Genomic DNA, 56,952 nt, shown 5'->3' on the forward strand with positions numbered 1-56,952 from the left:
GAGTGAAATAGAACCTGAAACCGTGTGCGTACAAGCAGTCGGAGCCTCGTAAGGGGTGACGGCGTACCTTTTGTATAATGGGTCAGCGACTTACTTCTCAGTGGCAAGCTTAACCGACTAGGGGAGGCGTAGCGAAAGCGAGTCTTAAATGGGCGTTTTGAGTCGCTGGGAGTAGACCCGAAACCGGGCGATCTACCCATGGCCAGGGTGAAGGTGGGGTAACACTCACTGGAGGCCCGAACCGGGATCTGTTGAAAAAGATTCGGATGAGCTGTGGGTCGGAGTGAAAGGCTAATCAAGCTCGGAGATAGCTGGTTCTCCCCGAAAGCTATTTAGGTAGCGCCTCGTGGATCACTGCTGGGGGTAGAGCACTGTTTCGGCTAGGGGGCCATCCCGGCTTACCAAACCGAGGCAAACTCCGAATACCGGCAAGTGCGACCACGGGAGACAGACGGCGGGTGCTAACGTCCGTCGTCAAAAGGGCAACAACCCAGACCGCCAGCTAAGGTCCCAAAATCATGGCTCAGTGGGAAACGATGTGGGAAGGCCCAGACAGCCAGGAGGTTGGCTTAGAAGCAGCCACCCTTTAAAGAAAGCGTAATAGCTCACTGGTCGAGTCGGCCTGCGCGGAAGATGTAACGGGGCTTAAGCCATGTACCGAAGCTGCGGATGCTAGTTTACTAGCATGGTAGGGGAGCGTTCCGTAAGCCGTCGAAGGTCAGTTGTAAAGCTGGCTGGAGGTATCGGAAGTGCGAATGCTGACATAAGTAACGACAAAGGGGGTGAGAGTCCCCCTCGCCGAAAACCCAAGGGTTCCTGCGCAACGTTCATCGGCGCAGGGTGAGTCGGCCCCTAAGGCGAGGCCGAAAGGCGTAGTCGATGGGAAGCGGGTCAATATTCCCGCACCAGACACCACTGCGATGGGGGGACGGAGAAGGCTAGGTCATCCGGGCGTTGGTTGTCCCGGTTCAAAGGTGTAGGGAGTGTGCTTAGGCAAATCCGGGCGCACAATCCCGAGACCCCATGACGAGTGTCCACGGACATGAAGTGATTGATGCCCGGCTTCCAAGAAAAGCCTCTAAGCTTCAGGTGGTGTGTGACCGTACCCCAAACCGACACAGGTGGGTTGGGTGAGAATCCCTAGGCGCTTGAGAGAACTCGGGTAAAGGAACTAGGCAAAATGGCACCGTAACTTCGGGAGAAGGTGCGCCTCTGTGTAGGTGAAGGCCCTGCGGCCGGAGCCGAAGGAGGTTGCAGTGACCAGGCCGCTGCGACTGTTTATTAAAAACACAGCACTCTGCAAACGCGCAAGCGGACGTATAGGGTGTGACGCCTGCCCGGTGCCGGAAGGTTAAGTGATGGGGTTATCCTCACGGAGAAGCTCTTGATCGAAGCCCCGGTAAACGGCGGCCGTAACTATAACGGTCCTAAGGTAGCGAAATTCCTTGTCGGGTAAGTTCCGACCTGCACGAATGGCGTAACGATGGCGGCACTGTCTCTACCCGAGACTCAGTGAAATTGAATTCTCGGTCAAGATGCCGAGTCCCCGCGGCTAGACGGAAAGACCCCGTGAACCTTTACTATAGCTTTGCACTGGACGTTGAACCGACTTGTGTAGGATAGGTGGGAGGCTGTGAAACGGTGACGCCAGTTGCCGTGGAGCCATCCTTGAAATACCACCCTGGTCTGTTTGACGTTCTAACCTCGACCCGTTACCCGGGTCAGGGACCGTGCATGGTGGGTAGTTTGACTGGGGCGGTCTCCTCCCAAAGTGTAACGGAGGAGCACGAAGGTACCCTCAGGTTGGTCGGAAATCAACCTTCTGAGTGCAATGGCATAAGGGTGCTTGACTGCGAGACTCACACGTCGAGCAGGTACGAAAGTAGGTCATAGTGATCCGGTGGTTCTGTATGGAAGGGCCATCGCTCAACGGATAAAAGGTACTCCGGGGATAACAGGCTGATACCGCCCAAGAGTTCATATCGACGGCGGTGTTTGGCACCTCGATGTCGGCTCATCACATCCTGGGGCTGAAGTCGGTCCCAAGGGTATGGCTGTTCGCCATTTAAAGTGGTACGCGAGCTGGGTTTAGAACGTCGTGAGACAGTTCGGTCCCTATCTGCCGTGGGCGTTGGAGATTTGAGGGAAGCTGCTCCTAGTACGAGAGGACCGGAGTGGACGTACCCCTGGTGTTCCGGTTGTCACGCCAGTGGCATTGCCGGGTAGCTATGTACGGACGGGATAACCGCTGAAAGCATCTAAGCGGGAAGCCCCTCCCAAGATAAGATCTCCCTGGGCACTCGATGCCCCTGAAGGTCCGTTGAAGACCACAACGTGGATAGGCGGGATGTGGAAGCGTGGTAACACGTGCAGCTAACCCGTACTAATTGACCGTGCGGCTTGACCATATAACACCCAAGTGCGTTACCCTTACGATCACTCACCGTTTCGCGGACCGTCGGACCACACACCCGGCGCTCCCACCCTTTCCCTGGCGGCCATAGAGACTTGGAACCACCTGATCCCGTCCCGAACTCAGACGTGAAACAGGTCTTCGCCGATCCTAGTGTGGGGCCTCCCCATGCGAACCTAGGGCACCGCCAGGGCCCTATTCCCTCAAAACCCCCTCCACCTAACCGTGGCGGGGGTTTTGGCTTTGCGCGTTTTCGATCTGTTCGCCAATCTCATATGAAGGCGGAGAGACTCGCATAAGCCAGCCCTAGACCAATCAACGTCGCCATCAGAACGTCACTGGGATAATGCAGCCCGAGAATGATGCGAGACAACGCAATCAGCGCTGTGAAAGGAACCAGTATCCAGGCCAGTACAGGAAAGTAGTAGATGGCGACACTCGAAAAGACGACAGCGTGGAGCGTGTGACCCGAAGGAAAGCTGTATTGGTCGAGTGGCGGGACGAGGGCCGTGATGTCGCTGGCATGATGGCAGGGACGAGACCGCCGAGTCACACCTTTGAGTGATTTGTAGAGCAGTAACGCAATACCGCCGGTCGCCAGCATGTGCAGACTGGCTTGCAAACCCTTCAATCCATAGACGAGGGGCAGGGCAGCCATGAGGCTGTACCAGAACACCCCATCCCCCAGCCGGCTGATGAACGCGAAGGGGTATCGAATCCAGCGACGTTGCCCCGAACGGCTCCAGAGGCGACAGACGGATACTTCCAATTCATTCAGATGTCGTAGCCAGGCTTGCATGACAGGACTCCGCTTGACCTCGTTTTCTGTGGATCACGGCGAACAGGTGTTCTTCGACACGCCCCAGAACGCGCTCCCAGCCAATATCCAATGCGCGCTTCCTGGCTTCGAGTCCCATTCGTCGCAGTCGTTCCCGATCGCCGACGCACTCCAGACAGATGTCGATGAATGATTCCTGAGCATCGACCGGTACGGTCACGCCATTGACCCAAGGCTGGACGTTTGCGTGCGCCGCTGCATAGTCGAAGGCGATGACAGGCAGACCGCTAGCCATGGCCTCGGTGACGACGTTGCCGAAGGTCTCGGTGAGACTCGGAAACAGGAAGAGATCGCCCGACGCATAGTGTGCGGCGAGCTCGTCGCCGACACGCGCGCCGGCGAAGATCAGATCCGGGTGCTCCTGTTGCAGATGCGGGCGTTCGGGGCCATCACCGACCAGCACGAAACGTGCGTTCGGACACTGACGCTGAATGGCGCGAAACCCAGCGAGCGCCAGGGCGAGATTCTTCTCTGCGGCAATCCGACCTACATACAGGGCGACCAGATCGTCCTCCGCGCAGCCCCAGGAGCGGCGCAGTTCAGCGGAGCGCCGGTCGGGCGCGAACTGATCGACGTCCACTCCGCGCCCAAAGACATGGAGGTTCTCGAATCCTTCGGCGGCCAGACTGTCACGCAACTCGGCGGTCGGAACCAGCGTGGCATCAGAGCGATTGTGGAAGTGTCTCAGGGTCTCGGCGATCTGACGGGTCAGGGCTCCCAGTCCGTAATGCCGGCTATAGTGCTGGAAATGCGTATGAAAACCGGTGATCGTCGGAATCTTGAGCGCTTGTGCCGCCGAGAGCGCGGCATGACCGAGCGGTCCCTGCGTGGCGATATAGACCAGATCGGCCGGGCGGCGGTGCCAGAGACGCCGCAGACGCCAGTAGACCGGAAGCCCGAACCTCAGACCTCGATAGCCGGGGATCGGCAGGCCCGGCACCAGATGCAGATCGAGCCGATCGGATTGTTCGGGATGCCTCGGATCGGCCGGTTGCCGTGGCCGGATCAACTGAACGCCATGTCCGCGCGCGACCATGCCTTCGGCCAGATGACGCATGGTGTTGGCCACGCCGTTGATCTCGGGGGGGTAGGTCTCGGTGACAATGGCGATTCTGAGCCGATCGCCTGTGGACTGAGCGGTGCTCCGCGTTTCACTGGACATGATTCATACGGCTCCAGGCTCCAGCCAGCAGGGGCTTGCATCCTCGTCGCGCACGGATACAGCCACGTCTCTGGTGGTCATGACGGGCGCGGTCTCCGAGACGTCGAGCGTTTCGAGGATGGCCGCGCGGGCGCGCTCGGCGAGTGCACGGCGTGATTCCCCTTCCAGAGCCTGCATGGACGGCAGAAAATGGATACAGGCGATCAGACCCGGATGCCGGACGAGTCGGCTGAGATTGGCGATCAGACTGTCGTCGCCGATATAGGGCACGGACTGATCGAGGGCGAGGGTATCGCGACGCCGGTAACGGATAGCGACCGGCTGTACGCGAACCTCGGGATGCTGGGCGATGGCGAAGAGTCGCGGATGGAAACGCCCCAGCGTCCGGCCATCCGTTGTGGTGCCTTCGGGAAAGATCATGACCGTGCGCTCCGAGGCCAGATCCGCCAGGAGTCGATGGATCACGGATTCCGCCTGATGCGCACCGCGCTCGATGAAGCGAGTACCCGCAAAGCCGGCCAGCCAGCCGATCAGCGGCCAGCGCCGGACGTCCGACTTGGCCAGAAACCCGATCTCACCCTGAGCGCCCAGAATGGGGATGTCGAGCCAGGAGACATGGTTGCCGACCAGCAGACAGCCTGCTTCCAACCGGCCCTCGATCCTGACCTCGACCTCCAGGGCGCGTACCAGCCGCCCATGCCACCAGCGTACGGCGCGCGGCAGCCAGCCAGGTTGCCGTCGTGCGCGACCCTGGAACACGGCATAGAGGCCGACCAGCGTTCCGGTCGCCAGATGCTCGCCGACCCGCCAGCTTCTCCAGAGTGTTCGCGTGATCATGATCCTCGAGCGTCGTTCAGCCTGACTCAAAGACCGTGCCTGTCGAGGAAGTGGCGTGAGTACGCCGGACTCATGGCGTCGATGTCGAGCAGCATCAGCACGTCCGCTACGCCGAAATCCGGGTCACGACAGGGTTCACCGCACGCCTTGGCGCCCAAGCGGACGTAGGCGCGCAGCAACGGCGGCAGCGGCGCGTCCAGGACGTCGTCATCGACCTGGGTCGTGAGCAGCGGAGCGCGCGGTGTGATGCGTCGATCCTCGGGCGCCAATGCCTGACGGCGCAGTCGGTTCATGATGGCGGCGGCCTGGATGTCGTCCTCGCCGAGCGGGACGCTGGCACAGCCGAACAGATAGTCGAAGCCGTTGAGCTGGACGAATCCGGCCAGCCCCGACCAGAGCACGGCGATCGCCGGTCCCTGTCTGAACTCGGGCGCGATGCAGGTGCGGCCGACCTCCAGCAGGCGTCCGTCGAGCCGTTTGATGGCGTCCAGCTCGAACTCGCTCTCTGAATAGAAGCCACCGATGCGCGCGGCGCTCGCGTCGGTCAGCAGACGAGTGCAACCAACGACACGTCCAGTGCGCGAATCGCGAACCAGGAGGTGCTGACAATGGTCGTCGAACGTATCGTGATCGTAGCCGGGCTCACCCTTGAGCCGTGCGCCCATCTCCTCGCCGAAGACCTGATAGCGCAGTGCCTGCGCCTCGCGGACCTCGGATTCGGACGTTGCGATCTCGACATAGAGACGCTCGCCGCGCTTGGCGAGCGACGCGGAAGCCGAAGCGACCATCGAATGCCCTCACAGGTGAAGAATGCCTGGAGGGTTATCTTAGGCGGCGAGTGTTGCGGCCTGATGTGGGGCGGATGACAGCTCGGTGAAGGCGGCTGCGCGTTCAGGCCCGCAGCGACAGGATCGGCCAGCCGCGTGTCTCGGCTGTGGCGCGCAACTGGGCGTCCGGGTTGACGGCGATCGGGCGCTCGACCCGCTCCAGCAGCGGCAGATCGTTGTGCGAGTCGCTGTAGAAGCAACTGCCCGCCAGATCCAGCCCCTGCTCGGCGAGCCAGTGTTCGAGCCGCTCGACCTTGCCTTCGCGAAAGGAGGGCACGCCCTCGACCTCGCCGGTATAGACGCCGTCACGCTCGGCGGGCAGGGTCGCGATCAGGTGCGGTACGCCGAAGCGTTCGGCGATGGGCGCGGTGACGAAGGCGTTGGTCGCGGTGATGATGAGCAGGGTATCGCCAGCGGACTGGTGCCGTTCGACGAGTGCGCGTGCCGCCGGGGTCATGATCGGCTCGATCTGCTCTTCGAGGAAGCGCGCGCGCAATGCCTCTAGGCGCTCACGCGGGTGCTCGCGCAACGGACGCAGTGAGAAACGCAGGAACTCCTGGATATCCAGGGTACCGTCCTGATATTCGCGGTAGAATCGCTCGTTCTCGCGCGCGTACTCCGCACTGTCCACCAGTCCATGCCGGGCGAGATAGCAGCCCCAGAGATAGTCCGAGTCACCGTCCAGGAGTGTGTTGTCGAGATCGAAGATAGCGAGTGGCACGCGCTTGATTCCAGTCTGAAAGATTGAAGGGAAGTCTGGCGCGGATCTTGCGCCTGTGAGTGCGATACTCCGGGATCGGCGCGCAGGTTTCAAGTGCGTACAACCAAGCTCTTGATTGGAAATCGCTTATACATGCGCCGGCTTGCCGGAAACGACTGCTCTATGGAAGAATGAGCCAGCGACCAGCCAGGGAGAGACCCATCCTTGATCGACCACGACGGCTTCAGACCCAATGTCGGCATCATCCTGAGCAATCGGGACCGTCGCCTATTCTGGGGGCGCCGCGTCGGCCAGAATGCCTGGCAGTTTCCACAAGGTGGGATCAACCCCGACGAGACGCCCGAGCAGGCCATGTTCCGCGAACTGGAGGAGGAGGTCGGGCTCTGTGAGCAGCAGGTCACGATCCTGGGCAGCACACGCGGTTGGCTGCGTTATCACCTTCCTAAGCGTTACATCCGGCACCGTTACTGCGGGCCGGGTCCGATCTGCATTGGCCAGAAACAGGTCTGGTTCATGCTGCGGGTCAATTGCGGCGAAGAAGCCTTCTGCCTCGATCGCACCGACAAACCCGAGTTCGACGCCTGGCGTTGGGTCAGATATTGGCAGCCGCTCTACGAAGTCGTGTATTTCAAGCGCCATGTCTATCAGCAGGCGCTCGAAGAGCTGGCGCCGACCCTCTATCCGGAAGGCGTGCCGGATCGCCGGCATGTCTATGCCAGCCCCTCCAGGTTGCTGCGCCAGGGATATCCATGAACGCCTTGCGCCGTGCCAGGGCTGAGACAGTGGCCTAGATCCGCATGCAGTCAGGCACCCATTCGTCCGCGATCCCATCCGCCCCAGGTCTGCTCAACTCGCCCAGCATGCTCGAATCACTCAGGCGCATCGTTCAGGAGGTCAACAATGCCCGCGATCTCGAGCAGGCGCTCTCCATCATCGTCCAGCGCGTCAAGCAGGCCGTCGGAGCGGACGTCTGCTCAGTCTATCTCAACGACTACGACAACCATCGTCACGTCCTGCAGGCCACAGAGGGGTTGCGCAAGGACGCCGTGGGGCGTGTGCGGCTCGAACTCGGACGCGGGCTGATCGGACTGGTGAGCGAGCGTGCCGAGCCGATCAACCTCGACGACGCGGCCAATCATCCGCGCTACGAGTGCATCATCGACACCGGCGAGGAGCGTTATCACGGCTTTCTCGGTGCGCCCATCATCCAGAACCGTAAGGTGCTCGGTGTCCTGGTGCTGCGTCAGCGCCGGCGGCGTCATTTCGGCGAGGACGAAGTGACCTTCGTGATGACCCTGGCCTCGCAACTGGCCGGGGCCATCACCTTTGCCCGCACCAGTGGCGAGCTGGCGCGCTTGCAGGACGACGGCATCCCGCAGCGCTTCCTGCCGGGGCTGGCCGCCTCGCCGGGTATCGGTCTCGGGCAGGCGGTTGTGGTCTATCCGCCCGCCGACCTGGATGCCGTGCCCGATCGCCGCCCTGAGGATCTGGAGGCCGAGGCCGAGGAGTTCCGCCGCGCCGTGCGCGAGGTCGCCGAGGATCTCGACCGCTTCGCCAGCCGCACGCAGGTCCATCTGCGCGTCGAGGACATGGCCCTGTTCGACGCCTGGCGGCTGATGCTGGAGAGCGACACCCTGATCGATGGCACCCTGTCGCGGATTCGCGCCGGCAACTGGGCGCCCGGCGCGCTGCGCGAGACCATCGCCGAACATGCGCGGGTGTTCGACGCCATGGACGACGCCTATCTGCGCGAACGGGCCACGGACGTGCGCGATCTGGGGCGCTGCATCCTGATGCACTTGCAGAACCGGGCCAGTGCGCCGATTCAGTATCCGCCGTGCACGATTCTGGTGGGCGATGAGATCAGCGCCATGCAGATCGCCGACGTGCCGCGCGAGAAGCTGGCCGGCGTCGTCTCGACCTCGGGTTCCGGGTCGTCCCATGTGGGAATTCTGGCGCGTGGGATGGGCGTCCCGGCAGCCATGGGTGTATCGGATCTGCCGGTGGGGCGCGTCGAGGGCCGCGAGATGGTGGTCGACGGCTATCGCGGGCGTGTCTATGTCTCGCCTGGGCCGGCCGTGCGTTCGGAGTACCAGCGTCTGGCCGATGATGACGCGGCCCTGACCAGCGAGCTGCAAGCCCTGAGCCATCTGCCGGCCGAGACCACCGACGGCTATGTGATTCCGCTCTATCTCAACACCGGTCTGGTGTCCGAGAGCCGTCCGCTCGGCATCGAGGAATCGGCCGGCGTCGGTCTCTACCGCACTGAGCTGCCCTTCATCGTGCGCGACAGCTTTCCGAGCGAGGCGGCGCAGATGGCCAACTATCGGCATGTACTGGAGCTGTTCGCGCCACGTCCGGTGACGATCCGCACGCTCGACATCGGCGGTGACAAGCCGTTGCCGTACTTTCCGATGCAGGAGGCCAATCCCTTCCTGGGCTGGCGTGGCATCCGCATCACGCTCGACCATCCCGAGATCTTCCTGAGCCAGGTGCGCGCGGTGCTGCGCGCGTCCATCGGACTCGACAACCTGCAACTGCTGCTGCCCATGGTCAGCACCGTCGGCGAGGTCGACGATGCCTTGCTCCTGATCCAGCGTGCGCACAACGAGCTGCTGGAGGAAGGCTATCAGGTGCGGATGCCGCCGGTCGGCGTCATGATCGAGGTGCCGGCGGCCGTCTATCAGGCCGAGGCCCTGGCGCGCCGGGTCGATTTCCTGTCGGTGGGGACGAACGATCTCACGCAATATCTACTGGCCGTCGATCGCAACAATCCGCATGTGGCCAAGCTCTACAACGAATATCACCCGGCGGTGCTGCGCGCGCTGCTCCAGATCCTGACCGGGGCGCGACTCCACGGCAAGGAGGTCAGCGTCTGCGGCGAGATGGCCGGCGACCCGCTGGCGACCTTCCTGCTGCTGGGGATGGGGGTGCACAGCCTCAGCATGGGAGCCGGCAGTCTGCTGCGGGTCAAGAAGGTCATCCGCAGCATCAGCCGAGCGCGGGCGCGCGAGGTGCTCAAGGTCGCCCTGCAATGCGAGGATGCCGGCTCGGTGCGCCGACTGCTGCTCGACGCGCTGGAGACCGTCGGTCTGGGCGGTCTGGTGCGACCGGGCCGTTAGCCGGGCAGCGATTTGCCGGGATTGAGGATGCCCGCCGGGTCGAACTGTGCCTTGATGGCGTGCATGAGCCGCAGCGCGACCGGGTCGAGTTCACGGTCGACGAAATCGCGCTTTTCCAGTCCCACGCCGTGCTCGCCCGAGAGCGTCCCGCCCAGTCGCAGAACCAGGGCGAAGACCGCGTCCAGACAGTGCGCCGCGCGCGCGACCTCTTCGGCGTCGTCCGGATCGATCAGCAGATTGACATGGATGTTGCCGTTGCCGGCATGGCCGAAATTGACGATCCGGATGCCGGTCTCGCGGGCGAGCTGCTCCAGTCCATCGATGAACGCGCCCATGTGCGAGACAGGCACCACCACGTCCTCGTTGATCTTCTTCGGCGCGATGTGACGCAGGGCCGGGGAGAGCGCCTTGCGCGTCTTCCAGAGCGCGGCGACCTCATCCGCCGTTTCGGCGAGCCGCAGTTCCAGCAGACCGGCGACACGCGCCGCCTCACCGACCGCGCGCTGCGCTTCCTGGATACAGGCCGCCGGTCCATCGACCTCGATCATCAGCAATGCCCCGGCCCCGTCCGGCAGGTCGAGTTCGGAATAGCGGCTGACCATCTCGATCGCCGAGCCGTCCATGATCTCCAGCGCGCAGGGCGTGACCGGCTGGGCCATGATGGCCGAGACGGCGAGCGCGGCGCTGTGGATGTCGGCATAGGTCGCGCGCAGGGTGCGCTTGGCCTCGGGGAGCGGGGTGAGTTTGAGCGTGGCCTCGGTGACGAGCGCGAGCGTGCCCTCTGAGCCGATGATGAGCCGCGTCAGGTCGTAGCCGACCACGCCCTTGGTGGTGAGCACTCCGGTATGGAAGACCTCGCCCGTGCCGCTCACCGCGCGCAGACCCAGCGTGTTCTCGCGCGGCGTGCCGTACTTGACCGCGCGCGGACCGGCCGAGTTGTAGGCCAGATTGCCGCCGATGGTGCAGGTGGGCGCACTGGTCGGGTCAGGCGGCCAGAAAAAGCCCTCAGCCGCGATGGCCTGCTGCAACCGCGCGTTGGTCACGCCAGGCTCGACCACCGCCAGCCGGTCGCCGGGTTCGATGCGCTTTATTTGATCCATGCGTTCGAACGAGAGCACGACGCCGCCGCGATCGGGCACCGTCGCCCCCGTGGTGCCCGTGCCGAGGCCGCGGGCGATCAGCGGCAGCCCGGCCTCGGCGCAGAGCCGGACCAGGGCGGCGATCTGATCCTCGTCGCGTGCGAAGACGACCGCCTGGGGCAGCGCCTGACGGCGGCTGTTGTCATAGCCGTAGGGCCAGCAGTCGGCCGGATCGGTCAGCAGGGCGCCGGAGCCGGCGATTCGCGCCAGTTCGGCGCGCAGTCCAGCGGTGAGTTCAGGCATTGGGCGTCCAGTATTCGAAGAGTTTGACCACCTTGCGCACGCCCGGTACATAGCGCACGCGCTCGGCGGCGAGATCGGCCTCGCGCGGCGTGACCAGCCCGAGCAGATAGAGGTCTCCATCCTCGACCACGATCTTGACGCGGGTCGGATCGAAATCGGGCAACCCGATGCCGGCCAGCTCCAGTTTGGCGCGCGAGGCGATATAGGCATCCTCCGACTGACGGCTCATCCCGATGCGCGGCCCAACGCGGACTTCGTCGATCACGCGCGCGACCTTGTGCAGTCGGCTGATGCGATTGCTGGCGCGCCGCGCGAGTTCCGCCGATTCGGCCTGTCCGGTGATCAGGACAGTGCGGTTGTAGCTGGTGACGACGAGGCGCGCGCCGCGACTGAGGTCGCGGTCCTGGAAGATCGCCTGGGTGGCGGCAAACTCGATCTGTCGATCGTCCAGGAGCGCTTGGGCGGGGCGACGATCGTGGATGGCCGAGGCGCCGGCGACTGCCGCGCCGCCCACGACCAGGGGCGCGCATCCAGCCGCCGAGAGCGCGAACGCGAGCATGGCGCTCGTCAGGGTGATCAGCTTCGGGTACGTTCTGTTCATTGCGATTGGAATGAAGGGCGTTGATGACCGATGCACGAGGCGCCGATGGCCGTCGTTCGGGCTTGGATCGGGTGACGAGCGGACCAGTCTAGAGCGTAAAAGCCTGCCGGATCCACTGGATGTCGTCCTCGGCGCTGATGGCCACGACATCGAACCGGCAGGCCAGTTGGGTCGGGTGGCGATGCAGATAGTGTCGGGCGGCCAGGATCAGGCGCTGCTGTTTGCGTGCATCTACGGTCGCTGCCGGGGTGCCGAAGCGGGTCGAACGCCGGTAGCGGACCTCGACGAACACCAGGATGGCCTCATCGCGCATCACCAAGTCGATCTCGCCGAAGCGGGAGCGCTGATTGCGCGCGACTAGCCTCAGCCCCTGAGCGATCAGGAACGACTCGGCGAGACGCTCCTTGGCCTCACCGATCGCGCGCGTATCCGGGCGCGATCGGCCGCTGCGGGGGCTGGTGCTCATTCGGGACCAAGGGTGCGGGTGGGTTCGACGCGCGTCTCGCTCGAAGGTTCCACGCCATTGGCCAGGCGTGGTCCGTTCTCGGTGAAGCGTCCGAGCGCCAGTTGACGGGTGATCCGGCCCAGGGGATCGATGGCCAGACCGCCGGTCTGGCCGGGGAAGTAGGCACCGGGATTGGCCGCCAGCTCGGTCAGATGCGGTGTCAGCCGATAGGCATCCAGGCCCATGGCATAGAGTCGGGCGAGCGGACCCGAGGCACTGGCCGTCTGGCCCATGACCGTGCGACGTGCCAGCGGCCCCTCGCCACCGAGATCGAGCATCCAGGGGATATCGACGAAATAGAGTCCGACCAGCGCCTTGTCGGCGGCGGCATCGAAGCGACCCGAATAGACATGGGAGGTCGAGATGACGATCGAGGGTTTGGTTGCGACCGTCTGAATCTGGGGATGGATCTTGCGCGCCATCTCGGCTGTGGCGACCAGGAACAGCAGGTCGGCTCTCTGGCCATTCATGAGTCGGCCCAGGGTCGTGTCGTAATTCGAACTGCTCGGATCGAAGCCGGCCTGACCGGCCAGGGTTCCGCCCTGAGCGCGCCACTGCGCACTGAAGGCATTCGCCAGACGCTGACCCCAGGCATCGTTCGGATGGAGCACGAGCGCGCGTCTGGCGCCCAGGGCGAATCCCTTGTTCGCCGCCTCCGCGGCCTCGTTCTCGGGCGAGAGCGCGAATTGGAACAGGTTCAGGGCGCGACGCTCGGCCTCGGTGGATTCGTTCAGTGCCAGCGTGGGAACCTGGGCCGTCCTGGCCTCGATCAGTGCGTCGACGGCCGGTTTTTCGAGCGGTCCGATCACGGCGTCGGCACCGCGCGTGATGGCGGCGGCATGTAACGTGCGCACCCGGCCGGCGTTGGTGCTGTCGGCGAAGTCCAGTGACGGACGCCGATCGCCCGGATCCAGGCGGCTGGCGGCCTGGATCCCGTCGCGCACGGCCTTGGCGGCCGCCGCGAAACGCCCGCCGCTGGGCAGCATCACGGTCACACGCTGACCATTCGCGTATCCGCTCGATCCGTTGCCGGTATAGGCGCGTGCCAGCTCGGGGAGCGCCGGATGGCTCGTCCGGCGCTGGCGCCATTGACGATAGGCGTCGTCCAACCGCCGAGGATCGGCGCCATGACGTCGCACGAGCTGGGCGATCTCGGCCCAGCCCTTCATGGCGCCGCGCCCGGCGCGGGTGAGCTGCAGCAGGTCGTCCTCGCCGGTCAGGGCCAGTGTCGCGACCAGTGAGACCTGATTGGTCACGCGCGCCTGTCCGTCGAGTCGGGCGTCGAGTTCAGCCAGCGACTCGGCCGAGGCGATCGGATCGTTGTCGAGGCGTTGCGCTGCGGCGAGCAGGCCGAGGCGTCGGATCGCAAGCGGTTTGGCGAGGGCGGGCAACCGCTTCAGCTTGGCGATGGCGGCCTTGGGCTGTCCCGCCGCCAGGTCGAGCTCGGATTCGAGCAGCCGCGATCGTTCCAGTTGGCCGCCAATGAGTTCGGCCGACGCGAGGCCGGCGAGTGTCTCGCGAGCCTGGCCGGTCCGGCCGCCGGCCAGATAGGCTTGGGCGGCCTTGAGTCTGAGTTCGGCCCCGGCCGGAGGTTGGGCACGGGTCGCCGACTCCAGGTAGAGCCGGGCGGCCTCGTCGACTCGGCCCTGAGCCTCCAGGGTGGAGGCGCGGCTCAGTTCAGCGGCGGGGACGCTCGTGAGCAGGCTGGATGGGTCCTGGAGCGGTTGGACGGCACAGCCCGACAGGGCCGAGACAACGAGCAGCGGTCCGAGCCGTCTACGCGAGAAAAAAACCGCACGGTCGAGGCGATTCTTGGGCATGATTCCGTGTCCGTATTCTTTGTGAGAGTCTGCCGGAGGGGCGGAAGATGCGACAACAGGCCGGGGTACTATACGTGGTGGCCACGCCGATCGGCAATCTCGGTGATCTCAGTGAGCGCGCGCGCCGGGTGCTGGCCGAGGTCGATGCCATCGCGGCCGAGGATACACGCGAGACGCGGCGTCTGCTGGCGTATTGCGGCATCTCGGCCGAGCTGATCGCTTATCACGATCACAACGAGTCCGAACTCACGCCGCGTCTGCTGGAGGCGCTGGAGTCGGGGCAGAATCTGGCCCTGGTCTCGGACGCCGGCACGCCGCTGATCAGCGATCCCGGCTACACCCTGGTCGCCGCGGCACGCGAGCGCGGGCTGACCGTCGTGCCCATTCCAGGCGCGAGCGCGGCCATCTGCGCGCTCTCGGCCTCCGGGCTGCCGAGCGACCGCTTCCTCTTCCTCGGTTTTCCGCCCCGCACCCAGGCGCGACGCCGTGCCTGGATCGAGGCGGTCGCCCGCGAGCCGGGGACACTCGTCCTCTACGAGAGCGCCAAACGGGCGCTGGATACGCTGCGCGACTTGCAGGCCGTCCTGGGCGACGGGCGACGCCTCGTCATTGCGCGCGAGCTGACCAAGCAATTCGAAACCTTTCTGCTCGGCTCGGCCGGTACGCTCATCGCGCGCCTAGAGTCCGACCCGGAGCAGCGGCTCGGTGAGATGGTGATCCTGGTCGAGGGCTGTCCGGACTCAGAGACCGATGCCACGCACAACGAATCCATCCGCGTGCTGCGCCTCCTCGGTGAATCCATGCCACTGAGTCAGGCCGCCGCCCTAGCCGCCCGCCTGACCGGCGCCAAGAAGAACGCGCTCTACCGCCTGGGTCTGGAGCTGGGACTCGGCAGCGAGTCCCGCTGACTGACCGGCCCGACCGAGCGGCGGTGAACGGGGCGCGACAGATCTCGATGTACTTTGTTAAGATGGCGCGCTAAGGAGTTGGCCAGGCAGTCGCTCTTTCCATTCGGAAGGGGAGGAAAGTCCGGGCTCCATCGGGCAGGGTGCCAGGTAACACCTGGGGGATGTGAGTCCACGGAAAGTGCCACAGAAAAGATACCGCCGGTTCGGGCTCCGCTCGCGCCGGTAAGGGTGAAAAGGTGCGGTAAGAGCGCACCGCGCTGGTGGCAACATCAGTGGCAGGGTAAACCCCACCCGGAGCAAGACCAAATAGAGGAACAAGCCGCCACGAGCGGCAGCGCGCGGCCCGCGCGTGTTCCTGGGTAGGTCGCACGAGGCGTGCGGTGACGCGCGTCCCAGATGAATGACTGTCCTCGACAGAACCCGGCTTATCGGCCAACTCCTTAGACCCCCACCCGACCGGACTGGATTCCCGTCTTTCGACACAGGGCGATACGAACGCCCTTTGTTCTTCGTCGACTTGGCTCATATAGCTCACGCCTTTTATGAGGTCATTAGCTCATGACTCTGAATCCATAGCTTTTTTCGCTTGTTACAAGCCTGTCTCAGGTTCAGCCCGTAAGTTGCTGACTCTGCAAGAATAAAGGCCAAGCATTTCTTGACGTTGCTCCAGTCCCTCTCTAACATGGTCATCGAAGTGGGAGAGCGTGGGGAGTCGGGGGGATTCACCAGGACGAGCCATCCTCAGGGGGCGCCAGTGTTTCGCGGCGTGACCATCGTCAATCTAGATTCCAAAGGCCGTCTGGCGATTCCCTCCAGGTATCGAGAGCGGCTGGAGGCAATGTCCGGCACGCGCTTGGTCGTCACCGTGGATCGCGATCGCTGCCTGCTCCTCTATCCGGAGTCCGAGTGGGACATCATCGAGCGCAAGTTCGCCGCGCTCCCTGCACTCGACCCCACCGCACGCGCGCTGCAGCGTCTCTATGTCGGTAATGCACAGGAAGTCGATATCGATGCGCAGGGGCGGATCCTGCTACCCGTTCATTTGCGTGAGTTCGCTTCGCTGGACAAACGGGTCGCCTTCGTGGGATTGGGCGTCAAGTTCGAGATCTGGGACGAGTCAGCCTGGTGCGCACGCACCGAGGCTGCGCTGAACGACTTGGCCATTGCCGAACTGGCCACGGAATCGGGGTTCGGCAGCCTGACGCTGTGAACCGTGTGGGTCTGGAACATCTGGGTCTTTCAACGATTTTCAATGCTATGAAACTGCCTCGCCCGTTCAAACGTATGGATGGACAGGAGGCGACCGACGTGGAGCAGGCGTCCCCCCGCGGGCGTCACTCAGAGAAGCAGCCTTTGTCGCACAAGCCCGTATTACTGGAGGAGAGCGTGTCCGCCTTGCTGGTGCAGTCGGACGGAATCTATGTCGATGGCACCTTCGGACGAGGTGGGCACAGTCGCGCCATCCTCGCGCGTCTGGGTGCAGCCGGGCGTCTGCTCGGCTTCGATCGCGATCCCGAGGCGGTGGCCGTCGGTCGGGCGCTCGCGGCCCAGGATCCGCGCTTCTCGATCCATCAGGGTTCGTTCGCCGACATCGGCCGGCTGCTCGATGAGGCCGGAGTCGATGCGCGCCTGAACGGCCTGCTGCTCGATCTCGGCGTCTCCTCGCCGCAGCTGGATACCCCCGAGCGTGGCTTCAGCTTCATGGCCGAGGGTCCGCTGGACATGCGCATGGATCCCGATAGCGGCGAATCGGCCGCACAATGGCTCGCGCGCGCCGAGCAGGGCGAGATCGCGACCGTGCTGCATGAGTTCGGCGAGGAGCGTTTCGCCAACCGTATCGCGCGCGCCATCGTCGAGACCCGTACCCAGACGCCGATCCGCACGACAGCCCAGCTGGCCGAGCTGGTCGCGCGTGCCGTGCCCAGGCGCGAACCGGGCAAGCATCCGGCCACCCGCACCTTCCAGGCCGTGCGCATCCAGGTCAATGGCGAGCTGGAGGCGCTGCGCCGCTGTCTCGATCAGGTCTGCGATCGGCTGGCGGTCGGCGGTCGGCTGGCGGTCATCAGCTTCCATTCGCTCGAAGACCGCCTGGTCAAACGCTTCATCCGGCGTGAAGCCAAGGGGCCGGAGCTACCCAAGGGCGTTCCGGCACGGGCCGTCGAGGTCCAGGGGCGTCTGCGTCCCGTCGGCAAGTCGGTGCGGCCCTCCACCGCCGAGGAGGCGCTGAACCCGCGAGCACGCAGTGCCATCCTGCGCGTGGCGGAGCGTCTGCCATGACACGCGCCCGTGTCGTCACGGTCGCCGGATTCATGCTCGCCGTCATCCTGACGGCGGTCGTCGTCGTGCACACCAAATACCTGACACGTCTCCATTTCGCCCATCTTCAGGATCTGCGCGCCCAGCGCGATGCGATCGATGTCGAATGGAACCGTCTGCGTCTCGAAGAAGCCGCGCTCTCGACCCATGGACTCGTCGAGCGCAAGGCCCGCCGTGAACTTGGTATGTTCGCCCCCCGTGCGGGCGACGTACTCTTGATCGAGGAGCGCGTTCATGCCCAACCCTAGTCGTCGCGCTCGCAAGCCTCTGCCGTCGCTGAAACCGCGCCGCGCGCCCAATCCGGCGCTGCGCCGCCGGTTGCTGATGTCGGCCCTGTCGCTGGCCTTCGTCATGCTGACGGCCGGGGTCTTCTATCGCCAGGTGATCCAAACCGAGTTTCTGCAACGTGAGGGCGAGGCGCGCTATCTGCGCGATGCCGTCATTCCGGCCCGCCGCGGCATGATCACGGATCGCAACGGCGAGCCGCTGGCCGTGAGTACGCCAGTCGAGACCGTCTGGGCCGAGCCGCGCAAGCTGGTCGAGCATCTCGACAGGATTCCCGCGATCGCCCAGGCGCTCGACATGGATGCGGCGTTTCTGCGCGACCGCATCGAGTCCAATCGCGACAAGGGCTTTCTTTATGTCAAGCGCCGCGTGACCTTCGATGAGGCACAGGCGGTGCGCGCGGCGATCGCCCAGTACAAGATCGAGGGACTCGACTTCGAGAGCGAATACCGGCGCTTCTATCCGGGCGCCGAGGTCTTCGCCCATGTCATCGGCTTCACCAACATTGAGGATCGCGGGCAGGAGGGGCTCGAGCTGGCCTACGACCGGGTGCTCAAGGCCGAGCCGGGTCTTCAGCGCGTCATTCGCGACGGACGCCGGCGCACCGTGCAGCAGGTCGAGCAGATCAGTCCTGCACATCAGGGGCGTGATCTGGTTCTGAGTCTGGATCGGCGCCTGCAGTATCTGGCCTATCGCGAGCTCAAGGCCGCCGTGACCGAGCACAAGGCCAAGGGCGGCAGTCTGGTGGTGCTCGACGTGGCGACGGGCGAAGTCCTGGCGATGGTCAATCAGCCCAGCTTCAATCCCAACAGCGATCGCAGCGGGGGCAGCGAGCGCCGGCGCAATCGCGCGCTCACCGACGTCATGGAGCCGGGTTCGACGCTCAAGCCGTTCGTGGTCGCCGCCGCACTCGAGCGGCGGGTCATCACGCCGGCGAGCCGCTTCTCGACCGCACCCTACAGCATCGGCCGTAACGTCGTGCGCGACGTGCACAACTATGGCACGCTCGATGTCACCGGCATCATCACCAAGTCGAGCAACGTCGGCTCGGTGAAGATTGCCCAGAAGATGAGCTACGAGGATCTTTGGAGCCTCTATGACCGGCTCGGATTCGGTCATCCGACCGGCGTGGGTTTTCCGGGCGAGAGTCGCGGTCTTCTCCGCCACTATTCGACCTGGCGGCCCTTCGAACATGCCACGCACTCTTTTGGCTATGGTCTCTCGGTCACACCGCTGCAACTGGCCCAGGCTTATCTGGTGCTGGCCGCCGATGGCGTGAAGCGGCCCGTGACCCTCTTCAAACGCAATTCACTCATGCAAACCGCTTCGGCGCCCGAGGGCGTGCGTCTCCTGAGTCAGGAAACGACCCGCCGGCTGCGTGCCATGATGGAGACCGTGGTCTCCGAGCAGGGCACGGCCAAGCAGGCGATCATTGCCGGCTATCGGGCGGCCGGCAAGACCGGAACGGCCAAGAAATCGGCGGGCAAGGCCGGTTATGCAAGCAATCGCTATCAGTCGGTCTTCGCCGGGTTCGTGCCGGCCGGCCGGCCGCGTTTCGTCATGGCAGTCATGATCGACGAGCCGGGCGCCGGCGCTTATTACGGTGGCGTGGTCGCGGCGCCCATCTTCCAGAAAGTGATGGAAGGCGCGCTGCGGCTGTTCAACGTCCCGCCCGACGACCCCGAACCGTCCATGATGCTCGCGCAACACTTGCAGGGGAACGTGCCATGAGGGCAGGGCTGACGCTCGATCCGGTCTTCGGTCATCGCGCTATGGAGGGACAGCACTGATGTGGACACTGGCTCAGGCCATCGCCCGCGCGGGCGGTGTACTGCATGGATCCGATGTCGCGTTTTCCTCGGTTGGGACCGATTCACGCGCCGATTGCACCGGACAGCTCTTCGTCGCCCTGCGCGGCGAGCGCTTCGACGGGCACGAATATGTCGCGGCGGCCCAGGCCGCCGGGGCCGTAGCGGCCATGGTCGATCAGCCGCTACCGCTCGATCTGCCGCAGTGGGTGGTCGACGACACCCGGCTCGGTCTGGGACGGCTGGCGGCCGCCTGGCGCGACCGCTTCCCCGGTCGGGTGATCGCCATCACCGGCAGTAACGGCAAGACCACGGTCAAGGAGATGGTTGCCGCCATCCTGTCCCAGGCCGGGCGGGTACGGGCCACGCGCGGCAATCTCAACAACGACATCGGTATGCCGCTGACGCTGCTGAGCGCACGTGACGAGGATTTTCTGGTGCTGGAGATGGGGGCCAACCATCATGGCGAGATCGGCTACATGACCGAGATCGCGCGCCCCGAGGTGGCCCTGATCACCAATGCCGGGCGCGCGCATCTGGAGGGCTTCGGCAGCGTCGAGGGTGTGGCGCGCGCCAAGGGTGAGATCGCGCGCGGGCTGCCCGAGGATGGCGTCTTCGTCGTCAGCGGCGATTCGCCCTATCTCGGACTGTGGCGCGAACTGGCCGAGGGGCGGCGGATGCTGACCTTCGCCCTGGACGGCGCCGCCGATCTGACCGCCGGCACCGAGTCGATCGGGGTCGAGTGGGGGGCCGCCGGCTTTCGCACGACCTTCACGGCGCGCGTCGCGGACGAAAACTGGCCGCTGGCGCTGTCCCTGGCCGGACAGCACAACGTCCGCAATGCACTGGCGGCGTCGGCGGGTGCGCTGGCGCTCGGTCTCGACCGGGCGGCCATCGCGGCCGGCCTGGAGAGCCTGACCCCGGTCAAGGGGCGACTCTATCCCAGGCTCTGTCGCGAAATCGGGGTCATCGACGACAGCTACAACGCCAACCCCGATTCGATCGCCGCCGCCATCGCGGTGCTGGCCGGACTCACCGGGCGGCGCACGCTGGTACTCGGTGATCTGGGCGAGCTGGGGGCGGATGCGGCCCGTCTTCATGCCGAGATCGGTGAACAGGCCCATGCCGCCGGACTCGACCGTCTGTTCACGGTCGGCACCCTGAGCGCCGAGGCCAGCCGCGCCTTCGGCGCGGGCGCCGAACATTTCGCCGATCAGGACGCACTCCTGAACCGGCTCAAGGCCGACTTGAAACCTGGCGACCGTGTCCTGGTGAAGGGCTCGCGTCTGGCCCGGATGGAACGCATCGTTGAGGCGCTGTGCGCCGAGGACACACTTTAAAGATGTTGCTGTATCTGACCGACTGGCTCACCGAGTACTACAACGGCTTCTCGGTGTTTCGTTATTTGACGTTGCGCGCCATCCTCGGCGTGCTGACGGCGCTGACCATCGCGCTCCTGGTCGGCCGGCCGATGATCCGCCGTCTGCGCGCCTACAAGATCGGCCAGACCGTGCGCGACGACGGCCCTCAGAGCCATCTGTCGAAATCCGGCACCCCGACCATGGGCGGCGCCCTGATCCTGGTGGCCGTAGGCATCGCGACGCTGCTGTGGTCGGATCTGGAGAACCGCTATGTCTGGATCGTGCTGCTGACGACCATGGCCTTCGGACTCGTGGGGCTGGTCGATGACTACAAGAAGCTGGTCAAGCGCGACCCGCGCGGCCTGATCGCGCGCTGGAAATATTTCTGGCAGACCGTCTTCGGTTTCGCGGCGGCTGTCGCACTCTACGTGACCGCCAATTCGCCGGCCGAGACCGCGTTGCTGATTCCCTATGCCAAGAATCTCTCCATCCAGCTCGGTCCCTGGTTCATCCTCCTGACCTATTTCGTCATCGTCGGCTCCAGCAATGCGGTCAATCTCACCGACGGACTCGACGGGCTGGCGATCATGCCGACCGTGCTGGTCGCCGGCGCCCTGACCATCTTTGTCTACGCGGCGGGGCATGCTCAGATCGCCAACTATCTGCTCATCCCCTATCTGCCGGAGGTCGGTGAGCTGGTGATCTTCTGTTCCGCCCTGGTCGGGGCCGGACTCGGGTTCCTGTGGTTCAACGCCTATCCGGCGCAGGTCTTCATGGGCGACGTGGGCGCGCTGGCACTCGGCGCGGCGCTCGGCGTGGTCGCGGTCGCGGCGCGTCAGGAACTGGTGCTCTTCATCATGGGCGGCGTCTTCGTCGCCGAGACCATTTCGGTGATGCTCCAGGTGATGTCCTTCAAGCTCACCGGCAAGCGCATCTTTCGCATGGCGCCGCTGCATCATCATTTCGAGTTGCAGGGCTGGCCCGAGCCGCGCGTCATCGTCCGCTTCTGGATCATGACCGTGGTGCTGGTGCTGATCGGTCTGGCGAGCCTGAAGATCCGGTGAACGCCATGACGTCTCCTTCCACAGCCACCGAGCGCTCTCGCTCTCCGGAGTCCAAGACCCTGATCGTGGGTCTGGGCAAGACGGGGCTGTCCTGCGCGCGGCATCTGAGCGCGCGCGGCGTGCGCGTGGCCGTGACCGACAGCCGCGAACGGCCGCCCGGTCTGGACGTGCTCCAGTCGGAGCTGCCCGAGGTCGCGGTCTTCGTCGGCGGCTTCGATCCGGACGTGTTCGCGGCGGCCACCGAACTCGTGGTCAGCCCCGGCGTGCCGCTCGCCGAGCCGCTGATCCGGCAGGCGATCGCGCGCGGCGTGCCGGCGGTCGGCGACATCGAACTCTTCGCGCGCGAGATCCACGCGCCCCTGTGCGCCATCACCGGCTCCAACGGCAAGAGCACCGTGACGACCCTGGTCGGACTCATGGCGCGTCTGGCCGGACAGCGGGTCGCGGTCGGCGGCAATCTCGGCGAGCCGGTGCTCGATCTGCTGGCGCCGGACGTCGAACGCTATGTGGTCGAACTCTCCAGCTTCCAGTTGGAGACGGTGCCGAGCCTGCGCGCCGACGCCGCCGTGGTGCTCAATGTCTCGGCCGATCATCTCGACCGCTATGCCGGTCTCGACGACTATGCCCGGACCAAGGCACGGATCTATCAGGGGGCGCGGATCGCCGTCGTCAATCGTGACGATCCGATCGTGGCCGCCATGCCGCGCGATCCCGAACGCGAGATCGGTTTCACGCTCGGCGTGCCCGAAGGCTCGGACTTCGGGGTGCGCGTGCTCGAAGGCCAATCCTGGATCTGCCAGGGCGAGGAGCCGATCCTGCCGACCGCCGCGATACGTCTCCCCGGCCGGCACAATCTGGCCAACGCGCTCGCGGCTCTGGCACTCGCCCAGGCCAGCGCGATCCCGATGGCCGGCGCCTGTGAAGCACTGCGGGTCTTTCCGGGCTTGCCGCATCGCAGCGAATTCGTCGCCGAGCGCGCCGGCGCCCGCTGGTATGACGATTCCAAGGGTACCAATCCGGGCGCGACCATCGCCGCCCTGGAGGGGCTGATCCCGGAAGATGGTTCCGGTCGTGTGGTGCTGATCGCCGGCGGTGAAGGGAAGGGCGCTGATTTCGCGCCGCTACGCGCGGCCGTCGAACGCGCCGCGCGCGCCGTGGTGCTGATCGGGCGCGATGCCCCGCTGATCGCGTCGGCGCTGGACGGTACGGTGCCCCTGATACGGGCCACAGACATGGACGCGGCCGTCGCTCTGGCCGCCGAGCACATCGAGCCGGGTGATTGCGTCCTGCTTTCGCCGGCCTGCGCCAGTTTCGACATGTTCGACAACTACGAGCATCGCGGCCGGGTCTTTGCCGAGGCCGTGCGGAGATTGCCCGGATGACCGCCGCCGCACCCTCGAAACCGCTGCCCCGGACGCCGCGCGTGCGTCAGGCCTATCCGCTGGACTACCCATTGCTCCTGTGCGCGCTCGGGCTGCTGGCCTTCGGCTGGGTGATGGTGACATCGGCCTCGATGTCGATCGCCGAGGCCTGCTGTCAGAATCCTTTCCATTATTCGATCCGGCATGCCATCGCGCTCGGACTGGCCCTGATGCTGGGACTCATGGCCTATAGCGTGCCGTCCCACTGGTGGGAGCGTCATGGCGTCTGGCTCTTTCTCGCCAGTGCCCTGGTGCTGATCCTGGTACTCATCCCCGGCATCGGCCGCACCGTCAACGGCGCCACGCGCTGGATTCCGCTCGGGCCGCTCAATGTCCAGCCCTCCGAGTTCGTCAAGCTGTTTGCGATCCTCTATGTCGCCGGCTATCTGGTGCGTCATGCCGACAAGGTGGTCAATCAGCTTTCGGGCTTCATCCGTCCCCTGATCCTGATCGGAGCGGCGGCGCTGCTGATTCTGATGCAGCCGGATTTCGGCACCACGGCCGTCATGCTGGCGACCGTGATGGGGATGCTGTTCCTGGGCGGCGCCAGTCTACTGCCGTTCATCGTGCTGCTGGCGATCGTCGGGGCTGGACTCGTCACCCTGGTCATCTTTTCGCCTTACCGGCTCGAGCGGGTCGTGTCCTTCCTCAATCCTTGGGAGGATCCCTTCAACTCGGGCTATCAGCTCAGTCAGGCACTCATCGCCTTCGGACGTGGCGAGTGGTTCGGCGTCGGCTTGGGCAATGGCATCCAGAAGCAGTATTTCCTGCCCGAAGCACACACCGACTTTCTGCCCTCAGTGATCGGTGAGGAGTTGGGGCTGGCCGGTATGCTGGTGCTGATCGCCGCCTTCGTCTTTCTGAGCTGGCGTGCCATGTCGATCGGTGTGCGCGCCGAGGCGCTCAAGCGGCCCTTCGAATCCTATGTGGCGCAGGGCATCGGTCTCTGGATCGGGCTCCAGTCCTTCGTCAATCTCGGGGTCAATGTCGGCATCCTGCCCACCAAGGGACTGACCCTGCCGTTCATGAGCTATGGCAGCAACAGTCTGATGGTCGGCTGCATGGCGGTCGCCATCCTGCTGCGGATCGATGTCATGCTGAGGCGCGTGGAGTCCGAGGCCAAATTCAAGCGAGGTACGCCATGGTCGCGCGCCTAGCCGTCATGGCCGGTGGCACCGGCGGTCATGTCTTTCCGGCGCTCGCCGTCGCCGAGTCTCTGCGCGGACAGGGGGCCGAGGTGTTCTGGATCGGCACCCAGGCCGGCATGGAATCGCGCCTGGTGCCCGAGCATGGTTTCGAGATGGAATGGGTGTCGATCGAGGGCGTGCGCGGCAAGGGCGGGCTTCAGTGGCTCAAGGCGCCCTTCCGGCTGGCGAGCGCCTTCGGTCAGGCGCGCGCCATCCTGCGCCGACGCCGGCCGACGGTCGTGCTCGGCATGGGCGGTTTCGTCTCCGGTCCCGGAGGACTCGCCGCGCGCGCGCTCGGGATTCCGCTGGTCATCCATGAACAGAATTTCGTGCCCGGACTGACCAATCAGTGGCTGGCGCGGGTCGCCACCCAGGTGTTCGAGGCCTTTCCGGGCAGCTTTCCGCCCGCGCGTCGGGCCATCGTGACCGGCAATCCGGTGCGCCGGTCGATCCTGGATCTGCCCGCGCCCGCTGAACGGCTGACCGGTCGCTCGGGTCCGGTGCGGCTGCTGGTGGTCGGCGGTTCGCTGGGTGCTCAGGCACTCAACGAGACAGTGCCCCAAGCGCTCGCCCGGCTACCGGTCGAGCAGCGTCCGCTGGTGCGCCATCAGGCGGGCGAACGCACGCTCGAACTGGCCCGCAACGCCTATCGCGACGCCGACGTCGAGGCCGAGGTCGTCGCCTTCGTGCGCGACATGGCCGAAGCCTATGCCTGGGCCGATCTGGTGGTCTGTCGCTCCGGCGCCCTGACGGTCTCGGAACTGGCCGCCGCCGGTGTCGGTTCGATCCTGGTGCCCTATCCATTCGCGGTCGACGATCATCAGGTCGGCAACGCCCGTTATCTGTCCGAGGCCGGCGCGGCGCGTCTGATCCTCCAGCGCGATCTGACGGCCGCCGGTCTGACCGACATCCTGAGCGAGCTGTTCGCCGATCGTGCCCGACTGCTCGCCATGGCCGAGGCCGCGCGGCGTCGCGCCCAGCCCGAGGCGACCGACCACATCGCCCGCGCCTGTCTGGAACTCTCTGCCCGAGGAACGCATCCATGAGTCCCCACCTCCAGCACACAGCGGCCAACATGGGGCGGGTGCGGCGTCTGCATTTCATCGGCATCGGCGGGTCCGGCATGAGCGGCATCGCCGAGCTCATGGCCAATCTCGGTTACGAGGTCGCCGGCTCCGACCTGCGCGACAGCGAGGTGACGCACCGTCTGCGCGATCTCGGCATCGAGGTCTTCATCGGCCATCGTGCCGAGCAGGTGAGCGAGGCTGATGCCGTTGTGGTCTCGACCGCCATCGACGAGACCAACCCCGAGATCCAGCAGGCGCGCGAGCGGCGGATTCCGATCGTGCGTCGTGCCGAGATGCTCGCCGAGCTGATGCGTTTTTATTACGGCGTCGCGGTCGCCGGCACCCACGGCAAGACGACGACCACCAGTCTGGTGGCCAGCATCCTGGCCGAGGGCGGGCTGGATCCGACCTTCGTCATCGGCGGACGGCTCAACAGTGCCGGAGCCAACGCGCGTCTGGGGAGCACCAAGTATCTGGTGGCCGAAGCCGACGAGAGCGATGCGTCCTTTCTCTATCTCCAGCCGATGGTGTCGATCGTCACCAATATCGACGCCGATCACATGCGCACCTACGGCAACGACTTCGACCGGCTGCGCCAGACCTTCATGGAGTTCCTGCACCATCTGCCTTTCTATGGGCTGGCGGTGCTCTGTATCGATGATCCCGAGGTCCGCGCACTCGTACCCGAGGTGCCGCGCCCGGTGCGCACCTATGGCACCCGGCCCGAGGCCGATCTGCGCGCCAGCGACATCCGGCAGGAAGGGATGCGCACGTCCTTCCTGGTGCACGGCGCCGAGTTCGAGCGCCCGCTGGCCGTGACGCTCAACCTGCCTGGACGCCACAACGTGCTCAATGCACTGGCCGCGATCAGCGTTGCGCTGGAGCTGGGCGTCGAGGATGAGGCCATCGTGCGCGCCCTGGCCGGTTTCCAGGGCGTGGGCCGGCGTTTCGTGGCGCGTGAGGTCGTCGATCCACAGGGACGCCGGTTGCTGGTGGTCGACGACTATGGTCATCATCCGCGCGAGCTGGCCGCGACCCTGGCCGCCGCGCGCGAGGGCTGGCCGGGGCGACGTCTGGTGCTGGTCTTCCAACCCCATCGCTACAGCCGCACCCAGGAGCAGTTCGAGGATTTTGTCGAGGTGCTCTCGACCCCGGACGCCCTGGTGCTGTGCGAGGTCTATCCGGCGGGCGAGACGCCGATCCCCGGCGCCGACGGACGTGCCCTGAGCCGTGCCATCCGGGTGCGCGGCGAGCTGGACCCGATCTTCGCCCAGGGACTCGACGCGGTTCCGGGGCTGCTGGCCAATATCATTCGCGACGGAGACATCCTGCTCGTCTCGGGTGCGGGTGACATCGGTGGTCTGGCCGCCCGTCTGCCCGGACTCGTCGAGCAGGGATTCTGAACTCCGATGGGAGCCGAACGGATGGATGGACGATCACTCATGAGTCGGTTGGCGATGGGCTGTGGCGAGTCATTGCGTGCCCTGTCGGGCTGGATGGCGGGTGGCCGCTCCGAGTCCGATGGGGCAAAGGCACCGCTCGCGCGCGGACGTCGCCGGGATCGGACCCCAGAGCCGGGGCGCTGCGAGACGACGCGGAGAACCCCTCAATGACGACGCTGCGCGGTCGATGGCAGTTCGATGAGCCGCTGTCGCGCCATACGAGCTGGCGCGTCGGCGGTCCGGCGCGCCGGCTCTATCAGCCGGCCGATGCCGATGATCTGGTCGGTTTCATGCGTCAGCTCGACCCGGACGAGCCGTTGCTCTGGCTTGGACTCGGCAGCAATCTGCTCGTCGACGATGCGGGCTTTCCGGGAACCGTCATACTGACCCAGGGCACCCTGGATACCCTGGAGCTTAGAGGTGAGAGACGCCTCTATGCCGAAGTCGGGGTCTCCAGCGCCAAGCTGGCCCGTTTCGCCGCCCGTCACGATCTGACCGGGATCGAGTTCCTGGCCGGGATCCCCGGCACCCTGGGCGGCGCGCTGGCGATGAATGCCGGTGCCTGGGGCGGCGAGACCTGGAGCTTCGTGCGGCGGGTCTGGACCCTGGATCGACAGGGACAGATCCATGAACGCGAGGCGTCCGAGTACGAGCCGGCCTATCGTGAGATCCGGGGACCGGCGGGCGAGTGGTTCCTGGCCGCCGAACTGGAGCTGACGCCGGGCGACGGCGCCGCGAGTCTGGCGCGCATCCGCGAACTGCTCGACCAGCGTGCCGCGACCCAGCCGGTCGGCCAGCCGAGCTGCGGCTCGGTGTTCCGCAATCCGCCGGGAGACCATGCCGCACGTCTGATCGATTCGCTCGGACTCAAGGGTACACGCATCGGCGGGGCCGAGGTCTCTTCGATCCACGCCAATTTCATCATCAATCGGGGCGGAGCGACGGCGACCGACATCGCCCGCCTGATCGAACAGATACAGGAGACGGTCGAACGTCACACCGGCATCCGCCTGATGCCCGAAGTGCGGCGTATCGCCGGAGAACAGGCATGACGACTGACATGAACCGGGCACCCGAACGCTTCGGTAAAGTGGCCCTGCTGATGGGTGGACAGGCCGCCGAGCGCGAGATCTCGCTCAAGAGCGGACGCGCGGTGCACGAAGCCCTGCAACGTCTCGGCGTCGACGTCGAACCGATCGACCCGGACGCAACCCTCCTGGAGCGGCTGCGCACCGGCGGTTACGATCGCGCCTTCATCATCCTGCACGGACGCGGCGGCGAGGACGGCCAGATCCAGGGTGCGCTGGAGACCATCGGCCTGCCCTATACCGGCTCAGGCGTGCTCGGCTCGGCGCTCGGCATGGACAAGTACCGCTGTAAACTGGCCTGGGCCGGCTGCGGTCTGCCGACGGCCGACTTCGTGCTGCTGCGTGACGAGAGCGACCTGACGGCGGCGGCTGAACTGGGCTTTCCGCTCATGATCAAGCCGGTGCACGAGGGGTCGAGCATCGGCATGGCGCGTGTGGAGTCGGTCGAGGGGCTGGAACGCGCCTGGCGCGCGGCCGCCGAATTCGATTCGCTGGTGCTGGCCGAGCGCTGGATTCAGGGCATGGAGCTCACCTGCGCCATCCTCGGTCATGAGGCGTTACCGACGATCCGTCTGGAGACCCCGCACGCCTTCTACGACTACGAGGCCAAATACAGCGCCGACAGCACCCGCTATCACTGCCCGAGCGGACTGGACGCCGAGGTCGAGGCGCGTCTGCGCGCATTGGCCCTGGAAGCCTTCGACGTGGTCGGGGCGAGCGGCTGGGGTCGGGTCGACATGATGCTCGACGGCACAGGGCAGCCCTTCCTGCTGGAGATCAATACGGTTCCGGGCATGACCGATCATAGCCTGGTGCCCATGGCCGCGCGTGTGGCCGGGATCGACTTCGACGACCTGGTCTGGCGCATTCTCGAGACGAGTCTTTAGAACGTGAACACGGCTTCCAGCCAGACCGAAACTCGCCAGACGGCTCGCCCAACACGGATGGGCACGCGCCTGCGCGCCCTGCTCGGGGTGCTGATCCTGCTCGTGCTCGGCGGTGCCGGCTGGCTGTTTCTGCGTTGGGAGCCGACACTCCTGCCGATTCGGCTCATTCAGATCGAGGGCGAAGTGCACCATCACTCCTCGCAGCAACTCCAGGAACGGCTGACCGAGCGACTGCATGGCGGTATCCTGACGGCCGATCTGGTCGATCTCAAGCAGACCGCCGAGGAACTGCCCTGGGTCGGACAGGCCACGCTGCGTCGGGTCTGGCCGGACACCCTGCGGGTGCAGGTCCGGGAATACCGGCCGATCGCGCGCTGGAGTCTCGATGGTCTGGTGACGGCCGATGGCATCGTCTTCCGTCCGCAGGGTGGCAGCATTCCGTCCAATCTGCCCCTGCTGGAGGGCGACGACAAACGCGCGCCCGAGATCACGGCCCGTTATCAGGCGTGGCAGGCCGCGCTCGAGCGTGTCGGCCGGGGTATCCAGCGACTGTCGGTCGACCCGCGCGGTGACTGGCGTCTCAAGCTCGCCTCGGGAGCCGAACTGCGTCTGGGGACCACGATGGTGGAGGAACGGCTGGCACGCTATCTGGCGAGCGCGTCCCAGCTGGAGGCGGCGGGTCGGCCACTGACGGTCGATCTACGCTATAGCAATGGCTTTTCAGTGAAATGGGCGCCGAATACCGACACTGGGGTCCGGGCGCATCCCGATCGCGTGGCGGCGCGCGCGGGCAATCGAAGGTAAATCTGGATGTCGCGACGTAACGACAAGAGTCTGCTGGTGGGTCTGGATATCGGAACCTCGAAGATCGCCTGTCTGGTCGGCGAACTCAAGGACGACGATCAGATCGAGATCATCGGCATCGGCACCCACCCCTCGCGCGGGCTCAAGAAGGGGGTGGTGGTGGACATCGAGTCCACCGTGCAGTCGATCCAGCGCGCGGTCGAGGCCGCCGAGCTGATGGCCGATTGCGAGATCCACTCGGTCCATGTTGGAATCGCCGGTAGCCATATCCGCAGTCTCAACTCGCACGGCATCACCGCGATCAAGGAGCACGAGGTCAACCAGGCCGATGTCGATCGCGTCATCGAGGCCGCGCGCGCCGTGGCCATCCCGACCGATCAGAAGATCCTGCACATCCTGCCGCAGGAGTTCATCATCGACGACCAGGAAGGCATCCGTGAGCCGATCGGCATGTGCGGTGTGCGTCTGGAAGCGCGGGTACACATGGTCACGGGCGCGGCCAGCGCGGCTCAGAACATCGTCAAGTGCGTGCGCCGCTGCGGGCTGGAGGTCGACGATCTGGTGCTGGCGCAGTTGAGTTCGAGCTATGCGGTGCTCGGCGAGGACGAGAAGGAGCTGGGCGTGTGCGTGGTCGACATCGGCGGCGGGACCACGGATCTGGCGGTCTTCACCGATGGCGCCATCCGGCACACGGCCGTCATTCCGATCGCCGGCGATCAGGTCACCAACGACATCGCCGTGGCACTGCGCACGCCGACCCAGCACGCCGAGCAGATCAAGATCCAGCACGCCTGCGCCCTGACCCAACTGGCGGCCAATGGAGACAACATCGAGGTGCCGAGCATCGGTGACCGGCCGCCGCGGCGGCTCTCGCGCCAGACCCTGGCCGAGGTCGTCGAGCCGCGCTACGAGGAGTTGCTGACCCTGCTGCACAACGAGTTGCGTCGCAGCGGTTTTGAGGACGTGATCGCCGGCGGTGTGGTCCTGACCGGCGGCAGCGCCAAGATGCGCGGACTGATCGAGCTGGCCGAGGAAGTGTTCCACATGCCGGTGCGGCTGGGGGTGCCCAATCGCGTGCTGGGTCTGTCGGAGGTCGTCGACAATCCGGCCCATTCCACGGGCGTGGGGCTTTTGATGTATGCACGTCAGCATCGCTTCTCGCGTCGTCCGGAGCCGTCCGACACTCCAGGGTTGAAGGGAATGCTGGTTCGTTTGCGCCATTGGTTCCAAGGGAATTTCTGATTCGATCGATGGGGGCAACTCCCTATCGAGACCGGTTCGAGTTTGTTGGTCGGTCGGTGCGTGTCGAGCGCGTCGACCGAGTCGGGGGGGTCGTTGGACGTGAGTCCACGGCTAGAATTCAAGGTTTATGGTGGCGCATGGGGTGCGCCTGGGAGCAGATCAAATGTTTGAATTGATGGATACTCACAGTCAGAATGCCGTCATCAAGGTCATCGGTGTCGGTGGTGGTGGCAGCAACGCGGTCAATCACATGGTGGCCTCGACCATCGAGGGCGTGGACTTCATCTGTGCCAACACGGATGCACAGGCACTGCGTCACTCCAACGTCAAGACCATCCTGCAGCTGGGCGCCGGCATCACGAAGGGACTGGGCGCGGGCGCCGATCCGGACGTCGGTCGGCACGCGGCGCTCGAGGATCGCGACCGCATCCAGGAGGCCCTGGAGGGAGCGGACATGGTGTTCATCACCGCCGGCATGGGCGGCGGTACGGGCACGGGTGCCGCGCCCATCGTGGCTCAGGTCGCCAAGGAACTCGGCATCCTGACCGTCGCCGTGGTCACCAAGCCCTTCCCCTTCGAGGGCACCAGACGTCGACGCATCGCCGAGGAAGGCATCACGGAGCTGGCCCAGCACGTCGACTCGCTCATCACCATCCCCAACGAAAAGCTGCTGGCGGTGCTGGGCAAGGACATGAGCCTGCTCGACGCCTTCAAGGCCGCCAACGACGTTCTGCTCAACGCCACCCAGGGCATCGCCGAACTCATCACCTGTCGCGGTCTGATCAACGTCGACTTCGCCGACGTCAAGACCGTCATGTCCAACATGGGCGTGGCCATGATGGGTACCGGCTCGGCGCGCGGCGAGAACCGCGCGCGCGAGGCCGCCGAGGCCGCCATCAAGAGTCCGCTGCTGGAAGACATCGATCTGGCCGGCGCCAAGGGCATCCTGGTCAACATCACCGCCGGCATGACCCTGACCATCGGCGAGTTCGACGAGGTCGGTAACACGGTGCGCGACTTTGCCGACGACGACGCCACCGTGGTCGTGGGCACCGTGGTCGATCCGGAGCTGGAGGACGAACTGCGCGTGACCGTGGTGGCCACCGGACTCGGCGACCGGCGCGTCAAGGTCAAGCGCACGGCGGGCGAGCCGGCGATGCGCCTGATCACGGGGGACTCGGACAGCTCAGCCCCGGATTATCGTGAGATGGATCGTCGTCCGGCCATCTATCGCAAGGGGGGAGCGACGCCCGCCGCGTCCGACAAGAGCGAAGACAACGACCTGGATTACCTGGACATCCCGGCGTTCCTGCGTCGTCAAGCGGATTGATCAGGACTTTCCCTGTATCGATAACTCTAGGCAAAACAAAGTCATCCTGCTTTTTTTGTCGTCGAGCTTGAAAAAATTTCGGGAAAACCCTAATATGATTATCGCCAGCGCCTCTTTGTCTGGGGGCGTGGGGCGATATCAGAAGGATCCGAGGCGTTGATGCCCGTGTCCGAGTCGAACGGCTGGCCGATCGCCTGACGGCCGTCGTGGATTGCGATGGGAGATCCCGAATCGATGCTCAAGCAGCGCACATTGAAGAACGCCATCCGTGCGACCGGGGTCGGCCTGCATACGGGCGAGAAGGTCGAGCTGACCCTGCGCCCGGCTGCGCCCGATACGGGGATCGTCTTTCGTCGCATCGATCTGGATCAACCTGTCACCATCGCCGCCACGCCCTTCAACGTCGGCGATACGCGGTTGTCGACCACCCTGGTCAATGGCGATGTGCGGGTCTCGACCATCGAGCACCTGCTCTCGGCCTTCGCCGGTCTGGGGATCGACAACGCCTATGTGGATCTGGCCGCCGCCGAGGTGCCGATCATGGACGGCAGCGCTGCGCCCTTCGTCTTTCTGCTGCAATCGGCGGGGATCGAGGAGCAGTCCAAGGCCAAGCGCTTCATCCGCATCAAGCGCCCGGTCGAGGTCCGCGACGGCGACAAGTTCGCGCGCTTCACGCCCTATGACGGCTTCAAGGTGAACTTCTCGATCGAGTTCGACCATCCAGCCTTCCAGGCGCGCTCGAATCAGGCCGAGATCGATTTCTCGACCGCGTCCTTCGTGCGTGAGCTGAGTCGGGCCCGGACCTTCGGTTTCCTGCGCGACATCGAGGCGCTGCGCCAGCAGAATCTGGCCCTTGGCGGCAGTCTGGACAATGCCGTGGTGGTCGATGAGTACCGCATCCTCAACGAGGAGGGTCTGCGCTACGAAGACGAATTCGTCCGGCACAAGATTCTGGATGCCATCGGCGACCTCTATCTGCTGGGCCATACCCTGATCGGCGCCTTCGAGGGCCACAAGTCCGGACATGCGCTCAACAATCTGCTGCTGCGTGCACTCGTCGCCGAGGAAGCGGCCTGGGAAGAGGTCGTGTTCGAGGACTCTGCCGCCGCGCCGATCTGTTATGCCCAGCCGGTGCCGGCGCTCTGATCAATCCAGCCCCTCGGGCGTCGCGCGCGGACCATGCCGCGCGAGTCGCCTGAGTGCCTCGCTCAGGCATGGATCGCGCTGATGGTCCGCCGCCTCGAGCAGATGTCTCGTCGCCGTCTCCGACAGCTGGGCACGCCGGCTCGCTACGTCCCGCCTGGGCGATTCGCGCTCCGGCAGTCTGACCTGAAATCCGACCGCGTCGACGTGGTAAGATTTCAGCGATGTCAAAATCTCACCCGCTAAAAAACGTGCGCGCGTCAGCCATGCCGTTGAATCGAGAAACAGGGTCAGGCGACCATCGGCGATTCTCAGGTCCAGGCAGTGCGCGCCAAGCTTTCCAGGCAGAAGCGCCCGAATCTCGGCGACGAGCGTCTGTTCGCGTCGGTCCTGTTCGAGCCGTTCGCGCGCGAATCCGTGATGACTCAGGTGATCACGGATGTGTCGAAAACGCAGTCTCATCGCAACATCCTCTTTTCGCTCAAGCCTCTCCCACACTTCCCGAGACCGACCCGTCGTATCGCCCGCCCCTGTGGAGCTGGACGGGACTCGGGGCCATGCCCGACGTCGGCCGCGCCTGGCGTCGAGCCTGACCAGTAGAAGAGATCAGTCATGCCCCACATCGCTCGCAAAAAAACTCAACGCGGCCAGACTCTGGTCATGCTCTCGGCCGTCTCCAGTTTTGCCCTGGCCGGGGTTGGATTCGGATTCTGGATCGGTGATCGCGCCGGCGCACCCGGTCGCACTAGCATCGCCATGGAAACCGTGCCCGTCAACCCGTCGGTAACGGATTCCGGCGAGATCGGCGCCATTGCCGCCCGTTTGGGCGAAATGCAGGCCGAACTCCTGCGGATCAATGCGCTCGGCGAGCGTCTGGTCCAGGTCTCGGGACTCGATCCCGATGAGTTCGACTTCGTGAACGCACCGCCGCGCGGTGGTCCCGAGACGGCCATGGCCCGCGATTACACCATCAAGGAGCTGGCCGACGAATTGTCGACGCTCGTGGTGCTGGTGCAGGATCGTGAGCGCAAGCTCGACCGGCTCGCCGACCGGGTTCTGGAACAGCAGCCGAGGGCCGCCGGCGCGCAACTTGGCGGCTGGCCGGTGCGTTCCGGCTACATCAGCTCCCCCTATGGCGTCCGGGTGCATCCGGTTCGCAATACGCGTCAGTTCCATGAGGGCGTCGATTTCGCCACCAAGCGCGGCTCCCCCATCCTGGCCGTTGCCGATGGTCTCGTGGTCTTCAGCGGGCGTCGCAATGGCTACGGCAATCTGGTCGACATCCGTCATCGCGATGGCTTGGTGACGCGCTATGCGCACAATACCGCCAATCTGGTCCGTGAGGGTGATCTGATCCGGCAGGGCCAGCAGATCGCGACCGTCGGCTCGACCGGGACGGCGACCGGACCGCATGTGCATTTCGAGGTGATCCGCAACGGACGGGCGGTCGATCCCATGCCCTATCTGCGTAGCCAGCCGGCCCAGCGTCTCGCCAGGGCCGACGTGCTGCGCTGACCGACTGTCTCCACGGCCAAACGCCCGCGCCTCGGGCGCATTCCCAGACGCGGTTCGCAGCGAAATCCGTTATCATCCGCCGCTTTCCGCGTCAGGCTCTCTTAAAGAATCCCGCGATGTTCAATCCATTCAAGAAGCTCTTCGGCAGCCGCAACGAGCGGCTGGTCAAATCACTGATGAAGACGGTGGCGCGCATCAACGCGCTCGAGCCCGAACTGGCGCAGCTCTCGGATCAGGCACTCGCGGCCAAGACCGTCGAGTTCCGCGAGCGTCTGGCCGGGGGCACGACGCTCGACGATCTGCTGCCCGAAGCCTTCGGGGTCGTGCGCGAGGCCGGCAAGCGCGTGCTCGGGATGCGGCACTTCGATGTGCAGCTCGTCGGCGGCATGGTGCTCAACAGCGGCAAGATCGCCGAGATGCGCACCGGTGAGGGCAAGACCCTGGTGGCCACGCTGGCGGCCTATCTCAACGCGCTGCCCGGCCAGGGCGTGCACGTCGTCACCGTCAACGATTATCTGGCACGGCGCGACGCGGCCTGGATGGGGCGGCTCTATCACTTCCTGGGGCTGTCGGTTGGCGTCATCAATTCCTCGGGCGGACTGGGGCCGGACATGGCCTCCTATCTGTTCGATCCCGAGTTCGAGCTGGAGGCCGGTCAGGGCCATCGTCATCTGCGCCCCTGCACCCGGCGCGAGACCTATGGCGCCGACATCACCTACGGCACCAACAACGAATACGGCTTCGACTATCTGCGCGACAACATGGCGTTCACGCCCGAGCAGCGTGTGCAGCGCGATCCGTTCTACGCCATCGTCGACGAGGTCGACTCCATCCTGATCGACGAGGCGCGCACGCCGCTCATCATCTCGGGGCCGTCCGAGGGCAGCACGGATCTCTACAAGCAGATCGACACGCTCATCCCCAGGCTCACCCGTCAGGCGCCCATCACCAACGAAGAGGGCCAGCCGGACTTCGGGCCGGGCGATTTCTCGGTCGACGAGAAGGTCCGTCAGGTCTATCTGAGTGAAGAAGGGCACGAGAAGGTCGAGCAGATGCTCGTCGAGATCGGTCTGCTGGAAGAGGGCGACGGACTCTACGATCCGGGCAACATCGTGCTCATGCACCATGTCTATGCCGCCCTGCGCGCCCACACGCTGTTCCAGAAGAACGTCGAGTACATCGTGCGCGACGGTCAGGTCATCATCGTCGACGAGTTCACCGGGCGCACCATGCCCGGACGGCGCTGGTCGGAAGGTCTGCATCAGGCGGTCGAGGCCAAGGAAGGGGTGCCGATCCAGCCCGAGAACCAGACCATGGCCTCGATCACCTTCCAGAACCTGTTCCGGCTCTATCCCAAGCTCTCGGGCATGACCGGCACGGCGGATACCGAGGCGTTCGAGTTCCAGCAGATCTACGGCCTGGAGGTCGTCGTCATCCCGACCAACCAGCCGATGGTGCGCGACGATCGCGGCGATCTGGTCTATCTGACCCCGCAGGAGAAATACGAGGCGATCATCGCCGATGTGCAGGACTGCGTGCAGCGCGGTCAGCCGGTGCTGGTCGGTACGGCCTCGATCGAGACCTCCGAGCTGGTCTCGGGTCTGCTCAAGAAGGCCGGCATCGCCCACGAGGTGCTCAACGCCAAGCAGCACGAACGCGAGGCCGGCATCATCGCCCAGGCCGGACGTCCGGGTGCCGTGACCATCGCCACCAACATGGCCGGTCGCGGGACCGACATCGTGCTCGGCGGCAATCTGGAGGCCGAGCTGGAAGAGGCTGGCCCGAACGCCGATCACGCGGCACTGCGCGCGGCCTGGAAGGCGCGTCACGAGCAGGTCATCCAGGCCGGCGGTCTGCATGTGGTCGGTACCGAGCGTCACGAGTCGCGGCGTATCGACAACCAGTTGCGCGGCCGTTCGGGGCGTCAGGGCGATCCCGGCTCCTCGCGCTTCTATCTGTCGCTCGAAGACAACCTGATGCGTATCTTCGCCTCCGACCGGGTCGGCAAGATGATGCAGCGCCTCGGGATGCAGAAGGGCGAGGCCATCGAGCATCCCTGGGTGACCAAGGCGATCGAGAACGCCCAACGCAAGGTCGAGGGTCGCAACTTCGACATTCGCAAGCAGCTGCTCGAATACGACGATGTCGCCAACGATCAGCGTAAGGTCATCTATCGTCAGCGCCGCGATCTGATGGATGCGCTCGACGTCTCCGAGACCGTCGAGGCCATGCGCGCCGACGTGCTCAAGGGGCTGATCGACATCTATATTCCGCCCGACAGCCTGGAGGAGCAGTGGAACATCGCCGGACTCTCAGAGGCGCTCGTCGAGCACTTCGGCGGTGACTGGCCGATCCAGAGCTGGCTCGACCAGGATCACGACCTGCACGAGGAGACCCTGCGCCGCCGCATTCAGGACGCGCTGGCTCAGCGCTACCAGGAACGCGAGAATCTGATCGGTACGGCCAATATGCGCCAGGTCGAGCGCGCGGTCATGCTCCAGACGCTCGACAGCCACTGGAAGGACCACCTGGCCGCGATGGACTATCTGCGCCAGGGTATCCATCTGCGCGGTTATGCGCAGAAGAACCCCAAGCAGGAGTACAAGCGCGAGGCGTTCCTGATGTTCTCGGCCATGCTTGCGGGTATCAAGCAGGATGTGGTGACGACGCTCGCCAAGCTGGAGATCCAGGCCGGTGTGGAGGCCGACTTCGCGGCTCGGCGCACGCCGGAACCCGCGCCCAAGGGGTTCGAGTTCAAGCACGATGTCTTCGAGGGCTTCGGCGAGGGTGACGAGGAGTCGTCCGAGTCGACGGGTGGCCGGAGTCGGGCCGAAGAGGATCATCATCCCTATGTGCGCGACGGGCGCAAGGTCGGGCGCAACGAACCCTGTCCCTGTGGTTCGGGCAAGAAATACAAGCAGTGCTGCGGCAAGGTCGACTGAAGGGCGTATGACGTCATGAGCGAGAACAAGACCGAGTTGTCCTTTCTCCCGGTTCCGGGCGTGCGTCTGGCGACCATTGGGGCGGGTATCCGCTATCAGGGGCGCGACGATCTGCTTGCGCTCGAATTGGCTCCAGGCGCGACGACCGCCGCCGTCTTCACCCGCAATGCCTTCTGTGCTGCGCCGGTGATGCTGGCGCGTCATCATCTGAGCCAGACCGCGCCGCGTTATCTGCTCGTCAACTCGGGTAACGCCAATGCCGGCACCGGCGCGCGCGGACTCGACGACACGCGCGCCTGCTGCGCCGCGCTCGCCGAGGCGGCGGGCTGTCGGCCCGAGGAGGTCTTGCCCTTCTCGACCGGCGTGATCGGCGAGCCGCTGCCGGTCGCGCGGTTCGAAGCCGCCATGCCGGCACTTCTGGAGCGGTTCGAGGCGGCGGCCTGGCCGGACGCGGCGCGCGCCATCATGACCACGGACACCGTGCCGAAGCTCTGCTCGCGGACCTTTGAGATCGACGGGCGTCAGGCGACCATCACCGGCATCGCCAAGGGCGCGGGCATGATCTGTCCCGACATGGCGACCATGCTCGCCTTCATCGCCACCGATGCCGCCGTGGCGCCCGAGGTGCTGCAAGGCTGTCTCAAGGCGGCGGCCGATCGCTCGTTCAATGCCATCAGCATCGACGGCGACACCTCGACCAACGATGCCTGCGTGTTGGCCGCGACCGGGGCGCTCGGCAATGCGCCCATCGTCGATGAGACCAGCACTGACTATGCGGCCCTGCAAGCGGCGGTCGAGTCGGTCTGCGTCGAACTGGCCACCGCCATCGTGCGCGACGGCGAGGGCGCGACCAAGCTGGTGACGGTGCGCGTCGAGCAGGCGCGCGATCGCGACGAGGCACGGCGCGTGGCCTATACCATCGCCCACTCGCCGCTGGTCAAGACCGCGCTCTTCGCCTCCGATCCCAACTGGGGGCGGATTCTGGCCGCCGTGGGGCGGGCCGGTGTCGAGAATCTAGTCATCGAGGATGTCGACATCTGGCTCGGCGAGGTGCGCATCGTCGAAGCGGGCGGTCGCGCGGCGGATTACACCGAACAGGCCGGCGCTGCTGTCATGGCCGAGTCCGAGATCCTGATCCGGGTCGCGCTCGGTCGCGGCACGGTGGACGCCGAAGTGCTCACCTGCGACTTCTCCTACGACTATGTGCGCATCAACGCCGAATATCGGAGTTGATCGCGGAATGGGCGCGGCTTCGGCCGTCTGACGGACGCTCTGGAGTCGCGCCCATGCCTGAAATCATCCATGTCATGGCCGGCGCCATCGCCGACGCGAGCGGGCGCATCCTGGTCGGCAAGCGCCCCGATCATGTGCATCAGGGCGGACTCTGGGAGTTTCCGGGCGGCAAGCTGGAACCGGGCGAGTCGCCCGAAGCCGGTCTGGCGCGCGAACTCGCCGAGGAACTCGGCATCCAGGTGCGCGCCAGCCGTCCGCTGATCCGCGTTCATCACGACTATGGCGATCGCCATATCCTGCTCGACGTGCATCGGGTGGACGACTATGCGGGCGTTCCACACGGACGTGAGGGCCAGCCGCTCGACTGGCTGGCGCCCGAGGAGATGGATCCCGCCGCCTTTCCCGCCGCCGACCGCCCCATCATCACCTCGCTGCGTCTGCCGCCGCTCATGCTGATCACGGGCGAGGAACCAGACCGGCCCGATGCGTTCCTGGCGCGTCTGGGGCGTGCTCTGGAGACCGGTGCGCGTCTGGTGCAACTGCGCGCGCACCAGCTTTCAGCGAACGACTATGTGCATCTGGCGCAGGCGGCCTGTGATCTCTGTGACCGAACGGGCGCGAAACTGCTGCTCAATCGCGATCCCGCCGAGGTCGCGAGCGTTCCGCGTCATGGTCTGCATCTGAACAGTCAGGTATTGATGACGCTCCGCGAGCGTCCAGGCCGATCGAGCGAACTGGTCGGCGCATCCTGCCATGATCCGGTCCAATTGGCCCGCGCGGTCGACCTGGGTCTGGATTACGCGCTGCTCTCGCCCGTCAAACCCACGGCCAGCCATCCCGAGACCAGCCCGCTCGGCTGGAACACTTTTGCCGCTTGGGTCGACCTCGTGCCGCTGCCGGTCTATGCGCTCGGCGGGCTGACGACGGACGATCTGGACGACGCCTTCCAGCATGGCGCCCAGGGAATCGCCGCCATCCGGGGACTGTGGCCGGCGCGCTAGACTTGGATTTTCGGCCGATTGGGGCCATTGTTCGACTGTCGACCTGGGCCGTGTCCGTCGACGCCCGTCGAACACGAGTGGGGGCTGAATAGGCGTCCTCCCACGCTCGATTCATAATCCCCTGAAAAGCGCTGTTTTCTGGCGGAGGATCGGATGAAGATCACAGCCCTCACACTGTGCTTGCTGGCCTTCGGCTCCATGGCGACTCAGGCCGCAGAGCTGAATGCACCCGCCCCCGGCTGTCGCGTACAAACGCTGACGGGCCAGTCCAGCGTCGATCCGGCCGCCTTCCCCGGCAAGGTGGTCTACCTCGATTTCTGGGCATCCTGGTGCATTCCCTGCGCCAAGTCCTTTCCTGTTCTCGACCAGTGGCAGTCGGAGTTGGGCGGGCGTGGATTCGAGGTCATCGCCATCAATCTGGACGAAGAGCGTCAGGAAGCCCTGGACTTCCTGCAACAGCATCCGGTCCGGTTCACCATCGGCGCCGATCCGGCCGGCAAGTGTCCGCGTCTCTACGCAGTCCGAGGCATGCCGACCTCGTATCTGATCGATCGCCAGGGGCGTATCCGGGAGGTCCACGAAGGTTTCAAGACCAGTGATGCAGCCGGTCTGCGTGCCCGGATCGAATCACTGCTCTCCGAGCGCTGATCGACGCCATGAACGCGCGCCGCCTGTCCAGATCCCTGATGCTCCTGACGCCCTTGCTGGCCGGCTGCGCGACCCAGGTCGCGCCCTGGGAGCGCGGTCATCTCGCGCGTCCCGAGATGGCGCTGGAACCCTATCCACTGGAGGCGAGTTTCCGCCAGCACGTCTTTTTCTCCAAGGAATCCGTCAGCGGCGGCTATGGCGTCGGTGGAGGTGGCTGTGGCTGCAACTGACCGGCCGCGTTCGATCACGGCGTCGGCTGAATGCGGCGACGGCACTCGCCCTGTCCGGAGATCCTCAGCGGTACGCACGGCCGCTGGCGGAGCACCGGGAATCAACAAGACAATCTCGGCCCTGACCAGCGCGGCACTCGCGCTGCCGGGACTGGCGTCCAGTGTGCAGGCCGCCGGCCCGATGGAGCGCCAATGGGATGTCGGCTATTTCCACTACGAGGAGGGCGGCGAGCGGATGCGTGTCGAGAGTCTCAAGCAGAGCCTCGTGCTGCCGCTCGGGGACGCCCTGGACCTCACGTTGAACGCGGTCCGCGACACCATCTCCGGTGCCTCGCCCATCTACAATGTCCCCGAGATCCGCTGCCAGGACGGTCGTGTCTTCACCGCGCCGGTCATCAGTGTCAGCGGCGCGTCCGGTAACGCCGAACCCAGCGGGACGCGCCCCGAGCGACCGCCGTTGAACACGGGTGACTGCCGTCTCGGCTCGGCCCGGCAGGTCATGCTGGAGGACACCTTCCAGGACGTGCGTAGCGCCGGGGATTTCAAGCTCAACTACTATCGCGGCGATACCAGCCTGGGACTGGGGGCCGGAGTCTCTCGCGAGCAGGACTATGATTCGCGGTTCTTGTCACTGGATCTGCGCCGCGAGATCAACGACAAGCTGACCACCCTGGCGTTTGGTTACAGCCTGGCCTCCGATACCTTTTCGCCACTCAACAAACCCGATTTTTCCGGGGACAAGGACGCGCATCAAATCCTGCTGGGACTGACCCAGGTGCTCGGTCGCAACGATCTGCTGCAAATCAATCTGACCCTCGGCTACGATCAGGGCTATCTGACCGATCCCTACAAGAACGTTTATCTGCTGTCGACCAACGCAGCAATCGACGAGTCGCGTCCCGACAGCCGTCGTCAGTGGAATCTGCTCGCACGCTACAACCACTATTTCACCGCCTTCAAGGCGGCGTTGCACCTGGACTATCGCTACTCCCGGAGCGACTGGGGCATCGACGCGCATACGCTGGAAGCCGCCTGGATCCAGCCGCTGGGGCAGGGCTGGCACCTGATTCCACGGCTACGCTATTACACGCAGAGCGAAGCGGACTTCTACCAGAGCTATTTCGAGACCCTGCCGGCCAGTGGAGACTACAGCAGCGATTATCGTCTGGCCGGATTCGGCGCCCTCGGTGGCGGACTCAAGCTGACCCGACAGGTCACGAGCCAGGCACGTCTGGATCTGGGGGTCGAGTTCTACGATCGTCAGTCGGCCTATGGGCTTCAGGAACATGCCGACAGCGCGTTCGCCGACTATGGCTTCACCGTCTACAGCCTGAATCTGCACCTCGAGTTCTGAATGCCGGCCTGCCACCTGGTATTCAAGGCCATGGGCTCGCCCTGCGAGCTGCATCTCCACGGGCCGGACGCGGCTGAGACGCGCCGGGTCGCCGAGTCCGTCATCGCGGATGTCCAACGTCTGGAGCGGCGCTATTCGCGCTACCGCGACGACAGCCTCACGAGCGCCATCAATCGCGTCGCGGCGGTCTCCGGTCGTTGCGAGGTCGATGCGGAAACGGCCGCGCTGCTCGACTATGCCGATACCTGTTATCGCGAAAGCGATGGGTTGTTCGACATCACCTCGGGTGTGCTGCGGCGCGCCTGGAGGTTCGAGAATGCTTGCGCGCCCGAACCCGAGGCGATCGCGGCTCTGCTCGATCGGGTCGGCTGGGACAGGGTGGTCTGGAAACGTCCGTTCTTGAGCTTCGGCCGGCCGGGAATGGAGATCGATTTCGGCGGCATCGGCAAGGAGTACGCGGCCGATCGCGCGGCCGCGCTCTGTCTCGACGCCGGTATCCGGAACGGATTGATCAATCTGGGTGGGGATGTCCGTGTCATCGGCCCCCTCCCCGATGGTGATCCCTGGCGCATCGGTATTCGCGATCCGGAACGGCCGGAGACGCTGCTCGGGGGCGTGCTCATGACGGGCGGGGCGCTGGCGACCAGTGGCGACTATGCCCGCTTCTTACGCATCGCTGGTCGGCGCTACGGCCACATCCTCGACCCCAGGACCGGCTGGCCGGTGCTGGGACTGGTCTCGGTCAGCGTCATCGCGGCGAGCTGTCTGGTCGCCGGCAGTCTCAGCACCATCGCCATGCTCAGGGGGCGGGCCGGGATCGAGTGGCTGCGGTCGCTCGACATCCCTCATCTCTGGATCGATGCCGAGGGTGGCCGGGGCGGGTCGGGTGTGTTCGCCGATCTCCTGAAGACCCCAGGCTGAACCGGCCGAGCTTGCCGGAGCGGCTCAATGCCGAACGGGCGCTTGCGTCGAGTCGGGGGCGTCCTCACCCGGCGTCTCGCTGTCATCGGCGGGGAGACGATGACGCTCCTCCAGCCAATCGCCCAGATCGATCAGCCGGCAGCGCTCGCTGCAGAACGGCCGCCAGCGCGAGTCCGGCGTCCAGGGCACGGGGCGGCCGCAGTGCGGACACTCGACCGTCTTGACCATGGTCTCAGAAGACACAGCAGGTGAGCCGGAACTGGATGTCCTCGGCGTGCGGCGTAGCGCGTCCCTGGAGTTCGGGCTTCATGAAGCGGATGCTGAAGCGGTTCTTGTGACCGCTGATCTCGGGGAAGATCGCCGCCTCGGCTTCGAGCGTCACACGCAGCATCTGCGCCGGCGCCACGGCATCGAGCGCTTCCTGATAGAAGCCGCCCTCGGCCGTCACCTGACGCGAGGCGGAACTGGAGCGCATCAGCGAGAGCGCGAGCCGGATGGCCTCGATCGCCGGATTGAGATCCTGGAGCCAGTCGTTGAACCGGGTCTGGCGCTGCTCGGTCGGCTGGATGAGCCAATAGTGGAAGTGCGGCAGGTCGAAGCTACAGGTGCCGCCCGGAATACTGCTGCGCTGGGCGATGGCCTTGAGGAATTCGTCCTCGCGCGCGCGATGACCGATGGGGCCGTTGAGCTGCTGGACGCCCTCGGTGACGCGGCGCAGATCGTCCAGTACCTCATTGAGCGCTTCCGTGTCGATACCGCGCTGGGTCGCGAGCCGATTGAGGTTGCCGGTGAGCCGGTCGAGTTCCTTGAGGATCTCGTTTCTGACATCCGCGCGCGTGGTGACGGCGACGATATCCAAGAGCGCCCAGATGGCGCAGCGCGATGAGCGCGGGTCTTCCTGCTGGATGAAAAACTCCAGTTGACGGAACAGGTGTTCCAGCCGCAGGAAGGTGCGGACACGTTCGTTGAGCGGATGTTCGAAGGTAATCAATGTTGACACGGCCTTGTTTTGTATCCGGCGGATGCGGCCCGCCAGGCGACCCAGTGACTGTTGAGGCGGCTCCGATCCGGCCCGCGCCGGGGGTGACCTCGGCGCGCGGCGGAACGAGACATGGATCCAGCGGTATGCCGGGCTGGCCTGGAATTGTCCCGATTTCGACGCCGGATGTCATCCGTCTTGCGCGCGAAGTCGCCGTCTTCGCGATGAACGGTGGCGCGTCGGATGGATGCCGGGCGCGGCGCGATGCCCGAAAGGGTGGCTGATTCAACCAAGACGCAGCGCCTGCTTGTAGAAACGCGGCACGGCGTCCGGGTCGGTCGTCATCAGGATCTGATCGGTCAGCCAGGACGGCACGCGCCCCTGACGCTTCATCTCTTCGAGCTGCCGGCGCAGTCCCTCCCAATAGAACTCACCCCCCGAGCTGTCGAAGAAGACCACCGGGCCGGTCTCGATCACGCCGAGCTTCATGTCGGTGAGCGTCAGTCCGATCTCTTCCAGGGTGCCGACGCCGCCGACCAGGAACAGATGGAAGCTGGCGATCTCGAACCAGCGCTGGCGCGCCTGACGGCTGCGTGCCTGGAAGGTCTGATAGAACTCAGCGCTCTCGTTGGGCGTCTGGTCGACCGTCTCGATGAAGCTGGAGCCGACCAGGAGTCCGAGCCGGTGCGCCACGTCCGTGACCTGCTGCATGGCGCCCGGCCCGCCGCCGGTCAGGATACCGATGTCGCTGCCGAAGAGCGCGCGTAGATTGGTGAGCAGCCGCTCGATCTGTGCCACGGCAGATTCAGCCAGCGGCTTGGTCGAGCCATAGACGGCGAAGATCAGACAGGAACGGAAGCGGTCGACCGTGTCGGGCGTGGTGAAGTAGCCGCGCAGTCCACGGAAGACATGGCGCACCACATGGCCGCGCGCCTCGTTGCACCAGAAGACCTGGAGACCCAGACCCTCGTAGTCGGCCAGCCGGCCATGGTCGCGCGAGGACAGGAAAGGCCCGTGCTCGAAGGAGGCGCGGCGGAAGACGATGCGCCCGACGCGCCCCCTGAGCGCCGCCTCGCAGATCTGGGTGTGCTCGATCAGATTGGGGAAGTAGCCCAGGAGCAGGGTGGCACGCGCGCCGTCCGGCAGGTCGGCCAGAATCTGGGTGCCGCACTCCAGACGCGCGGTGAGATCTAGCCCCTCGGCGACCAGTCCGGCTGAGAGGTCGGTGCCGCCGCGCGGGTCGCGCGGCGTCTGCGGCTGAGTCCAGAGCCGCTCCGGTTCCTCGCCGGCCAGGAGTTTAGCCGGATCGCGCACGATGGCGGCCATGCGGTGCGAGTAACGATCGCGCACCGGGCCGGCCTCCAGCCGGTCGAAGATCGCCAGCAGCGACTGACAGCCGGTGGCCTCGTCGTCGTTCGCGCCGGGTTCGGGATGCGCGCGTCCATGCCAGTAACGCGGCTTGGGGTCGACGCGGATGGCCTCGTGCACCGAGGCGGCCACGCTCGGGTTGATGATGAGCTGTTCGGTGCGGTTGACGAATTCGAGATAGACGTTGGTGCCGCGTGTGGAGACCGGATCGAGCACCGTGGCCTGGAGATGCACGCCGAGCGCTTCGTCGAGATTGCGCAACACGACGTAATGGCGGTGCAGGAACATCGAGCAGGCCGTGACCAGACCGTCCCTGGGCGGCAGCTCGATGTGCTCGACCTCGACGCGCGTCTGCAAGCGGTTGAGCAGATCCTTGCCGTCGGCATGGGTGGCGATGGCCGTGACGTCCTCGGGCGTGAGCGGTTTCTGGAAGCGATAGAGGCGCTGCTGGGGACGCAGGATGAGATAGCCGCGGCCGTCGAGCGAGAACCCGGCCGGCACCTGGAGCGCGTTGTCCTGGATGAGCCGGTGGATCGCCGCCGAGTCGAGCCGGTTGTCCTCGGGACAGAAGACCAGACGCCCCACGCGCAGTCCGGGCACCACGATGCGCTCCAGATGCTCGCCGATGCCATAGGAGGCGATGGCCGCCAGGATGCGCAACCGGAGGTCGCCGTGGTCGCTGTCGAGTTCCAGCTCGCCGAGCGGCAGGATGTTGATGCCCATCCGCGCCAGCCGACTGCGCGCGGCGAACACCAGATCGCGTTCGCGCCCGCCGATCAGGGCGCGGAAGCGCGGGGTGACGGCAAAGCGCGCACTGACGACGAAGCCCTCGTCGTCGCGCGCGATGAGGCGCGTGATCCAGCCGTCGCCGGTTTCGGGGGTTGCGTACATGGAGACTCTCTCGCCGCTGGCTCTCGTCGAATGGGTCCATCGCCGTGGATGGACGGCCAGAGTACCACAGCCGGACGCGCGCTCGGTTTGGCCGTCCGGCGAGGCGCGATGCTACTATGCGCGGCCAACATTCGAACGCACCGCGCCGCCCGGTGGGGCCGGGCGCGGGGCCTTTTCACAGTCAGGAGAATCACGCATGGCCGGTCACAGTAAATGGGCCAACATCAAGCATCGCAAGGCCGCGCAGGACAAGCAGCGCGGCAAGGTCTGGACCAAGCTGATCCGCGAGGTCACGGTGGCCGCGCGCGAGGGCGGCGGTGATCCGGGCGCCAATCCGCGTCTGCGTCTGGCGATGGACAAGGCGTTCGGCGCCAACATGCCGCGCGATACCGTCGAGCGTGCCATCAAGCGCGGCGCCGGCGGCACCGAGGGTGAGAACTACGAGGAGATCCGCTACGAGGGCTATGGTCCGGGCGGCGTGGCCATCATGGTCGACTGCATGAGCGACAACCGCAACCGCACCGCCTCCGAAGTGCGTCATGCCTTCACCAAGCGCGGCGGCAACCTGGGCACCGACGGCTCGGTGAGCTATCTGTTCACCAAGCAGGGCATCATCAGCTTCCAGCCCGGCACCAGCGAGGACGCGGTGATGGAGGCGGCCCTGGAGGCCGGCGCCGAGGACGTGGTGGTCAATGACGACGGTTCGCTCGATGTCGTCACCACGCCCGAGGACTTCGCCGCCGTCAAGGAGGCGCTGACCAAGGCCGGTTTCGATACCGAGGTCGCCGAGATCGGCTTCAATGCCGCCACCCAGGTCGAACTCGACGCCGAGACGGCCGAGAAGCTCCTGAAGCTGGTCGAGATGCTCGAAGACCTCGACGACGTGCAGGACGTCTATCACAACGCCGACATCTCCGACGAGATCATGGCCGCGCTCGATGTGTGAGGGTGCATGACTGGCACCCGCCCCCCACGCCATCGCATCCTCGGCATCGACCCCGGCTCGCGCAACACCGGCTTCGGCGTCATCGACACCGACGGGCATCACAGCGTGCGCGTGGCCAGCGGCTGTATCCGCGTCGGCGAGCATCCCTGGCCGGACCGGCTGGGCCTGATCTTCGATCAGGTCGCGGCCATCGTCGCCGAATATCAGCCGCACGAGATGGCCGTCGAGCAGCTCATCTTCGCCCGCGACCCGACCGCCGCGCTCAAGATCGGCCAGGCGCGCGGCGCGGTGCTGTGCGCCGGACTCAAGGGCGGGGCGATCGTGCACGAATACAGCCCCAAGTCGGTCAAGCTGGCCGTGGTCGGCTCGGGCGGGGCCGACAAGTCGCAGGTCCAGCACATGGTGCGCGTGCTGCTGGCGCTCCCCGAGACCCCAGGCGAGGACGAGGCCGATGCGCTCGCCATCGCCCTCTGTCACGCCCATTCGATGGGCATCCCGGCCCGCAAGCGTGCCGCCGCCTCCTGGCGCGACTGGAGACCCTGACGCATGATCGGACGACTTCAAGGCCGGATTCTGGCCAAGCATCCGCCGCAGCTCCTGCTCGACGTCAACGGTGTTGGCTATGAGCTGGAAGCCCCCATGTCCACCTTCTACGGCCTGCCGGCGGTGGGCGAGACGGCCACGCTCCTGACCCATCTGGCGGTGCGCGAGGATGCCTGGACCCTCTATGGCTTCATCCGTGAGCGCGACCGCGCGCTCTTTCGGGCGCTGATCAAGGTGACGGGCGTCGGGGCGCGCATGGCGCTCGCCATCCTCTCGGGCATGGACGCGGCACGCTTCGCCCAGTGCGTCGAGCAGGAGGACGCCACGGCCCTGACGCGCCTGCCGGGCATCGGCAAGAAGACCGCTGAGCGTCTCATCATCGAGATGCGCGACCGGCTCGGTGGGGTGATGATCGCGCCCGGTGCGGCGTTGCCGTCTGCGGCCGGACAGCCGGCGAGCGGTACGACCACCGCTGATGTGGTTGCCGAGGATCAGGCGCTCGCCGATGCCGTCAGCGCCCTGGTTGCGCTCGGCTACAAGCCGCCGGACGCCAACCGCATGGCGCGCGCCGTCGACGATGGGGCCAAGACCGCCGAGGAGATCATCCGCGCCGCTCTGCGCTCCGTGAATCCGGTCTGAGCAAGCCGTTCGTCGTCCAGTCAGTTGCAGTGACATAGATTTGGTCGTATTTGGCGTAACATCCCGACTGACCTTCCTGCCCGAGGTGTAACAGGCCCCATGGATGCGATTGGCGACTTGGTCTGGCTACAAGACGCGCGAGGACTCTGTCTCGATGCCAATCCAGCCTTCGAGCGTTTGGCACAGACCGAGCGGTCGCGGTTGCTCGGACGGCGTCTGGAAGATGTGCTCGATCCGGGGGTGGCCGGGAATCTATGGCAACCCGACTGGCCCGCACTCCAGGGCGGTCGGGCGTGCACGCATGAGACCTGGTTGACCATCGAAGACGTGCCTCGCCTCTGTGAGATCACCCACATCCCGCAGCGCGACAGCGCCGGGACGCTCGTCCAGATCCAGAGTCTCGGACGCGACATCACCCAGCGCCACCAGCGGATCGAGCAGTCACTGCGCGACAGCCAGCGCCAACTGGCCGATGTCATCGACTTTCTGCCCGACGCCCTGCTGGCCATCGATCGCGACAAGCGGGTCATCATCTGGAACAAGGCGGTCGCCAAGCTCACCGGCATCCCGCCGGAGGCCATGCTCGGGCGCGGTGACTATGCCTACACCGTCCCCTTCTATGGCGAGCGGCGTCCGCAGTTGATGGATCTGGTCTTCCAGTCCGACACCGACCTGGAACGGCGCTATGCCCATGTCACCCGCGAGGGCGACACCCTCACGGCCGAGGGGTTCTGCAACGCACTCCATGATGGGCACGGCGCCTGGATCCTGGCCAGGGTCGCGCCACTGCGCGATGCCGCCGGTCAGGTCGTCGGCGCCATGGAGATCATCCGCGACATCACCGACTCCAAGCGCCTGGAAGAGGATCTGCGCCAGCTCACGCGCCTCGATCCGCTCACGCAGCTCTTCAACCGGCGCTATTTCTTCACCCTGGCCGAGCAGGAATACCAGCGCTTCCTCCGCTACCATCACCCGATGGCGCTGTGCATGATCGACATCGATCATTTCAAGTCGGTCAACGATCGCTATGGCCACCTCGTCGGCGACACCGTGCTGTGCATCGTCGCCCAGACGCTTCATGACAACCTGCGTCAGGTCGACATCCTGGCCCGCTATGGTGGCGAGGAATTCGTGATCCTGCTGCCCGAGACCGACCTGCAAACGGCGTGCGCCTCTACCGAGCGTCTGCGTGTCGCCGTCGCTGAGCGGCGGATCGAAACCCCGAGCGGCCCGGTCTCGGTGACGCTTTCGCTCGGCGTGGTCGCCATCGCCGATGGACCGGCCATGACCCTCGAACGCCTGCTCGACGCGGCCGACCAGATGCTCTATCGCGCCAAGCAGGCCGGACGTAATCGCGTCGAGATCTGGGATCTCGGTCGCTCCATGGAGTCCGATGGAGACTGAATCGGCTGTGAAGCCGCGCTGCAAACGCTCACCAAGACACGCGCGTCCCAGACCGGATTCCGGCCGCATTGCCGATTGGCCTGTCGGTCCCTATCTACAAGTCTCGCCCCAAGCCAATCCCGGATGATCCACGAGGAACGCGGTGAGCACTGATCTGACACAGGAACTCCAGGAGCGCGTGCGCGCGGCCCTGGCCGACGCGACGCCGCTCAGACTGCTGGGGAACGATACCAAGTCGTTCATCGGCCGCGCGGGTGGGGGTGAGCCGCTCGGGTTGTCCGGGCACACGGGGCTCATCAGCTATCAGCCGACGGAACTGGTCGTCACCGCCCGTTGCGGGACGACGCTCGCCGAGCTGAAGGCCGCCCTGGCCGAGCAGGGCCAGATGCTGCCCTTCGAGCCGCCCCATTTCGCCGGTCCGGACGGGCAGGGCGCCACCCTGGGCGGAACCATCGCCTGTGGTCTCTCAGGGCCGGCGCGGCCCTATTGGGGCGCGGCACGCGATCTGGTGCTCGGGGCGCGGGTGCTCACCGGGCGTGGCGAGGTACTGCGGTTCGGCGGCGAAGTGATGAAGAACGTCGCCGGCTATGATGTCTCACGGCTCATGGTCGGCGCACTCGGGACGCTCGGGATTCTGCTGGACGTCAGTCTCAAGGTGCTGCCGATCCCGGCGGCGACCCGCACGCGGGCGCTGAGCTGCAACGAGGGCGAGGCGCTGGAGCGGATGACGCGCTGGGGTGCTCGGCCCTGGCCGTTGAGCGCGACCTGCTTCGACGGCGAACGGCTCTGGGTGCGCCTGTCCGGTACGGCTCAGGGGGTCGCTGAGGCCGCCGAGCAGATCGGCGGCGAGCCGGTCGCGGACGACGAGGCGGAAGTGTTCTGGCAGCGGTTGCGTGAGCAGGAGTTCGCCTTTTTCAGCCAGGGCGAATCCCCGCTCTGGCGTCTGTCGCTGCCCCAGGGCGCGCCGGCCGTGCGTTTGGAGGGGGCGCAGTGGATCGAATGGAGCGGTTCTCAGCGCTGGCTCCGGAGCGAGGCGTCGGAGTCGACCATCCGCGCCGAGGCCGAGCGGCTCGGCGGACAGGCTACGTGCTTTCGCGGCGGGGATCGCACCGGCGAGGTCTTCCATCCACTGCCCGAACCGCTGATGCAGTTGCATCGACGGGTCAAGTCCGCCTTCGATCCGCATGGCCTGCTCAATCCGGGCCGTCTCTACGCCAATCTTTGAGCCACGAGAGGTCCGGCGTGCAAACCGAGATCCTGCCCGAATTCCTGCGTACCCCCGAGGGCCGGGAGGCCGATGCCATCCTGCGGGCCTGTGTCCACTGCGGGTTCTGTACCGCCACCTGTCCGACCTACCAACTGCTCGGCGACGAACTCGACGGTCCGCGCGGGCGGATCTATCAGATCAAGCTGGTACTGGAGGGGCAGACGCCGACGCGCGTCACCCAGACCCATCTCGACCGCTGTCTGACCTGTCGCGCCTGCGAGACCACCTGCCCCTCGGGCGTGCGCTATGCGCGTCTGGTCGACATCGGGCGTCACATTGTCGAGGCTCGGGTCGATCGGCTCTGGAGCCAGCGATGGTTGCGGCGGCTACTGGTTGCGGTCGTGCCGTACCCACGGCGTCTGGCACCCCTGGTCCGGCTGGGACGTCTCCTGCGGCCGTTGCTCCCGGCGACCCTGCGCGCCAAGGTGCCACAGTACCAGCCGGCCGGTCATTGGCCGAAGCCCGCCGGTCGGCGCCGGATGCTGGCGCTCGCCGGCTGCGTGCAGTCGGTGGCCATGCCCCGCACCAATGCCGCCGCCGCGCGTCTGCTGGCGTGTCTCGGGATCGATCTGGTCGAGGTGGCCGAGGCGGGGTGCTGTGGTGCGGTCGCCTATCATCTCGACGACCGTGAGGCCGGACTGGCGGCCATGCGGCGCAACATCGATGCCTGGTGGCCCGAGATTGAATCGGGCGCCGAAGCGATCCTGGTCAATGCCAGCGGCTGTGGGGCCATGGTCAAGGAGTACGGAGACTTGCTGGCGCACGACCCGAACTATGCCGAGCGGGCGGCGCGGATCGCGGCCCTGGCGCGCGATCCGGTCGAGGTGCTGGGTGCGGAGGATCTCGCGGCGCTCGGGACGCCGGGCGCGGGGCGTCGTGTCGCGTTCCACGCGCCATGCAGTCTTCAGCATGGTCAGCAGCTCAAGCGGGTGGTCGAACCCATTCTGGAGCGCCTCGGTTTCGTGGTCACGGCGGTTCCGGACGCCCATCTCTGCTGCGGCTCGGCCGGAACCTATTCGATTACTCAGCCTGAACTCTCGACTCGATTGCGTGATAACAAGGTCGCGGCACTCGAATCGGATGCCCCCGGGATCATCGCTACGGCCAACATCGGCTGTCAGCTCCATCTGGCCGGCGGGGCGCGAATGCCCGTCGTGCATTGGCTCGAATTGCTGGACGAGGCGGCGGCGAGCCGAACCTGATTCAGGTACCCGCCGCGCAAGACGGGCACCTGGATCGAATCAGTTGCTCGCCGTCTCGGCCGGAGTGTCCGGTGTCGCCGTTTCGGGCTTGGGTTCTGCCTTGACCGTCTCAGGTTTGGCCTCTGCGGTCACAGTCTCGGCTTTGGCCTGAATTTCAGCCGCGTCTTTCTGGCGTGGCTTGGACAGACGGCAGTGGCTCGATACCTGGATGCCGTCCTTGCGGGTATAGCCATCCATCCAGCGGCAGTTCTCATGGGTCATGCAGGCGTCCTGTGCCAGTCCCTTGCATTCGGAGGCGCCCATGGCCGGTTGCCAGGTCAAGGCGAGCAGTGGAAGCGCAGCGGCCAGCAGGGTGGGGCGAGCGATCGCGGGCAGTGATGTGTGCATCGTTGAGTCTCCCTTCGAATCGTGGTCTTTGCCTTGCCGGAACGGTCTTGGCTGAAGCTCGTTTCGTGATTGATGCGGTTCAGGAGTGAATGCTTGATTCGCCAGTATCATTGGCGATTTGCCAGGTGAGTCGAAACAGACTGTGCGGCAAGCGCGACTGGCGTCATAGCTAATCGTGTATGGCGCCAATCGATTTATACAACAATTTTACACGTCGAGCAAGTCTTTTGGGTCGAAAAGCACGAATAGCATCCAATTTTGATGGCGATGCGTGTATATGAAACTATCGTCTGGCAGCGATCCGGGTGTAGATCGCGTGCAGTTCCTGGAGACGGGGTTCCAGATCCACGCACGTGCCGCTGTTGTCGATGAGATCGTCGGCTCGGGTGTTGCGCTCCCGGCGCGGGATCTGACTGTCGATGATGCGTCGTACCTCGCTCTCGGACAGGCCACTGCGCTGCATGACGCGCGCGATCTGAACTGCTTCAGGCACGTCGACCACCAGCACACGATCGGCGTGGCGATCCTGCCCGGTCTCGAACAGCAGCGGGATCACCAGTACGGCATAGTCGGTCTCGAGCGCCGCGAGGCGTTCGAGCATGGCCGCTTCGATGAGCGGGTGAAGGATGGATTCGAGCCGCGCGCGCGCGGTCGGGTCGCTGAAGACGATCCGGCGCAGCCGCGCTCGATCGAGCGTGCCGTCGGCGAGTCGGATGTCCGGCCCAAAGGCGGCCGTGATGGGTTCCAGTGCCGCGCCGTCGTGCGCCGTCAGCGCCCGTGAGATCTCATCGGTGTCGATGACCCCGGCGCCCAGCTCGGCGAGCCGGTCGGCCACGGTGGTTTTGCCGCTGCCGATGCCGCCGGTCAGGGCGACGACCAGACCCACAGCGCTCACGCCAGTCCGCTCAGACGCAGATAGGCGCCATTGATCGCCTCGCCCCAGATCAGACTGATCCAGCCGGCGGCGGCCAGATAGGGACCGAAAGGCAGCGGCTTGCCCGACTCGTGCCGGCCGCTCAGGATCAACCCAACCCCGACCAGCGCGCCGACCAGCGCCGAGAGCAGGATGATCTGCGGCAGCGCCGGCCAGCCGAGCCAGGCGCCGAACAGTGCCAGCAGCTTGAAGTCACCATAGCCCATGCCCTCCTTGCCCGTGGCGAGCCGGAAGAGCTGAAACACCGTCCACAGACTCAGATAGCCGGCGACGGCGCCGATGATGGCGCTCTGGCTGTCGGTGAAGAGCCCGAACAGACTCAGGAACAGTCCCAGCCACAGGACGGGCAGGGTGAGGCTGTCGGGCAGGAGCTGGGTATCGAGGTCGATGACGGCGAGCGCGATCAGCGACCAGGTGAGCAGCAGGGCCGCCGCCGCCTGCCAGGTCGGGCCGAACTGAATCACCACGATCAGGGTCAGGAGCGCCGTGAGTGCCTCGACGAGCGGATAGCGCAGGCTGATCCGTGTCTTGCACTTCGAGCAGCGCCCGCGCAGCCACACATAACTCAGGATGGGGATGTTCTCGTGGACGCGGAGGCGATGCCCGCAGCTCGGGCAGGTCGAGGCGGGTTTCGACAGACTGAGCGGCGGCTCATCGGTCTCCGGCGCCGTCCCGTCCGGACTCAGGAGTTCGGCGCAATCGCGTCGCCAGCCGGCCTCCATCATGCGCGGCAGACGCAGGATGACGACGTTGAGGAAGCTGCCGAAGATGAGTCCGAGCAGCACGGCGCTCGTATACAGCAGCCAGAGGTTCGTCTGGAGCAGTTCCAGCCAGGCGGGTGTTGACATGGTGTTGGCAAGGCTCCTGATGCGAACTAGACGACGGCGGCCAGCTTGAAGATCGGCAGATACATGGCCACCACCAGACTCCCGACCAGACCGCCGATGACGACCATGATCATGGGCTCCAGCAGACTGCTCAGACTGTCGACCGCGTTGTCGACCTGCTCCTCGTAGAAGTCGGCGACCTTGCCGAGCATGTCGTCGAGCGCGCCCGACTCCTCGCCGATCGCGGTCATCTGGATGACCATGTGCGGAAAGAGATTGCGCTGTCGCATGGCCAGTTGCAGCGACTGACCCGTGGCGACCTCCTCGCGCATCTTCATCACCGCGTCCTGATAGACGACGTTGCCGGTCGCGCCCGAGACCGATTGCAACGCCTCGACCAGGGGCACGCCGGCGGCGAACATGGTCGAGAGCGTGCGCGCGAAGCGGGCGATGGCCGCCTTGTTCAGGATGGCGCCGATGATCGGGATCTTCAGGCTGGCGCGGTCGACGATCTCGCGAAAGGCACGCGAACGCTTGAAGACATAGGCGATGGTATAGACGAGTGCGCCCAGGCCGCCGAAGAAGGCCCACCACCATTCGCGGATCAGGTCCGAGAGTCCGATGACCATGAGCGTGAAGGCGGGCAGATCGGCACCGAAACTCGAGAACAGCTCCTTGAACTGCGGGATGACGAACAGCAGGATGACCACGGTGACGATCACCGCCACCACGATGACGGCGGCCGGATAGAAGAGCGCCTTCTTGATCTTGCCCTTGATCGACTCGGTCTTCTCCTTGTAGGTCGCGATCTTGTCGAGCAGCACGTCGAGCACACCGGCCTGCTCGCCGGCCGCGACCAGACTGCACACCAGATCGTCGAAATGGAGCGGATGCTTGGCCATGGCGATCGACATGGCCGTGCCGCTCTCGATGTCCTGCTTGATCGCGAGGATGATGTCCTGCATCGCCGGGTTCTCGTGTCCGCGCCCGACGATGTCGAAGGCTTGCACCAGGGGCACACCGGCCGACATCATGGTGGCGAGCTGGCGGGTGAAGATGGAGAGATCCTGACCCGTGATTTTCTTCCTGCCGCCGCCGAACAGCGGCTTGGGCTTGGCCTTGACCCTGGTCGGGTTGACGCCCTGGCGACGCAGATCGGCGCGTACCGCATTGGTGTTGGCGGCGCGCGACTCACCCTTGACCCGCGCCCCGCGCCGGTCGGTGCCCTCCCAGGTGAAGACCTTGGCCTCCTCGGTTTTGGGCTTTGGCTTGGCCTTGGTCGTGGTGACAAGTGCCATGATGATGCGCTCCGTGAGAGGGTCAGTCCGTCGTGACCCGATTGACTTCTTCAAGACTGGTGACGCCGGCCTTGACCTTGCGCAGCCCGGAGGCGCGCAGGTCAGCGATCCCCTCGCGTCGGGCCTGTTCGGCCAGTTGCATGGCGTTTCCGCCCTCCAGGATCAGACGCGAGGTTTCCTCCGAGATCGGCATCACCTGAAAGATACCGACACGTCCGCGATAGCCCTTGTTGCACTTGTCGCACCCGACCGGACCATAGATGGTCAGCCCCGCGTCGATCTCCTGCTCGGTGAAGCCCTCGTCCAGCAGGGCCGCGCGCGGCAGATTCACCTTTTCGCGGCAGTGCATGCACAGCCGGCGCGCCAGACGCTGAGCCATGATCAGCAGCACCGAGGAGGCGATGTTGAATGGCGGTACGCCCATGTTGGCCAGACGGGTCAGGGTCTGGGGCGCGTCGTTGGTGTGCAGGGTCGAGAGCACCAGGTGTCCGGTCTGGGCGGCCTTGACCGCGATCTCGGCCGTCTCCAGGTCGCGGATCTCACCGACCATGATGATGTCCGGATCCTGACGCAGAAAGGCACGCAGCGCGGCGGCGAAGGTCAGACCGCTCTTGGGATTGAGGTTGACCTGATTGATGCCGGGCACCTGGATCTCGACCGGATCCTCGACGGTGGAGATGTTGATCTCCGGGTCGTTGAGGATGTTGAGCGCGGTGTAGAGCGAGACCGTCTTGCCCGAGCCGGTCGGTCCTGTCACCAGGATCATGCCGTAGGGTTTCTTGATGGCCTTGAGAAAGTTGTTGCGCTGTTCGGGTTCGAAGCCGAGCGCGTCGATGCCGACC

At 65.4% G+C, this 56,952-nt stretch carries 51 protein-coding genes, 2 rRNA genes and 1 other RNA gene (2 of these 54 only partly in view); 36 read left to right on the plus strand and 18 right to left on the minus strand.

Going from position 1 to position 56,952, the window contains the following annotated elements:
- Positions 1-2,408: ribosomal RNA gene (locus ALVIN_RS00560) — 23S ribosomal RNA — on the plus strand; it begins 486 nt to the left of the window's first position.
- Positions 2,409-2,490: 82 nt separating this feature from the next.
- Positions 2,491-2,606: ribosomal RNA gene (gene rrf / locus ALVIN_RS00565) — 5S ribosomal RNA — on the plus strand.
- A 78-nt stretch (positions 2,607-2,684) separates the two neighbouring features.
- Here rrf and ALVIN_RS00570 read toward each other — a convergent pair.
- From ALVIN_RS00570 to ALVIN_RS00590, 5 genes are all read right to left on the minus strand, one after another.
- Positions 2,685-3,212, minus strand: a complete 528-nt coding sequence (locus tag ALVIN_RS00570) for a phosphatase PAP2 family protein (protein ID WP_012969358.1) — start codon at positions 3,210-3,212, stop codon at positions 2,685-2,687.
- A complete protein-coding gene (locus ALVIN_RS00575) occupies positions 3,184-4,413 on the minus strand; it encodes a glycosyltransferase family 4 protein (RefSeq protein ID WP_012969359.1) in 1,230 nt (409 codons plus the stop codon). The genes ALVIN_RS00570 and ALVIN_RS00575 overlap by 29 nt, the downstream gene beginning before the upstream one ends.
- 3 nt (positions 4,414-4,416) lie before the next feature.
- Positions 4,417-5,250 (minus strand): lysophospholipid acyltransferase family protein, encoded by an 834-nt coding sequence (locus tag ALVIN_RS00580; RefSeq protein WP_012969360.1) that lies wholly within the window; start codon positions 5,248-5,250, stop codon positions 4,417-4,419.
- A gap of 26 nt (positions 5,251-5,276) precedes the next feature.
- Positions 5,277-6,038, minus strand: a complete 762-nt coding sequence (locus tag ALVIN_RS00585; RefSeq protein WP_012969361.1) for a GNAT family N-acetyltransferase — start codon at positions 6,036-6,038, stop codon at positions 5,277-5,279.
- Positions 6,039-6,141: 103 nt separating this feature from the next.
- Complete coding sequence (locus tag ALVIN_RS00590; RefSeq protein ID WP_012969362.1) at positions 6,142-6,798, minus strand: histidinol-phosphatase; 657 nt, start codon at positions 6,796-6,798, stop codon at positions 6,142-6,144.
- A 204-nt stretch (positions 6,799-7,002) separates the two neighbouring features.
- On the opposite strand from ALVIN_RS00590, the gene ALVIN_RS00595 reads away from it, so the two are divergent.
- Together ALVIN_RS00595 and ptsP are read left to right on the plus strand one after the other, a co-directional pair.
- Positions 7,003-7,551, plus strand: coding sequence for an RNA pyrophosphohydrolase (locus ALVIN_RS00595; RefSeq protein ID WP_012969363.1), 549 nt, complete (start codon positions 7,003-7,005; stop codon positions 7,549-7,551).
- Between the two features lie 107 nt (positions 7,552-7,658).
- Complete coding sequence (ptsP, locus tag ALVIN_RS00600; RefSeq protein WP_012969364.1) at positions 7,659-9,920, plus strand: phosphoenolpyruvate--protein phosphotransferase; 2,262 nt, start codon at positions 7,659-7,661, stop codon at positions 9,918-9,920.
- Here ptsP and ALVIN_RS00605 read toward each other — a convergent pair.
- The 4 genes from ALVIN_RS00605 to ALVIN_RS00620 all read right to left on the minus strand — a co-directional run bounded on the left by ALVIN_RS00605 (position 9,917) and on the right by ALVIN_RS00620 (position 14,228).
- Complete coding sequence (locus ALVIN_RS00605) at positions 9,917-11,302, minus strand: FAD-binding oxidoreductase (RefSeq protein ID WP_012969365.1); 1,386 nt, start codon at positions 11,300-11,302, stop codon at positions 9,917-9,919. The genes ptsP and ALVIN_RS00605 overlap by 4 nt on opposite strands.
- Positions 11,295-11,903: a BON domain-containing protein gene (locus ALVIN_RS00610; protein ID WP_012969366.1), complete on the minus strand. Its 609-nt coding sequence runs from the start codon at positions 11,901-11,903 to the stop codon at positions 11,295-11,297. Before ALVIN_RS00610 ends, ALVIN_RS00605 begins: the two co-directional genes overlap by 8 nt.
- A gap of 88 nt (positions 11,904-11,991) precedes the next feature.
- Entirely contained in the window at positions 11,992-12,369 is a 378-nt protein-coding gene (locus tag ALVIN_RS00615; RefSeq protein WP_012969367.1) for a YraN family protein, read from the minus strand.
- Complete coding sequence (locus ALVIN_RS00620) at positions 12,366-14,228, minus strand: penicillin-binding protein activator (protein ID WP_012969368.1); 1,863 nt, start codon at positions 14,226-14,228, stop codon at positions 12,366-12,368. Before ALVIN_RS00620 ends, ALVIN_RS00615 begins: the two co-directional genes overlap by 4 nt.
- Before the next feature lie 47 nt (positions 14,229-14,275).
- Between ALVIN_RS00620 and rsmI the strand changes: the two genes are divergently transcribed.
- From rsmI to lpxC, 18 genes are all read left to right on the plus strand, one after another.
- Positions 14,276-15,136 carry a 16S rRNA (cytidine(1402)-2'-O)-methyltransferase gene (gene rsmI / locus ALVIN_RS00625; protein ID WP_012969369.1) on the plus strand — a complete coding sequence of 287 codons (861 nt, stop codon included), beginning with the start codon at positions 14,276-14,278 and terminating at the stop codon, positions 15,134-15,136.
- A 74-nt stretch (positions 15,137-15,210) separates the two neighbouring features.
- Positions 15,211-15,580: RNase P RNA component class A (gene rnpB, locus ALVIN_RS16740), an RNA gene on the plus strand.
- 310 nt (positions 15,581-15,890) lie between these two features.
- Positions 15,891-16,346 carry a division/cell wall cluster transcriptional repressor MraZ gene (gene mraZ, locus ALVIN_RS00630; protein WP_012969370.1) on the plus strand — a complete coding sequence of 152 codons (456 nt, stop codon included), beginning with the start codon at positions 15,891-15,893 and terminating at the stop codon, positions 16,344-16,346.
- A 74-nt stretch (positions 16,347-16,420) separates the two neighbouring features.
- Positions 16,421-17,413 (plus strand): 16S rRNA (cytosine(1402)-N(4))-methyltransferase RsmH, encoded by a 993-nt coding sequence (gene rsmH, locus ALVIN_RS00635; protein ID WP_148217535.1) that lies wholly within the window; start codon positions 16,421-16,423, stop codon positions 17,411-17,413.
- Positions 17,410-17,700 carry a cell division protein FtsL gene (ftsL, locus tag ALVIN_RS00640; RefSeq protein ID WP_012969372.1) on the plus strand — a complete coding sequence of 97 codons (291 nt, stop codon included), beginning with the start codon at positions 17,410-17,412 and terminating at the stop codon, positions 17,698-17,700. The genes rsmH and ftsL overlap by 4 nt, the downstream gene beginning before the upstream one ends.
- Positions 17,687-19,468, plus strand: a complete 1,782-nt coding sequence (locus ALVIN_RS00645; protein ID WP_012969373.1) for a peptidoglycan D,D-transpeptidase FtsI family protein — start codon at positions 17,687-17,689, stop codon at positions 19,466-19,468. Before ftsL ends, ALVIN_RS00645 begins: the two co-directional genes overlap by 14 nt.
- A 58-nt stretch (positions 19,469-19,526) precedes the next feature.
- Positions 19,527-20,885, plus strand: a complete 1,359-nt coding sequence (locus ALVIN_RS00650; protein WP_012969374.1) for a UDP-N-acetylmuramoyl-tripeptide--D-alanyl-D-alanine ligase — start codon at positions 19,527-19,529, stop codon at positions 20,883-20,885.
- Between the two features lie 2 nt (positions 20,886-20,887).
- Positions 20,888-21,970, plus strand: coding sequence for a phospho-N-acetylmuramoyl-pentapeptide-transferase (gene mraY, locus ALVIN_RS00655; protein ID WP_012969375.1), 1,083 nt, complete (start codon positions 20,888-20,890; stop codon positions 21,968-21,970).
- A 5-nt stretch (positions 21,971-21,975) separates the two neighbouring features.
- Positions 21,976-23,352, plus strand: a complete 1,377-nt coding sequence (murD, locus tag ALVIN_RS00660; RefSeq protein ID WP_012969376.1) for a UDP-N-acetylmuramoyl-L-alanine--D-glutamate ligase — start codon at positions 21,976-21,978, stop codon at positions 23,350-23,352.
- Entirely contained in the window at positions 23,349-24,548 is a 1,200-nt protein-coding gene (ftsW, locus tag ALVIN_RS00665; protein WP_012969377.1) for a putative lipid II flippase FtsW, read from the plus strand. Before murD ends, ftsW begins: the two co-directional genes overlap by 4 nt.
- Positions 24,533-25,624, plus strand: coding sequence for an undecaprenyldiphospho-muramoylpentapeptide beta-N-acetylglucosaminyltransferase (gene murG, locus ALVIN_RS00670; RefSeq protein ID WP_012969378.1), 1,092 nt, complete (start codon positions 24,533-24,535; stop codon positions 25,622-25,624). The genes ftsW and murG overlap by 16 nt, the downstream gene beginning before the upstream one ends.
- Positions 25,621-27,048: a UDP-N-acetylmuramate--L-alanine ligase gene (gene murC / locus ALVIN_RS00675; protein WP_012969379.1), complete on the plus strand. Its 1,428-nt coding sequence runs from the start codon at positions 25,621-25,623 to the stop codon at positions 27,046-27,048. Before murG ends, murC begins: the two co-directional genes overlap by 4 nt.
- A 206-nt stretch (positions 27,049-27,254) precedes the next feature.
- A complete protein-coding gene (gene murB / locus ALVIN_RS00680; RefSeq protein WP_012969380.1) occupies positions 27,255-28,139 on the plus strand; it encodes a UDP-N-acetylmuramate dehydrogenase in 885 nt (294 codons plus the stop codon).
- Positions 28,136-29,062: a D-alanine--D-alanine ligase gene (locus tag ALVIN_RS00685; RefSeq protein ID WP_012969381.1), complete on the plus strand. Its 927-nt coding sequence runs from the start codon at positions 28,136-28,138 to the stop codon at positions 29,060-29,062. The genes murB and ALVIN_RS00685 overlap by 4 nt, the downstream gene beginning before the upstream one ends.
- Before the next feature lie 3 nt (positions 29,063-29,065).
- Entirely contained in the window at positions 29,066-29,866 is an 801-nt protein-coding gene (locus ALVIN_RS00690) for a cell division protein FtsQ/DivIB (protein ID WP_223295239.1), read from the plus strand.
- Between the two features lie 6 nt (positions 29,867-29,872).
- Positions 29,873-31,108 carry a cell division protein FtsA gene (ftsA, locus tag ALVIN_RS00695; protein ID WP_012969383.1) on the plus strand — a complete coding sequence of 412 codons (1,236 nt, stop codon included), beginning with the start codon at positions 29,873-29,875 and terminating at the stop codon, positions 31,106-31,108.
- Between the two features lie 163 nt (positions 31,109-31,271).
- Positions 31,272-32,438 (plus strand): cell division protein FtsZ, encoded by a 1,167-nt coding sequence (gene ftsZ / locus ALVIN_RS00700; RefSeq protein ID WP_012969384.1) that lies wholly within the window; start codon positions 31,272-31,274, stop codon positions 32,436-32,438.
- Positions 32,439-32,672: 234 nt separating this feature from the next.
- Positions 32,673-33,584 (plus strand): UDP-3-O-acyl-N-acetylglucosamine deacetylase, encoded by a 912-nt coding sequence (lpxC, locus tag ALVIN_RS00705; protein WP_012969385.1) that lies wholly within the window; start codon positions 32,673-32,675, stop codon positions 33,582-33,584.
- Here lpxC and ALVIN_RS00710 read toward each other — a convergent pair whose 3' ends face one another.
- Positions 33,585-34,043 carry a DciA family protein gene (locus tag ALVIN_RS00710; protein WP_012969386.1) on the minus strand — a complete coding sequence of 153 codons (459 nt, stop codon included), beginning with the start codon at positions 34,041-34,043 and terminating at the stop codon, positions 33,585-33,587.
- Positions 34,044-34,193: 150 nt separating this feature from the next.
- Here ALVIN_RS00710 and ALVIN_RS00715 point away from each other — a divergent pair, with 150 nt between their 5' ends.
- From ALVIN_RS00715 to ALVIN_RS00750, 8 genes are all read left to right on the plus strand, one after another.
- Entirely contained in the window at positions 34,194-35,096 is a 903-nt protein-coding gene (locus tag ALVIN_RS00715) for a M23 family metallopeptidase (protein ID WP_012969387.1), read from the plus strand.
- A 116-nt stretch (positions 35,097-35,212) separates the two neighbouring features.
- A complete protein-coding gene (secA, locus tag ALVIN_RS00720; RefSeq protein WP_012969388.1) occupies positions 35,213-38,038 on the plus strand; it encodes a preprotein translocase subunit SecA in 2,826 nt (941 codons plus the stop codon).
- Between the two features lie 15 nt (positions 38,039-38,053).
- Complete coding sequence (gene argJ / locus ALVIN_RS00725) at positions 38,054-39,271, plus strand: bifunctional glutamate N-acetyltransferase/amino-acid acetyltransferase ArgJ (RefSeq protein WP_012969389.1); 1,218 nt, start codon at positions 38,054-38,056, stop codon at positions 39,269-39,271.
- Positions 39,272-39,324: 53 nt separating this feature from the next.
- The gene (locus ALVIN_RS00730) at positions 39,325-40,272 is read left to right on the plus strand and encodes a Nudix family hydrolase (RefSeq protein ID WP_012969390.1); all 948 of its coding nucleotides are present in this window, start codon (positions 39,325-39,327) and stop codon (positions 40,270-40,272) included.
- A gap of 153 nt (positions 40,273-40,425) precedes the next feature.
- A complete protein-coding gene (locus ALVIN_RS00735; RefSeq protein ID WP_012969391.1) occupies positions 40,426-40,920 on the plus strand; it encodes a TlpA family protein disulfide reductase in 495 nt (164 codons plus the stop codon).
- A gap of 8 nt (positions 40,921-40,928) precedes the next feature.
- The gene (locus ALVIN_RS00740; protein WP_012969392.1) at positions 40,929-41,150 is read left to right on the plus strand and encodes a DUF4266 domain-containing protein; all 222 of its coding nucleotides are present in this window, start codon (positions 40,929-40,931) and stop codon (positions 41,148-41,150) included.
- Positions 41,137-42,504, plus strand: coding sequence for a DUF3570 domain-containing protein (locus tag ALVIN_RS16385; protein WP_190275509.1), 1,368 nt, complete (start codon positions 41,137-41,139; stop codon positions 42,502-42,504). Before ALVIN_RS00740 ends, ALVIN_RS16385 begins: the two co-directional genes overlap by 14 nt.
- Positions 42,505-43,425 (plus strand): FAD:protein FMN transferase, encoded by a 921-nt coding sequence (locus ALVIN_RS00750; RefSeq protein WP_012969394.1) that lies wholly within the window; start codon positions 42,505-42,507, stop codon positions 43,423-43,425.
- Between the two features lie 24 nt (positions 43,426-43,449).
- Here the strand turns inward: ALVIN_RS00750 and ALVIN_RS00755 are convergent, their stop codons facing one another.
- From ALVIN_RS00755 to ALVIN_RS00765, 3 genes are all read right to left on the minus strand, one after another.
- Positions 43,450-43,653, minus strand: a complete 204-nt coding sequence (locus ALVIN_RS00755) for a DNA gyrase inhibitor YacG (protein ID WP_012969395.1) — start codon at positions 43,651-43,653, stop codon at positions 43,450-43,452.
- A 4-nt stretch (positions 43,654-43,657) separates the two neighbouring features.
- Positions 43,658-44,425, minus strand: a complete 768-nt coding sequence (gene zapD / locus ALVIN_RS00760) for a cell division protein ZapD (protein ID WP_043795452.1) — start codon at positions 44,423-44,425, stop codon at positions 43,658-43,660.
- Between the two features lie 264 nt (positions 44,426-44,689).
- Positions 44,690-46,663 carry an LOG family protein gene (locus ALVIN_RS00765; RefSeq protein ID WP_012969397.1) on the minus strand — a complete coding sequence of 658 codons (1,974 nt, stop codon included), beginning with the start codon at positions 46,661-46,663 and terminating at the stop codon, positions 44,690-44,692.
- A gap of 196 nt (positions 46,664-46,859) precedes the next feature.
- On the opposite strand from ALVIN_RS00765, the gene ALVIN_RS00770 reads away from it, so the two are divergent.
- The 6 genes from ALVIN_RS00770 (at position 46,860) to glcF (ending at position 52,664) form a co-directional block, all read left to right on the plus strand.
- Positions 46,860-47,609 carry a YebC/PmpR family DNA-binding transcriptional regulator gene (locus ALVIN_RS00770; protein WP_012969398.1) on the plus strand — a complete coding sequence of 250 codons (750 nt, stop codon included), beginning with the start codon at positions 46,860-46,862 and terminating at the stop codon, positions 47,607-47,609.
- A 6-nt stretch (positions 47,610-47,615) separates the two neighbouring features.
- On the plus strand, positions 47,616-48,152 hold the full coding sequence (gene ruvC / locus ALVIN_RS00775) for a crossover junction endodeoxyribonuclease RuvC (protein ID WP_012969399.1): 537 nt from the start codon (positions 47,616-47,618) through the stop codon (positions 48,150-48,152).
- Between the two features lie 3 nt (positions 48,153-48,155).
- Positions 48,156-48,791 (plus strand): Holliday junction branch migration protein RuvA, encoded by a 636-nt coding sequence (ruvA, locus tag ALVIN_RS00780; protein ID WP_012969400.1) that lies wholly within the window; start codon positions 48,156-48,158, stop codon positions 48,789-48,791.
- Between the two features lie 99 nt (positions 48,792-48,890).
- Positions 48,891-50,195: a sensor domain-containing diguanylate cyclase gene (locus ALVIN_RS16390; RefSeq protein WP_012969401.1), complete on the plus strand. Its 1,305-nt coding sequence runs from the start codon at positions 48,891-48,893 to the stop codon at positions 50,193-50,195.
- Positions 50,196-50,337: 142 nt separating this feature from the next.
- Entirely contained in the window at positions 50,338-51,420 is a 1,083-nt protein-coding gene (gene glcE, locus ALVIN_RS00790) for a glycolate oxidase subunit GlcE (RefSeq protein WP_012969402.1), read from the plus strand.
- Between the two features lie 17 nt (positions 51,421-51,437).
- Complete coding sequence (glcF, locus tag ALVIN_RS00795) at positions 51,438-52,664, plus strand: glycolate oxidase subunit GlcF (protein ID WP_012969403.1); 1,227 nt, start codon at positions 51,438-51,440, stop codon at positions 52,662-52,664.
- 39 nt (positions 52,665-52,703) lie between these two features.
- Here the strand turns inward: glcF and ALVIN_RS00800 are convergent, their stop codons facing one another.
- The 5 genes from ALVIN_RS00800 to pilB form a co-directional block, all read right to left on the minus strand.
- On the minus strand, positions 52,704-53,051 hold the full coding sequence (locus tag ALVIN_RS00800) for a hypothetical protein (protein ID WP_012969404.1): 348 nt from the start codon (positions 53,049-53,051) through the stop codon (positions 52,704-52,706).
- A 283-nt stretch (positions 53,052-53,334) separates the two neighbouring features.
- Positions 53,335-53,946 carry a dephospho-CoA kinase gene (gene coaE, locus ALVIN_RS00805; RefSeq protein ID WP_012969405.1) on the minus strand — a complete coding sequence of 204 codons (612 nt, stop codon included), beginning with the start codon at positions 53,944-53,946 and terminating at the stop codon, positions 53,335-53,337.
- On the minus strand, positions 53,943-54,833 hold the full coding sequence (locus ALVIN_RS00810) for a prepilin peptidase (RefSeq protein ID WP_012969406.1): 891 nt from the start codon (positions 54,831-54,833) through the stop codon (positions 53,943-53,945). Before ALVIN_RS00810 ends, coaE begins: the two co-directional genes overlap by 4 nt.
- A gap of 26 nt (positions 54,834-54,859) precedes the next feature.
- Positions 54,860-56,110 (minus strand): type II secretion system F family protein, encoded by a 1,251-nt coding sequence (locus tag ALVIN_RS00815; protein WP_012969407.1) that lies wholly within the window; start codon positions 56,108-56,110, stop codon positions 54,860-54,862.
- A gap of 22 nt (positions 56,111-56,132) precedes the next feature.
- On the minus strand, positions 56,133-56,952 hold the final stretch of the coding sequence (gene pilB, locus ALVIN_RS00820; RefSeq protein WP_012969408.1) for a type IV-A pilus assembly ATPase PilB. Its footprint extends 896 nt past the window's final position; only the last 820 of its 1,716 coding nucleotides appear in the window; its start codon lies off the right edge, out of view; it ends in the stop codon at positions 56,133-56,135.

Origin of the sequence: Allochromatium vinosum DSM 180, from assembly GCF_000025485.1 — a bacterium.
GTDB lineage: Bacteria > Pseudomonadota > Gammaproteobacteria > Chromatiales > Chromatiaceae > Thermochromatium > Thermochromatium vinosum.

Excerpts from the sequence above, each read along its gene's own strand:
- ALVIN_RS00570 (WP_012969358.1), bottom strand. The coding sequence starts at position 3,212 with ATGCAAGCCTGGCTACGACATCTGAATGAATTGGAAGTATCCGTCTGT.
- ALVIN_RS00575 (WP_012969359.1), bottom strand. The coding sequence starts at position 4,413 with ATGTCCAGTGAAACGCGGAGCACCGCTCAGTCCACAGGCGATCGGCTC.
- ALVIN_RS00580 (WP_012969360.1), bottom strand. The coding sequence starts at position 5,250 with ATGATCACGCGAACACTCTGGAGAAGCTGGCGGGTCGGCGAGCATCTG.
- ALVIN_RS00585 (WP_012969361.1), bottom strand. The coding sequence starts at position 6,038 with ATGGTCGCTTCGGCTTCCGCGTCGCTCGCCAAGCGCGGCGAGCGTCTC.
- ptsP (WP_012969364.1), top strand. The coding sequence starts at position 7,659 with ATGCTCGAATCACTCAGGCGCATCGTTCAGGAGGTCAACAATGCCCGC.
- ALVIN_RS00605 (WP_012969365.1), bottom strand. The coding sequence starts at position 11,302 with ATGCCTGAACTCACCGCTGGACTGCGCGCCGAACTGGCGCGAATCGCC.
- ALVIN_RS00610 (WP_012969366.1), bottom strand. The coding sequence starts at position 11,903 with ATGAACAGAACGTACCCGAAGCTGATCACCCTGACGAGCGCCATGCTC.
- ALVIN_RS00615 (WP_012969367.1), bottom strand. The coding sequence starts at position 12,369 with ATGAGCACCAGCCCCCGCAGCGGCCGATCGCGCCCGGATACGCGCGCG.
- ALVIN_RS00620 (WP_012969368.1), bottom strand. The coding sequence starts at position 14,228 with ATGCCCAAGAATCGCCTCGACCGTGCGGTTTTTTTCTCGCGTAGACGG.
- rsmI (WP_012969369.1), top strand. The coding sequence starts at position 14,276 with ATGCGACAACAGGCCGGGGTACTATACGTGGTGGCCACGCCGATCGGC.
- rsmH (WP_148217535.1), top strand. The coding sequence starts at position 16,421 with ATGGATGGACAGGAGGCGACCGACGTGGAGCAGGCGTCCCCCCGCGGG.
- ftsL (WP_012969372.1), top strand. The coding sequence starts at position 17,410 with ATGACACGCGCCCGTGTCGTCACGGTCGCCGGATTCATGCTCGCCGTC.
- ALVIN_RS00645 (WP_012969373.1), top strand. The coding sequence starts at position 17,687 with ATGCCCAACCCTAGTCGTCGCGCTCGCAAGCCTCTGCCGTCGCTGAAA.
- ALVIN_RS00650 (WP_012969374.1), top strand. The coding sequence starts at position 19,527 with ATGTGGACACTGGCTCAGGCCATCGCCCGCGCGGGCGGTGTACTGCAT.
- mraY (WP_012969375.1), top strand. The coding sequence starts at position 20,888 with ATGTTGCTGTATCTGACCGACTGGCTCACCGAGTACTACAACGGCTTC.
- murD (WP_012969376.1), top strand. The coding sequence starts at position 21,976 with ATGACGTCTCCTTCCACAGCCACCGAGCGCTCTCGCTCTCCGGAGTCC.
- ftsW (WP_012969377.1), top strand. The coding sequence starts at position 23,349 with ATGACCGCCGCCGCACCCTCGAAACCGCTGCCCCGGACGCCGCGCGTG.
- murG (WP_012969378.1), top strand. The coding sequence starts at position 24,533 with ATGGTCGCGCGCCTAGCCGTCATGGCCGGTGGCACCGGCGGTCATGTC.
- murC (WP_012969379.1), top strand. The coding sequence starts at position 25,621 with ATGAGTCCCCACCTCCAGCACACAGCGGCCAACATGGGGCGGGTGCGG.
- murB (WP_012969380.1), top strand. The coding sequence starts at position 27,255 with ATGACGACGCTGCGCGGTCGATGGCAGTTCGATGAGCCGCTGTCGCGC.
- ALVIN_RS00685 (WP_012969381.1), top strand. The coding sequence starts at position 28,136 with ATGACGACTGACATGAACCGGGCACCCGAACGCTTCGGTAAAGTGGCC.
- ftsA (WP_012969383.1), top strand. The coding sequence starts at position 29,873 with ATGTCGCGACGTAACGACAAGAGTCTGCTGGTGGGTCTGGATATCGGA.
- ftsZ (WP_012969384.1), top strand. The coding sequence starts at position 31,272 with ATGTTTGAATTGATGGATACTCACAGTCAGAATGCCGTCATCAAGGTC.
- lpxC (WP_012969385.1), top strand. The coding sequence starts at position 32,673 with ATGCTCAAGCAGCGCACATTGAAGAACGCCATCCGTGCGACCGGGGTC.
- ALVIN_RS00710 (WP_012969386.1), bottom strand. The coding sequence starts at position 34,043 with ATGAGACTGCGTTTTCGACACATCCGTGATCACCTGAGTCATCACGGA.
- ALVIN_RS00715 (WP_012969387.1), top strand. The coding sequence starts at position 34,194 with ATGCCCCACATCGCTCGCAAAAAAACTCAACGCGGCCAGACTCTGGTC.
- secA (WP_012969388.1), top strand. The coding sequence starts at position 35,213 with ATGTTCAATCCATTCAAGAAGCTCTTCGGCAGCCGCAACGAGCGGCTG.
- argJ (WP_012969389.1), top strand. The coding sequence starts at position 38,054 with ATGAGCGAGAACAAGACCGAGTTGTCCTTTCTCCCGGTTCCGGGCGTG.
- ALVIN_RS00730 (WP_012969390.1), top strand. The coding sequence starts at position 39,325 with ATGCCTGAAATCATCCATGTCATGGCCGGCGCCATCGCCGACGCGAGC.
- ALVIN_RS00735 (WP_012969391.1), top strand. The coding sequence starts at position 40,426 with ATGAAGATCACAGCCCTCACACTGTGCTTGCTGGCCTTCGGCTCCATG.
- ALVIN_RS00740 (WP_012969392.1), top strand. The coding sequence starts at position 40,929 with ATGAACGCGCGCCGCCTGTCCAGATCCCTGATGCTCCTGACGCCCTTG.
- ALVIN_RS00750 (WP_012969394.1), top strand. The coding sequence starts at position 42,505 with ATGCCGGCCTGCCACCTGGTATTCAAGGCCATGGGCTCGCCCTGCGAG.
- ALVIN_RS00755 (WP_012969395.1), bottom strand. The coding sequence starts at position 43,653 with ATGGTCAAGACGGTCGAGTGTCCGCACTGCGGCCGCCCCGTGCCCTGG.
- ALVIN_RS00765 (WP_012969397.1), bottom strand. The coding sequence starts at position 46,663 with ATGTACGCAACCCCCGAAACCGGCGACGGCTGGATCACGCGCCTCATC.
- ALVIN_RS00770 (WP_012969398.1), top strand. The coding sequence starts at position 46,860 with ATGGCCGGTCACAGTAAATGGGCCAACATCAAGCATCGCAAGGCCGCG.
- ruvC (WP_012969399.1), top strand. The coding sequence starts at position 47,616 with ATGACTGGCACCCGCCCCCCACGCCATCGCATCCTCGGCATCGACCCC.
- ruvA (WP_012969400.1), top strand. The coding sequence starts at position 48,156 with ATGATCGGACGACTTCAAGGCCGGATTCTGGCCAAGCATCCGCCGCAG.
- ALVIN_RS16390 (WP_012969401.1), top strand. The coding sequence starts at position 48,891 with ATGGATGCGATTGGCGACTTGGTCTGGCTACAAGACGCGCGAGGACTC.
- ALVIN_RS00800 (WP_012969404.1), bottom strand. The coding sequence starts at position 53,051 with ATGCACACATCACTGCCCGCGATCGCTCGCCCCACCCTGCTGGCCGCT.
- ALVIN_RS00810 (WP_012969406.1), bottom strand. The coding sequence starts at position 54,833 with ATGTCAACACCCGCCTGGCTGGAACTGCTCCAGACGAACCTCTGGCTG.
- ALVIN_RS00815 (WP_012969407.1), bottom strand. The coding sequence starts at position 56,110 with ATGGCACTTGTCACCACGACCAAGGCCAAGCCAAAGCCCAAAACCGAG.